Source organism: Pseudomonas oryzae (assembly GCF_900104805.1).
In the GTDB taxonomy this organism is placed as follows: Bacteria; Pseudomonadota; Gammaproteobacteria; order Pseudomonadales; family Pseudomonadaceae; genus Geopseudomonas; species Geopseudomonas oryzae.
In genome coordinates, this window is sequence record NZ_LT629751.1 from 1 (window position 1) to 55,287 (window position 55,287).

Here is a 55,287-nt window from a genome sequence, read left to right on the forward strand (position 1 = left end):
GGCATCGGCGGCGGCGTCCTGCTGCTGGCGATCATGGCCGGCATCGTGCCGGCGGCGGCGCTGATTCCGGTGCACGGCCTGGTGCAGCTGGGCTCCAACGGCAACCGCGCCTGGATGACCCGCCAGCACATCGACTGGCAACTGCTCAGACGCTTCGCCCTCGGCGCGCTGGGCGGGGCGCTGCTCGCCTCGCTGATCGTCGTCCAGCTGCCGCTGCAGTGGATCCAGTTCAGCGTCGCCGCGTTCATCCTCTATCTGGTCTGGGGGCCCAAGCCGGGCCGGCACAGCCTCGGTCGCGCCGGCCAGCTGCTCGCCGGCGGCCTCACCACCCTGGTGTCGATGTTCGTCGGCGCCACCGGCCCGCTGGTGGCCGGCTTCATCCATCGCCACGACATGGACAAGCTGACCACCACCGCGACCTTCGCCGGCTGCATGAGCGTCCAGCACCTGCTGAAGATGAGCGTGTTCTCGGTGGTCGGCTTCGCCTTCTGGGACTGGCTGCCGCTGGTGGCGCTGATGGTCCTCGCCGGCGCGGTCGGCAGCTGGTTCGGCCTCAAACTGCTCGACCGCATGCCGGCGGAGCAGTTCAAGCGGCTGTTCCGCTGGATAGTGACGCTGCTGGCGTTGCGCCTGCTGTGGCAGGCCGGCGGCTTCTGAGCGCGCTCCAGCGCGGCGGGGCGCCGGCACTCGCCGTGGAGCGGCCGGCTATGCTGGAAGGGCATGCACAGCCAGTGGAGACGCGCCATGCCCGAACCCCATATCGCCCAACGCAGCCCCTACGCGGTCGAGGTCGAGGCCGGCAAGGAGTACTGGTGGTGCCGCTGCGGCCTGAGCCGGAGCCAGCCGTTCTGCGACGGCTCGCATAAGGTCGGCCCGTTCCGCCCGCTGCGCTACCTCGCCCAGCGCAGCGAGACCCTGTACTTCTGCGGCTGCAAGCACAGCGCCGCGCCGCCGCTGTGCGACGGCAGCCACAAGCTGGTGTAGGCTGGGGGCACCGGACACGCCAGGAGGCCCGTATGCGTCGCGTCATTCGCAAGGTGTTCGTCAACAAGGTGTTCGACCGCAAGGTGGTGCTGATCACCGGAGCCTGCGCCGGCATCGGCCGGGCGCTGTCGGTGCGCTTCGCCCAGGCCGGTGCGCGCCTGGTGCTGTTCGATCTCGACCAGGCGGCGCTGGACAGCCTGGCCCAGCACCTGGCCGACCATCACAACGCCCAGGTGCTGCCGCTGCGCTGCGACGTGGCCGACGCCCAGGCGGTGCGCGCCGCGGTGGCGCTGGCGGTGGAGCACTTCGGCGGCATCGACGTGCTGGTCAACAACGCCGGCATCACCCATCGCAGCGCCTTCGTCGACACCGACCAGGCGGTGTTCGAGCGGGTCATGGCGGTCAACTACTTCGGCGCGCTGCACTGCACCCAGGCGGCGCTGCCGAGCATCCTCGCCCGCCGTGGGCAGATCATCGTGCTCAGCTCGCTGTCCGGCTTCGCGCCGATGCTCTACCGCAGCGCCTACAACGCCAGCAAGCACGCCCTGCACGGCCTGTTCGAGAGCCTGCGCCTGGAACTCAGGGACAGCGGCGTCAACGTCATGCTGGTGTGCCCGGGCTTCACCGCCACCGACATCCGCAAGCACGCCCTGGTCGGCGACGGCTCGGTGACGGCGCAGCCGATCCCCTTCGTCGGCAAGGTCAGCTCGGCGCAGGATACCGCCGAGGCGATCTTCCAGGGCGCCGTGCGCCGCAAGCGCCTGCTGATCCACTCCAACGTCAACTGGCTGGCGCGCTTGATGGCGCGCCTGACCCCGCGCCTGTTCGAGCGCCTGCTGGTGCCGCGGCTGTCCGGGCTGAAGCCCTCGTAGGGACGCATGCATTCGCCTGACCGGGCCGCGTTGGCGAATGAATTCGCCCCTGCAGGCGGCGGGTTGGCCGGATAATGGTCGAGCCGCCCCGCCTCAAGGAGTTCCGTTGAAGAAGATCGCCCTGTTCGCCGATGTGCAGAACCTCTACTACACCGTTCGCCAGGCGCATGGTTGCCACTTCAACTATGCCGCGCTGTGGGCCGAGGTGGCGGCGCGCGGGCAGATCGTCGAGGCCCACGCCTACGCCATCGAACGCGGCGACCCGCGCCAGCAGCAGTTCCAGCAGACCCTGCGCAGGCTCGGCTTCACCGTGAAGCTCAAGCCGTACATCCAGCGCAGCGACGGCAGCGCCAAGGGCGACTGGGACGTCGGCATCACCATCGACGTGCTCGACGCCGCGGCGCGGGTCGACGAGGTGGTGCTGGCCTCCGGCGACGGCGACTTCGACCTGCTGCTCGAGCGCGTGCGCCGCGGTGGCGCCGAGGCCACCGTGTACGGCGTGCCGGGGCTCACCGCGCAGTCGCTGATGCGTGCAGCCGACCGCTACGTGCCGATCGAGGGCGACCTGCTGCTGCGCGGCTGATCGGCGCCGTGCCGGCTGGCGATTGCGGGTAAACTGTCGCCCTCGTTTTTCTGCCGGTTGCCCCTGCCATGACCTTCGCCTCCCTCGGCCTGATCGATCCGCTGCTGCGCACGCTCGACGCCCTCGACTATAAAACGCCCACCCCGGTGCAGAGCCAGGCGATCCCCGCCGTGCTCAAGGGCCGCGACCTGATGGCGGCGGCGCAGACCGGCACCGGCAAGACCGCCGGCTTCGCCCTGCCGCTGCTGCAGCGCCTGAGCCAGGTCGGCGTAGTGGCGCCCAACTGCGTGCGTGCGCTGATCCTGGTGCCGACCCGCGAGCTGGCCGAGCAGGTCCACGAGAGCTTCCGCGTCTACGGCCAGCACCTGCCGCTGCGCACCCTGGCCGCCTACGGCGGGGTCAGCATCAACCCGCAGATGATGCGCCTGCGCAAGGGCGTCGACGTGCTGGTAGCCACCCCCGGCCGCCTGCTCGACCTGTTCCGCCAGAATGCGGTGCGCTTCGAGCAGGTAGAGTTCCTGGTGCTCGACGAGGCCGACCGCATGCTCGACCTCGGTTTCGCCCGCGAGCTCAACGAGCTGTTCGCCATGCTGCCGCGGCGCCGGCAGACCCTGCTGTTCTCGGCGACCTTCTCCGAGACCATCCGCGAGCTGGCCCGCGTGCTGCTGCGCGACCCGCTGTCGATCGAGGTCAGCCCGCGCAACACCGCGGCGCAGAGCGTCAAGCAGTGGCTGATCCCGGTGGACAAGAAGCGCAAGTCCGAGCTGTTCCTGCACCTGCTCAAGGCGCGGCGCTGGGGCCAGGTGCTGGTGTTCGTCAAGACCCGCAAAGGCGTCGACGAGCTGGTCGGCGAGCTGCAGCGCCTGGGCGTTTCCGCCGACGCGATCCACGGCGACAAGCCGCAGCCGGCGCGCCTGCGCGCGCTGGAGCGCTTCAAGGCCGGCGAGGTGCAGGTGCTGGTGGCCACCGACGTGGCGGCGCGCGGCCTGGACATCGACGACCTGCCGCTGGTGGTCAACTTCGACCTGCCGATCGTCGCCGAGGACTACGTGCACCGCATCGGCCGTACCGGCCGCGCCGGCGCGACGGGCGAGGCGCTGTCGCTGGTGTGCGCCGACGAGGTGCAGCTGCTCGCCGCCATCGAGCTGCTGATCCGCCAGGTGCTGCCGCGTCGCGACGAGCCGGACTTCGTCCCCGACCACCGCGTGCCGCAGACCACCATCGACGGCCAGGTGCTGAAGAAGCCGAAGAAACCCAAGGCGCCCAAGGTCGAATTCGGCAAGCCGGGCAAGGCCGCCAAGCCGCTGGGCAACTGGATCGACAGCAGCGCGCCCAAGGTCAAGTCGGTGCGCAAGATGCCGAGCCTGAGCGGCGGCGCCAAGCGTCCGGCCGGCCCGGCCAAGAAGAAGTGACGCCTACGCCTGCGGCTGGCTGGCGCCGGCGCCGCAGGCGAAGCAGAAGCGGGCGAAGGCGCTCTTGCGCGTCTGGCACTGCGTGCAGTGGTCGAACAGGCTGAGCCCGCAGTGCGGGCAGAAGTCGATCTGCGGGTTGTCCAGCTCGACCGGCCGCTCGCAGCCGGGGCAGACCTTCTTCGCCAGGCGCAGCAGCGAGGTGTCGTAGCTGATCTGCTGGCGTCGCTCCGCGTCGGGCCTGGCCTCGGCCTCCAGCTGGCGCTGGCGGTAGCGGTTGAAGGAGATGATCGCCTGGCGGCCGACCAGCACGGTGATCACCACGCCGACGATGTTGCGCACGTAGCCGCCGTAGCTCGGCAGGTAGGGCACCAGTTCGACGAAGAACACGAACAGGGCGAAGTAGATGTAGCCCCACACGAAGGGCCACCAGGTGCTCTGGCGCTGGCGGGCGAACAGCCAGCCGGCGATCAGCAGCAGCGGCAGGGTGAGCGCCAGGCGGGTCAGGAACACCTTGAGCTCCTGCGCGCTCTGTTCGCTGCTCATCTGCTCAAAGGCGGCGCTGCGCAGCTCGTCGAGCTGACGCTGGGCACGCTGCTGCGCCTGCCGGGCGTCGAGCAGGCGCTGCTGCTCGGCCTCCACCGCGGCGCGCGACTGGCGCTCGGCCAGCTGCAGGTGTTCGAGCGCCTCGGTGCGCTGCAGCAGCTCGGCGTCGCGCTCGGCCTGCTGGGTGACCTGGCGGCTGGCCAGCCAGGCGCTCAGGCTGTCGCGCGCGGTCTGGCTGTTCTGCTCGGCGGCTTCCAGCTTGAGGCGGCTCTGCTCCACCGCGTCCTCGGCCTCCTCGGCCAGATTGCGCTGCTGCTTGATCTCCTGCTCGATGCGCTGGCTCGCGGCGGCGTCGATGAAGTCCTCGACCGCATAGCGCTGCTCGACCAGCGGCAGGTTCCTCACCAGCGCGCCGCCGAGGTTGATCAGGAAGCCGGCGAACACCACCGCCACCGCCCACAGGGCGAGGCGGAAGAACTTCTCGGAGCGGCGCTGGGCCTTGTTCATGATGCGGATCCTTCCGGGCTGGACTGGCTGAGATCATAGCTCAGCGCCGTTGGGGAGATGGTGGCGTTCTGGCGTAGGGTGCGCTGTGCGCACCAATCAGGGGGCGGCAGGCCAGGCTGGGCTTCTGCTGCTGTGACGTAGGGGGCGACTGTCCCGAAATTGCCGCCGCGCGCGGCTGTCCCGCGCCGGCGGATCGGCTATCCTCGCCGCTTGCGCTCCATGCTTCCAGGAACTGCGATGATCGTCAGCAAGCTGCCCAACGTCGGCACCACCATCTTCACCACCATGTCCCAGCTCGCCGCGCAGAGCGGCGCCATCAACCTGTCGCAGGGTTTCCCCGACTTCGACGGCCCGCAGGCGCTGCGCGAGGCGGTCGGCCGCCACGTGATGGCCGGGCACAACCAGTACGCGCCGATGACCGGCCTGCCGGCGCTGCGCGAGCAGGTCGCGGCGAAGATCGCCCGCAGCTACGGCCGCACGGTGGACATGGACGCCGAGGTGACCATCACTCCCGGCGCCACCGAGGCGATCTTCTGCGCGGTGCAGGCGCTGGTGCGCCCGGGCGACGAGGTGATCGTCTTCGATCCCTGCTACGACAGCTACGAGCCCTCGGTGGAGCTGGCCGGCGGGCGCTGCGTGCACGTGCCGCTGGCCCTGCCGGATTTCGCCATCGACTGGGACCAGCTCAGCGATGCGATCAGCCCGCGCACCCGCCTGATCATCATCAACAGCCCGCACAACCCCAGCGGCGCGCTGATTTCCCGTGCCGAGCTGGATCTGCTGGCGGCGCTGATCCGCGACCGCGACATCTACCTGATCAGCGACGAGGTCTACGAGCACCTGGTGTTCGACGGCGTGCAGCATGCCAGCGTGCTGGCCCACGAGGAGCTGTACCAGCGCGCCTGTGTGGTCAGCTCGTTCGGCAAGACCTACCACGTCACCGGCTGGAAGACCGGCTACGTGGTGGCACCGCCGGCGCTGTCCGCCGAGCTGCGCAAGGTCCACCAGTTCGTCACCTTCTGCGGCATCACCCCGCTGCAGTGGGCGCTGGCCGACTACATGAGCGCCCATCCCGAGCACGTCGACGAGCTGCCGGCCTTCTACCAGGCCAAGCGCGACCTGTTCTGCGACCTGCTCAAGGGCTCGCGCTTCGCCTTCAAGCGCACCCCCGGCACCTACTTCCAGCTGGCCGACTACTCGGCGATCCGCGACGACCTGAACGACGTCGAGATGTCGCTGTGGCTGACCCGCGAGCATGGCGTGGCGACCATCCCGGTGTCGGTGTTCTACCAGGATGCGCCCAAGGACCTGCGCCTGGTGCGCTTCTGCTTCGCCAAGCGCGAGGAGACCCTGCGCCAGGCCGCCGACAAGCTGTGCCGGGTATGACCGGTAGGGTGCGCCGTGCGCACCACGGGCCAATGGTGCGCATGGCGCACCCTACGGCTGGCGCGACATGCGCCATGATCTGGATTTGCGGAGACTTCCCATGCGTGATCTGACAACCCTGCCCGACCTCAAGCTGGCCCTGGTGCAGACCGCCCCGGTCTGGCAGGACCCGGCCGCCAACCATGCCCACTTCGCCCGCCTGCTCGACCAGGCCGAGGGCGCCGACCTGGTGATCCTGCCGGAGATGTTCAGCACCGGCTTCTCGATGGACGCCGCGGCGCTGGCCGAGGCCGAGGACGGCCCGAGCCGCGCCTGGCTGCTGGCGCAGGCCGCGCGGCTGAATGCCGTGGTGGTCGGCAGCGTGATCACCCGCGCCGCCGACGGCAGCTACCGCAACCGCCTGTACTGGGCGCGCCCGGACGGCAGCTGCGCGCACTACGACAAGCGTCACCTGTTCCGCATGGCCGGCGAGCACGAGCACTACGCGCCCGGCGAGCAGCGCGTGTTGCTGGAAGTGAAGGGCTGGCAGGTGCGCCCGCTGGTCTGCTACGACCTGCGCTTCCCGGTGTGGAGCCGCGACCCGCACGACACCGACCTGCTGCTGTACATCGCCAGTTGGCCGGCGGCGCGGCGCAACCCGTGGAACCGCCTGCTGCCGGCGCGCGGCATCGAGAACCTGTGCTACGTGGCGGCGGTCAACCGCATCGGCGCCGACGGCAACGGCTATCCGCACGCCGGCGACAGCCAGGTGCTCGACTTCATGGGCGACAGCCTGCTGGACGCCGGCGACGCCGAGGGGGTGTTCCACGTCACCCTGTCCGCCGTCGCGCTGGCCAAGTTCCGCACGCGCTTCCCGGCGTACCGCGATGCCGACGAGTTCGAGCTGAAGCTCTGAGCCCTCACTGCCCCGCCACGCTCGACACGTAGTGGGCCACGGCGCGGATCTGCTCGTCGCTGAGGCTTGCGGCGAACGGCGGCATCACGCCCAGGCCGTTGCGCACCGCCGCCGCCACCCGCGCGGCGTCGGGCCTGAGCTGGTCGAGGTCGGGGCCGACCGCGCCGCTGGCACCGGCCTCGCGCAGCGTATGGCACAGGCTGCAGGACGGCTGCGCCTGTTCGAGGAACACCTGGCGGCCCTGGGCGAGCAGGGCTTCGTCGGCCAGGGCGGGCGCGGCGAGCAACAGGCTCAGGGCCGCGCCGGTCAGCGCTTGGCGATCCATGGGCCGGGTCTCCGGGCTGCAGAAAGGGGACGGCGTCCGCCGATCAGACCACGCTGAGCCTCACCGCGTGGTCTTCCCAGCCGTTGTGGGCGAAGCCATTGTCGTTGTCCAGGCGCTCGCGCGGCTGCACGTTGCCGGCGACGTCGGTGGCGCGGCTGGCCAGGCTGTAGCTGCCGGGCGCCAGCTCCGCGGTCAGCACGAACGGCCGCCAGGCGTAGGGGCCGAGATCCGGGCCGACGAAGGGCGCCGGGCGCCAGCTCTGCCCGCCGTCGAGCGACACCTCGACGCTCTTCACCGCCCGCGCGCCGCCGAAGGCCACGCCCTGGACCACCACCCGGCCGGCCCTGGCCTGCTCCAGCGGCTGGCTGATCCACGACTTGACGTTCATCTCCCACATCGACGGCTGGTCCGGTGCGCCCTGCACCCCGACCGGGCGCAGGCGGTAGCCCTTGCTCTGGATGTTGGCCTGGGTCTCCGCGGCGGTGAAGGCCAGCTGCCTGACGTACTTGATGTTGTTGACCCCGTAGTAGCCGGGGATCACCAGGCGCAGCGGGCCGCCGTGGGCCAGGGCGATCGGTTCGCCGTTCAGCTCCCAGGCCAGCAGCGCCTGCTCCAGGGCGCGCAGCGGCACCGAGCGTTCGACCACCACGGTGGCCGCATCCACCCCGGGGGGCAGGGTCTCGCCGCCGGTGCCGGTGATGAAGGCCATGCCGTCCTCGACGCCACCCAGTACCTCGACCACCGTCTTCAGCGGCACCCCGCTCCAGAACACGCAGCCGGCCGCGCCGACCGTCCAGGGCGTGCCGCTCGGCTTGTGCGGGAAGAAGCCGCGGCCGTTGCCCGAGCACTGCAGCACGCTGGCCACGGTTGTCACGCCGAGGCTCTTCAGCTCGGCCACGGTCAGGCTGCGCGGCTGTCTGACGCCGGCGAAGTCGACGCTCCAGGCGTCGGGGCTAACGACGATGGCGGCATCCGGTGCCGGCAGGTTGTTGCGCACGAACAGCCGGTCGCTGGCGGTGACCACGCTGCTGCCGATGCTGTCGCGGCGGGTTTCCAGGGTGTTGGCGCTGTGCACGATCAGCGTGTCGGCGCGCTTCCACTTGGCGTAGTCCGGCAGGGGCAGGATTTCCTGGGCCTGCACCCGCCACGGCAGGCCGCACAGGCTGACGGCGGCGATGGCGGTGGCCGTGCCCGCCAGCAACTGGCGGCGGCGCAGATCGATGGGTTCCGGCATGGCGGCCTCTCCCGGGAAGGGCTGCCGGCGCAGGGCAGCGGCAAAGGATGGCGGATGACGCGGCGCCTGGCGGCAGCGTCAGTCCGGGCGAGATTCCGGCGCTCTCGGCCGGAGCGGACGGGGTACTAACGGGTTTAGCAGGGGGACTCCCCCTGTCAAGGCGTCCGGTCGTGGCGCTCCTCGTGTACCACATAGGCCTGCTTGTGCCCGCGCGCCTCGTAGAGGTGCATGGCGGCTTCGGCGTCTTCGCGGCGGGCGAAGCGGCGCATCGCCACCTCGTTGCCGTTGTCGTCGATGCGATAGAGCAGCCAGCGGCCCTGCGCCGCGCCGGCGTCGGTCGAACGGTCCACGCGCCATGCCTCCCGCCGGGCTATGGTTGATCGGGTCAGCCGCTTCCCCGCGCGGAGTTCCCCGATGAAAGAGTTCCTGCCCCTGGCCGAAGTCTACGCCATCCTCGAACCCGGCCCGGTGGTACTGCTCGGCACCGCGCAGGATGGGCGCGCCAACCTGATGCCGATGTCCTGGCACTGCATGCTGGAATTCGAGCCGCCGCTGGTCGGTTGCGTGGTCAGCGCGGCCAATCACTCCTTCGCCGCGCTGCAGGCGACCGGCGAGTGCGTGCTCAACGTGCCGAGCCTCGAGCTGCTCGATCAGCTGGTGGCCTGCGGCAACAGCCATGGCGATCAGCTCGACAAGTTCGCCCGGTTCGGCCTCAGCGCCGTGCCTTCGGCGCAGGTCACCGTGCCGCGCGTCGAGGAGTGCTGGGCCAACCTCGAGTGCCGGGTGCTCGATCGCCAGTTGGTCGGCAGCTACAACTTCTTCATCCTCGAGGTGCTACAGGCCTGGCATGACCCGACGGTGAAGGCGCCGCGCACCCTGCATCATCGCGGCTACGGCAAGTTCATGGTCGCCGGCGAGGAAGTGCAGAGCGGCTCGAAGATGCGCTAGCGCAGCCGGCGCCGCCACACCCAGGCGTACACCGCGAGGTTGACCAGCAGGACGAAGGCCGCCAGCACGTACTGCACCGGCAGGGTCAGCCAGTCCGGGTAGAGCAGCGGCAGCAGGTAGTGCTCGACGAAGCCCTCGCTGTAGCCGGCCTCGCCGGCGCGCAGGCGCAGCTGCTGCTCCCAGCCGGTGAGCGGGCAGCCGTGGCCGGTCAGCTCGACGAAGATCGCCCAGGCCGCCGCCGGCGGATGCAGCAGCAGGAAGCCGCGCCGCCATGCCACCAGCAGGCCGCCGAACAGGGCGAACAGCACGAAGCCCAGGTGCAGGACGAGGAGGGCGTCGGCGGCCAGGCCCCAGTGCATGCCTAGTGGGCCCGCGCGTAGTCGAGCATGCCCTGGAAGTCGACCACCACCGCCGGCTCGTCGCCAACCACCCAGGCGTCGTGGCCGGCGGGCAGCAGCGACACGTCGCCCGGCCGGCAGTCGAACTCGCTGCCGTCGTCCATCAGGATGTGCAGCACGCCGGAGACGTGGTACTGGAAGTGCGGCGCCGTGCAGCTGCGGGTCTTGGCGATGGGTTGCACCGAGGTCGCCCAGCGCCAGCCGGGCTCGAAGATGGCGCGGCCGAGCGTGGCGCCGCCGATGGTGATCAGCTCGAGCCGGCCGAGGGGAAATTCCCGAACCTCGTCCGGGGTGTCGAAATGCTTGAGTGCCGCCCTGTCCATGATCCACCTCCCGCGTGCCGGTGTCCTGGAGCCGGCCGCCTGCGGCGGCCGGGCCGATACCTGAAGACTAGGCCAGCCGCCCGCCGGCTGCGGCGCGTCGGACGCGCGGCGTCAGCGCAGGCCCAGGCGCTCGCGCGCCGGGCGCAGGCGCGGCAGCGGCCAGGCGGCGGCGACGCTGGCCAGCAGCAGGGCGACGCCCAGCAGCGGCAGGTTGGCCAGACCGAACTGGGCGCCCAGCCACAGGCCGCCGAACCAGGCGCCGCAGGCGTTGCCGAGGTTGAAGGCGGCGTGGCTCAGGGTGGCGGCCAGACCGGCCGAGTCGCCGGCCTGCTCGACCAGCAACAGCTGCAGTGGCGAGGACAGCGCGAAGCTGGCCATGCCCCAGAGCAGCAGCAGGGTCATGGCTGCCGGCGTGGTGTCGATGAGCGCGAACAGGCCGAGCAGGGCCAGCGCGCTTGCGCCCAGCGCCAGCGGCACCGCGTGGCGCAGGCCGCGGTCGGCCAGGCGGCCGCCGAGCAGGTTGCCGAGGGTCAGGCCGACGCCGAACACCAAGAGGCCGGTGTTGCTGAGGCTGGCCGACAGGCCGCCGGCCTCGCGCAGCAGCGGGCTGATGTAGGTGAACACGCTGAACAGCGCCACCGAGGACAGGCAGCAGATGCCCAGCGCGTGCAGCACCGGGCGGCGCAGCACGCCGCTCCAGGCGCCGCCGCCGTGACTGGGCGCACCCAGGCCGCGCGGCAGCCACGCCCACTGGGCGAGCAGGGTGAGCAGGCCGCAGCCGGCCACGGCGAAGAAGGTCATCCGCCAGCCGCTGGCCTGGCCGAACCAGGCGCCCAGCGGCACGCCGAGCACGTTGGCGATGGTCAGGCCGCTGAGCACCAGGGCCATCGCCGAGGCGCGCCGCTGCGGTGGCGCGAGTTCGGCGGCGAGCAGGGTGGCGCAGCCGAAGAAGCCGGCATGGCTGATCGCGGTGAACAGCCGGGCGGCGATCAGCCAGGCGTAGTCCGGCGCCAGGGCGCAGGCGAGGGTGCCGAGGGTGTAGGCGCCCATCAGCCACAGCAGCGCCTGCTTGCGCGGCAGGCGCCCCAGTAGCGGGCCGAGCAGCGGCGCGCCGACCACCACGCCCATGGCATAGGCGCTGACCAGCAGGCCGGCGTCGGCCAGGCTGACGCCGAGGTCGCGGGCCATCTCGGGCAACAGGCCCATGATGATGTATTCGCTGCTGCCGACCACGAAGCCGCCGAGGGCGAGGGCCAGCAAAGGAAGGGAAAGCAGGGTCTGGGCGGGCATGCGGCGGTGGACTCTCTGGGAGCAGCGCCGGACCTACGGCCGACGCGGGAGGCGCATTCTAGTGGTCCGCGTGGCGAGTTGGTTAACTCCGTGGGTTCAGGACCGGGCGCCGCGAGCAGTCATGGCCGGCCAGGCGAGGCGTGGTGTGGCAACGCGGCAAGCGGGCATCGGCGGCCTGCTCCAACCGGGCAGGCCACTCGCGCACCGCTCAGGCCGGTTGTGCGGCGGTCGGCGGCCCTTCACTCCCCGGCTTGGGCGTCCCCGTCGGGCTGCGTCGGGCGCCGTTGCAGGGCCTGCAGGCGTTCGATCACGTAGCGCAGGTGCAGGTGCAGCTGGTACAGCTCGCTGGAGTAGGACAGCGGCACCTCGACCTTGGCCAGCCGCTCCTCCAGCTGTTCCAGGCGGGCGATCTCCTCGTCCAGGCGCGCCGGCAGGGTGCCGGCGTCGAGCTGGCGGTCGATCTCGCGCAGGTGCTTGTACCAGCGGTAGATGCGCGCGCGGATGCGCCAGCGGTACACCGGACCGACCGCCTTGAACAGCGGGATCAGCACCACCAGCAGCGGTATCAGCAGGATGATGTAGCGGTCGGCCAGCGAGGCGATGCGGAACGGCAGGTAGCGCTGCAGCAGCGGCAGGCCGTTGCCGTGGAAGTAGGCGGCCTCCTGCAGCAGCGGCAGGGTTTCGGGCTCGGCGCTGGGGAAGGCGCCGGGCGGATCGAGCAGGTTGCCGTCAGCCAGCACCTTGCGCGCGGCGGCGAGGATCAGCGGGGTGAGCGCCGGGTGGAAGCTGTCGTTGACCACCAGTGTGGCGGCCGGGGCGAGGGTGACGATGTCGCGCTGCGGGCTGTCGCTGGCCAGGTCGAGCAGGCCCTGGCCGACGCTGATGGCGTGCACGAACGGCAGGCGCGCCTGGTAGGCCGCGGCGCGGCGGAAGTCGACCAGGCGCAGCTCGGGCGCGGCGGCCAGGCGGCGGATCAGCGGATCTTCCGCCGGGCCGATGACGAAGGCGGCATCCAGCTCGCCGGCCAGCAGGGCATCGGCGGCCTGGCTGCCGCTGCGCCACTGCCAGCTGGCCGGGTACTGCTCGGCGGCGATGCCGTTGGCGGCGAGCACCGCGCCGCTGACCATGGCGGTGCCGCTGTTCGCCGCGCCGAGGGCGACGCGCAGCGGCAGCAGGTCGTGCATGCGGCGGATCTTCAGCTGGCGCCGCTGGAACAGCCACAGCGGCTCCTGGTAGACCGCGCCGAGGGCGTGCAGGCGCTGGCGTTCGCCGTCGCTCAGCTGCCGCTCCAGACCGCTCTGGGTCAGGCCGAGCTGCACCTCCGCAGCCTCGTCGAGCAGCAGGCGCAGGTTGTCGCGCGCGCCGTGGCTGGGCACCAGGGTCAGCTCGAAGCCCTCTTTGGCCAGTTCGTCGCGCAGCCGCGCGGCGAAGCGCGCATAGCCGCCACCCTCGGCGCCGGTGGCCATGCGCGCATGCATCGGCGGCGGCGGGGCGACGAAGTAGAACAGCGCGCCGACCAGCGCGGCGAGGACCGGCACCAGCCACAGGTTGGCGCGCAGGATGATCGACAGGTCTTGCAGCAGACGACGCATGGCGTGTTCCGGTGATGGTCTGCCTGAAGGATAACCGTCCGCCCGCCGGAGCGCTCAGAGCGGCGGCCGGGCCTCCGCGACGGGCAGCCGCAGACGGCCGCCGGACAGCGCCAGCACCGCCAGCAGGCCCAGGGCATAGAGCGCATCCTGGCCGAGCATGACCAGCACCGCAGCACAGAGCAGGCTGCTGACGACGGCGATCCAGCGCCAGGCGCCGCGCAGCAGCACCACGCCGGCGGCCATGCTGAGCAGGTAGACCAGCACGAAGTTGCCGTTGGCGTAGCGGATCAGCTCGTCCACCGACAGCTGCAGTCCGGCGGCGAGCAGGGCCGACAGGGCGCAGGCCAGCACCACCAGCAGCAGGGCGCGGCCGGGCACGCCGTGGCGGTTGCGCCGGGCCAGCGGCGCCGGCAGCTTGCCCTCGTCGGCCAGGCTCCAGATCAGCCGGGCGAAGCCCTGCACGTAGACGTTCATCGAGGCGAAGCAGGCCAGGTAGCCGACCACCGCCACCAGGATGCGCGCCGGCTCGCCGAGCAGGCGCTCCAGCAGCCAGGGCAGCGAGGTGGCGTTGCGCTGCGTGTCGCCGTAGGCGTCGAAACTCAGCACCGCCACCGAGCAGGCCCAGTACACCCCGCCGGCGAGCAGCACGCCGAGCAGCAGGGCCAGCGGGAAGTCACGCTGCGGCCGGCGGAACTCCTCGCCGAGGTGGGTGAACGCCTCGATGCCGACGAAGCACCAGAACATCACTCCCAGCGCCGCCGGGATGCGCGACCAGTCCCCGGCCAGTGGCGGCAGCAGCGGCTGCGTGCTGCGCGGCAGGTCGCCGGCCCACCACACCAGTCCGACGGTGAGCAGGATGGCCACGGCGATCAGCCCCTGCACCAGGCCCGAGGCGCGCGCCGGGCGCTGGCCGAGCAGCAGCATGGCGCCCAGGGTGGCGAGCTGGATGACCAGCGCCTGGACCTCGCCGAGCGGCAGCAGCGCCTGCCAGAAACCGGTGGCGATGTGCAGCGCCGCCGGCAGGCCGACCGGCAGCACGGCGAGGAACAGCAGCGCGGTGATCCGCTCCAGGCGTGCGCCGAAGGCGCGGCCGATCAGGTGCGGCGCGCCGCCGGCGTGCGGGAAGCGGCGGCCGAGCTGGGCGAAGGTGAAGGCCACCGGCAGCACCAGGGCGATCAGCAGCAGCCAGGCCCACAGCGAGGCGGGGCCGGCGGCCGTGGCGGCCAGCGCCGGCACCACGAAGATGCCGGTGCCGAGCAGCGAGGTGCTGAGCAGACCGACGCCCTGCAGCAGGCCCAGCTCCTGGTTCAGACGGCTCATGAGGGTAGGCTCCGAAACTGTGGTCGATCGCGCCATGTTAGGCTTCCGCCCTTTGCGGCGCCGCTGGCGGAGCGACGGCATTGGCCGGCGATCCGCCGGAATCGCCCGTCACACTGCCTGTTGTCGAGATACCCGCATGGACAAGTTCGATCGCCAGATCATCGCCCTGCTGCGCGAGGACGCGCGCACCCCCATCAGTCAGATCGCCCGGGCGGTCAACCTGTCGCGCTCCGCGGTGGGCGAGCGGGTGCGCCAGCTGGAGCAGAGCGGGGTGATCCGCGGCTATCACGCCCAGGTCAGCGATCCGGCCGGCGCCGGGGTCAAGGCGTATCTCGAGCTGTTCTACAAGGACAGCCGCTGCCAGGAGTACGTCGAGCGCCTGCGCGGCTTCGTCGAGGTGCGCCAGTGCTGCGGCATCAGCGGCGAGACCGACATGATCGTGCTGGTCGAGGCGCCGAGCATGGCGCGGCTCAGCGAGGTGCGCGCGGAGATCGAGCGCTTCCCCGGCATCCAGCGGATCAAGACCCACGTGGTGGTGCAGGAGTGGGCGATGTAGCGCGGCGCGCCCTCAGCCCGCGGCGAGGACGATCTGCCCGCGGCTGAGGTCGCCCAGCTGACGGCGCAGCAGCTCCAGCCGTTCGGCCGGCAGGCTGAGCAGCAGCCCGGCGCCGGTGGCGTCGAAGTCTTCCCGCTCGATGACCACCTGCCACTCGGCCAGCCGCGCGCGGATGCGCGCCAGCTCGGCGAAGGGCACGTGGCAGCGCGCCTGTACCCGCGCCACCAGCTCGATGCGCGTCCCGCCCTGCAGGCACTTGGCCGCGCTGCCGCCGTAGGCGCGCGCCAGGCCGCCGGTGCCGAGCTGGATGCCGCCGTACCAGCGGATCACCAGCACCGCCACCCGGTCGCAGTCCTGGCCCTCGATGGCGGCGAGGATCGGCCGGCCGGCGGTGCCGCCCGGTTCTCCGTCGTCGCTGAAGCGGTACTGCGCGCCGCACTTCCACGCCCAGCAATTGTGCGAGGCGGCGCGGTCGCTGTGCGCCTCGATGAACGCCTGAGCCGCGGCCGGACTGTCCACCGGGGCGGCGAGGGCGAGGAAGCGGCTCTTGCGGATCTCCTCGCGGTACTCGCAGGGGGCTTCGAGGGTGAAGGCCACGGCTCAGCCCTGCCCGGCGTCGCGCCGGCGCTGCCAGCTGGCACGCGCCGCGGCGTCATGGAAGCTCCAGGCGACGAAGCGGCTCTGCTTCTGGCCCTGGCTCATGCTCACGGTGCGGGTCGCCACGGCGCCGCTGCCGCGCAGCGCCTGCTCGACCAGCGGCAGGTTGCCGCCCTTGGACACCAGGCAGGTGAACCACAGTACCTGGCTCGCCACCGCCCGGCTTTCCTGGATCATCTTGCGGATGAAGGCGATCTCGCCGCCCGCGCACCACAGCTCGTTGGACTGGCCGCCGAAGTTGAGCAGCGGCAGCTTGCGCTGCGGGTCGAGCTTGCCGAGGTTCTTCCACTTGCGCCGGCTGCCGGCGCTGGCCTCGGCGGCCGAGCTGTGGAACGGCGGGTTGCACAGGGTCAGCTCGAAGCATTCGCCCGGCTGCAGCAGGCCGTGGAAGATGTGCCCGGCGTCCATCTGCTGGCGCAGCTCGATGGCGGCGGCCAGGCCGTTGGCGCGCACGATGCTGCGCGCCGAGGCCAGCGCGGTGGCGTCGATGTCCGAGCCGAGGAAGCGCCAGCCGTACTCGTGCCGGCCGAGCAGCGGATAGATGCAGTTGGCGCCGGTGCCGACGTCCAGCACGCGCACCCGCGCGCCGCGCGGGATGGCACCGTCACCGTCGGCGGCCAGCAGATCGGCCAGCGCGTGCACGTAGTCGGCGCGGCCGGGGATCGGCGGGCACAGGTAGCCGGGCGGAATGTCCCAGTGTTCGATGGCGTAGAACTGCTTGAGCAGGGCGCGGTTGAACACCTTGACCGCCTCGGGATCGGCGAAGTCGATGCTCTGTTTGCCGTAGGGGTTGAGGATGACGAAGCGCTTGAGCTCCGGGCAACCGCGGATCAGCGCGGGGAAGTCGTAGCGCCCCTGGTGGCGGTTGCGCGGGTGCAGTTCGCCCTTGCTGGCCGGTGCGCGCGGCTTGGCGGCGGGGGCGGAGGCCCTGGGGCGCGGGCGGGGCGCCTGGGCGGGACGTTTCGGCGGCTGGTTCATGCGATCGGGACGACGGTGGAGCGGGCGGCCATTGTCCCACAGCCGCCGCCCGCGTGCGCGCGAGGCTTCAGGGATAGCCCAGCACCGCCTTGATCCGCGCCAGATGGGCGCCGACCCACTGCTTGTCGATGGCGCCCCAGTCGCGGATCTCGTAGTGGCCGGCGTTGTGCCGCTCGCCGGCGTCCTGCTGGAACTGGCAGTCGATGTCCAGCTCGGCCAGCGCCGCCAGGGTGTCCTGGGCGGTGCGCCGCGGCATGCCGGTGGCCGCCATCAGCGCCGGCACGCTGGTGGCGCTGCCGCTGTCGATCAGCCAGGCCACGTACAGGCGGCGGTAGAAGCTGGTGCGAGTCTTGCTCACTTCCATGTGTCGTCTCCGGAATCAGGCGAAGGCCAGCATGCCCATGTAGGTGGCAGCGCCGGCGGTGTAGCCGAGGAAGGCCAACAGGCTGACGCGCTTGAGGTACCAGACGAAGCTGATGCGCTCCATGCCCATGGCCGCCACGCCGGCCGCCGAGCCGATGATCAGGCTGCTGCCGCCGGTGCCGGCGCAGTAGGCGAGCATCTCCCAGAAGGTACCGTCGACCACGAAGTAGCGCAGCCAGGTGGCGTCGGCGCCGGCGGCAGCGACCGCTTCGGGGCTGGTCAGCGGGTACATCTTCATCGCGCCGGCGACCAGCGGCACGTTGTCGACCACCGCCGAGAGCAGGCCGATGGCGTAGTTGATGGCGTAGACGTTGCCCAGACCCTCGCGCAGCAGGCTGGCGACCTGGGTCAGGTGGCCGGCGGTGGCCAGGCTGGACACCGCGAGCAGGATGCCGAGGAAGAACAGCACGCTGGCGGAGTCGACGCGGCGCAGCACGCCGACCACCGACAGCGGGTGCTTGTCCTCGTCGTTCTTGCCGCGGTGGATCACCTCGGTGGCCACCCAGAGCACGCCGAGGCCGAACAGGATGCCCATGTACGGCGGCAGGTGGGTGACGGTCTTGAACACCGGCACGAACAGCAGCGAGCCGAGGCCGAGGATCAGCACCAGGTTACGTTCGAAATCGGTGGTCGGGTTGCGCCGGCCCTCGGCGGTCTCGCGCAGGCGCGGGCGCGGCGCCTCGCCCTTGAGACGGAAGCTGAGCAGCAGCAGCGGCACCAGCAGGCACACCAGACTGGGCAGGAACAGGCCGGTGATCACCCCGGTGGCGCTGATCTGGCTGCCGATCCACAGCATGGTGGTGGTCACGTCGCCGATCGGCGACCAGGCGCCGCCGGCGTTGGCGGCGATCACCACGATGCCGACGTACAGCCAGCGCTCCGGACGGCCGCGCACCAGCTTGCGCAGCAGCGAGACCATGACGATGGTGGTGGTCAGGTTGTCCAGCACCGCGGAAAGGAAGAAGGTGATCAGGCCGACGATCCACAACAGGTGCACGCGCTTGCGGGTCTGGATGCGGTCGGTGATGACCTTGAAGCCTTCGTGGGAGTCGATCAGCTCGACGATGGTCATGGCGCCGAGCAGGAAGAACAGGATCTCGGCGATCTCGCCGAGGTGGTGGCGCAGCTCGCCGACCACGCCGTGGCCGGCCGCCTCGCCCGCGGGCAGGATGCTGTCGGCGCCCATCACCAGGGCGGTCCAGCACAGCACGGCGGTGAGGATGGCCGAGGCGGCCTTGTCGATTTTCAGCGGGTGTTCGAGGGCGATGCAGAGGTAGCCGACGACGAAGATCAGGGCCATCCAGGCGTACATGGGCGAAATTCCGGTTGGTCAGTGGACGGATTGTTGTTTTGTTTTCGCAACTGGCGGCGGAGCATGCCTGATCGCGGGGGGCGCTGAAAAGCGCCGCTCTGTCGCAGCGGGCAGAAAAAAGGCCCGGCACCTGACGGTGGCGGGCCTTTTTCCGGGAGGCGCGGTTTAGAGCGCGGCGATGCGCGCGCGCTGCTCGGCCAGCTTGGCCAGCGCCTGCTCGGCCTCGGCCAGCTTGGCGCGCTCCTTGTCCAGCACCTCGGCCGGGGCCTTGGCGACGAAGCCCTCGTTGGCCAGCTTGCCGCCGACACGCTTGACCTCGCCCTCCAGGCGCTGCAGCTCCTTGTCCAGGCGCGCCAGCTCGGCGTCCTTGTCGATCAGCCCGGCCATCGGCACCAGCACTTCCATCTCGCCGACCAGCGCGGTGGCGGCCAGCGGCGCTTCCTCGCCGGTGGCGAGCACGCGCACCGACTCCAGCTTGGCCAGCTTGGCCAGCAGCGGCTCGAAGGCGGCCAGGCGGCGCTGATCCTCGTCACTGGCGTTGGCCAGCACCACGTCGATGCGCTTGGCCATGGAGATCTTCATCTCGCCGCGGATCTGCCGCACGCCGAGCATCAGCTGCTTGACCCACTCGATGTCGGCCTCGGCCGCCGCGTCGATGCGCTCCTCGGCGGCCACCGGCCAGGGTTGCAGCATCAGGGTCGGGCCGCTCTTGCCGGCCAGGGCCTTGATGCGCTGCCAGATTTCCTCGGTGATGAACGGCATGAACGGGTGGGCCAGGCGCAGGATGACCTCCAGCACGCGCACCAGGGTGCGGCGGGTGCCGCGCTGGCGTTCGACGCTGGCGGTCTCGTCCCACAGCACCGGCTTGACCAGCTCCAGGTACCAGGCGCAGTACTCGTCCCAGACGAATTCGTAGAGCGACTGCGCGGCCAGGTCGAAGCGGAACTGGTCGAGGTGACGGGTGACGTCCTGCTCGCAGCGCTGCAGGGCGGAGATGATCCAGCGGTCGACCGGCGACAGCTCGACGGGTTCGTCGCCCGCGCCGCAGTCCTTGCCGTCGGTGTTCTCCAGCACGAAGTTGGTGGCGTTCCACAGCTTGTTGCAGAAGTTGCGGTAGCCCTCGACGCGACCCATGTCGAACTTGATGTCGCGGCCGGTGGAGGCCAGCGAGCAGAAGGTGAAGCGCAGGGCGTCGGTGCCGTAGCTGGCGATGCCCTCGGGGAACTCGGCGCGGGTCTGCTTGGCGATCTTCTCGGCCAGCTTGGGCTGCATCATGCCGCTGGTGCGCTTGGCCACCAGGGTTTCCAGGTCGATGCCGTCGACGATGTCCAGCGGGTCGAGCACGTTGCCCTTGGACTTGGACATCTTGTGGCCCTGGCCGTCGCGCACCAGGCCGTGGACGTAGACGGTCTTGAACGGGATCTGCCCGGTCAGGTGCAGGCTCATCATGATCATCCGGGCGACCCAGAAGAAGATGATGTCGAAGCCGGTGACCAGCACGTCGGTGGGGTGGAAGGTCTTCAGGAAGTCGGTCTGCTCCGGCCAGCCGAGGGTCGAGAAGGTCCACAGGCCCGAGCTGAACCAGGTGTCCAGCACGTCCTCGTCCTGGGTCAGGGCGATGTCGCCGAGGTTGTGCTTGGCGCGCACTTCCGCCTCGTCGCGGCCGACGTAGACGTTGCCGGCCTCGTCGTACCAGGCCGGGATGCGGTGGCCCCACCACAGCTGGCGGCTGATGCACCAGTCCTGGATGTCGCGCATCCAGCTGAAGTACATGTTCTCGTACTGCTTGGGCACGAACTGGATGGAGCCGTCCTCCACCGCGGCGATGGCCTTCTCGGCCAGCGGCTTGGTGGAGACGTACCACTGGTCGGTCAGCCACGGCTCGATGACCACGCCGGAGCGGTCGCCCTTGGGCACCTTGAGCGCGTGCTCGTCGATCTTCTCCAGCAGGCCCAGCGCGTCGAAGGCGGCGACGATCTGCTTGCGCGCCTCGAAGCGGTCGAGGCCGGCGAACTGCGCCGGCAGGGCGGCGTCGAATTCGGCGTTGACGCTGCCGTCGAGGTTGAACACCTGAGCGCTGGCGAGGATCGCGGCGTTCTTGTCGAGCACGTTGATCAGCGGCAGGTTGTGGCGCTTGCCGACCTCGTAGTCGTTGAAGTCGTGGGCCGGGGTGATCTTCACGCAGCCGGTGCCGAACTCGGGGTCGCAGTAGTCGTCGCCGACGATGGGGATGCGCCGGCCGACCAGGGGCAGCTCGACGAACTGGCCGATCAGCGCCTTGTAGCGCTCGTCCTCGGGATGCACGGCAACCGCGGAGTCGCCGAGCATGGTTTCCGGGCGGGTGGTGGCGACGATCAGGTAGTCCTTGCCGTCGGCGGTCTTGGCGCCGTCAGCCAGCGGGTAGCGCAGGTTCCACAGGCTGCCCTTCTCGTCGTGGTTCTCCACTTCCAGATCGGAGATCGCGGTGTGCAGCTTCGGGTCCCAGTTGACCAGGCGCTTGCCGCGGTAGATCAGGCCGTCCTCGTGCAGGCGCACGAAGGCTTCCTTGACCGCCTCGGACAGGCCGTCGTCCATGGTGAAGCGCTCGCGCGACCAGTCCACCGAGGAGCCGAGGCGACGGATCTGGCGGGTGATGGTGCCGCCGGACTCTTCCTTCCACTCCCAGACCTTCTCCAGGAACTTCTCGCGGCCGAGGTCGTGGCGCGACAGGTTCTGCGCGGCCAGCTGGCGCTCCACCACCATCTGGGTGGCGATGCCGGCGTGGTCGGTGCCCGGCTGCCACAGGGTGTTGCGGCCCTGCATGCGGCGGAAGCGGATCAGCGCGTCCATGATCGCGTTGTTGAAGCCGTGGCCCATGTGCAGGCTGCCGGTGACGTTCGGCGGCGGCAGGGCGATGGTGTAGGACTCGCCGGAACCTTGCGGCGCGAAGTAGTTCTTCGCCTCCCACTCGGCGTACCAGCGGGATTCGATTTCGTGGGGTTGGTAGGTCTTGTCCATGCGCGGCGGGACCCTTGCGGCAGCTGATCGGAAAACCGCGAAGTATAACGGGGATCGGCGCGGCGGCGTAGGGCGGGCGTCGGCGGCAGGTCGGTGCAGGGGGAGGGTGGACCGGGCCCAGCCGCAGCTGGGCAGCGCTGGACAGGCTGCGCGAGTGTTTCGGGCGGCCTGATGGGCTCAGCGCCGGCCGGCGCGGAGGATCTTGCTCAGGTGGTCTTCCAGGCGACGGTGCAGCTCGGCCTCGATCTGCAGCATGTAGTCGTCGATCACTTCCTGCATGATCAGCCGCGCGGCGGCCTGCAGCTCGCGCTCGATCTGCGCCATCGGCATGGCCTCGTCGCTGGCCGCAGCCGGGCGACTGACCGGCGCTGGCGCGAGCGGCGGCGCGAGGGGCGCCGGCGGCAGTTCGACCGGCTGGGGAGCGGCCTGCAGCGGCGCCTGCTCGAGCTGTTCGGCGAGCTGCGGCTCGAGGGGCAGCGGCTCCTGCAGCAACGGAATGGCCGGCTCGCCGACCGTCTCGGTCAGCAACGGCAGTTCGTCGTTGATCAGGTCGGGCCAGGCGGCGGTTTTCGGTGGCGTGTCCATCGGTGGCTCGTGACGTTACAGGTGCAGATGCTGGGGAGCATAGCCGCGTTCGCGGTAGAAGCGGTAACTGGCGCGCAGGGCGTCGCGGGTCTGCGGGTCCTGGTTGACCACCTCGGCGATGCGCGCGAAGCGCTCGAAGAACGCCGGCACCGTGCTGGCCAGATTGATCAACAGGCCCTGCTCGCCGCCGGCGTCGGCGCCCCAGGCCAGCAGCAGCGGTGCGTCTGCACCGTCGCCGGCCAGCTGGTGGGGCACGAAGCTGGCCTGGGCGAAGCTCCACAGCCGTTCGTCGAGCGCCTCGGCCTGCGCCTGGTCCTGGCAGTTCAGGTAGATGCGGTGTCCCTCGCGCCAGGCCTTGGCGGCAAGGCGGCAGGCGTAAGTCAGGCGCTCGCCGGGGTCGCTGCCCGGCAGGATGTAGAAGTCGATGCGCTTCATCGCTCGGTGCCGGCCGGCGCGCGGGCCGGCCGGTCAGCTCTCACTTGCAGCGTTCCAGGAGGAACTGGCTGAGCAGCGGCACCGGACGACCGGTGGCGCCCTTGTCCTTGCCGCCGCTGATCCAGGCGGTGCCGGCGATGTCCAGGTGCGCCCAGTGGAACTGCTTGGCGAAGCGCGACAGGAAGCAGGCGGCGGTGATGGTGCCGGCCTTCGGCCCGCCGATGTTGGCGATGTCGGCGAACGGGCTGTCCAGCTGCTCCTGGTACTCGTCGAACAGCGGCAGCTGCCAGGCGCGGTCGGCGGCGTGCTCGCCGGCCTTGAGGATCTGTCGGATCAGCGCGTCGTTGTTGCCCAGCAGGCCGGAGGTCTGGCTGCCCAGGGCGGTGATGCAGGCGCCGGTGAGGGTGGCGACGTCGATCACCGCCTGCGGCTGGAAGCGCTCGGCGTAGGTCAGGGTATCGCACAGCACCAGCCGGCCTTCGGCGTCGGTGTTGAGGATCTCCACGGTCTGCCCGCTCATGGTGGTGACGATGTCGCCGGGGCGGGTGGCGCCGCCGCTGGGCATGTTCTCGGCGCAGGCCAAGAGGCCGACCACGTTGAGCGGCAGCTGCATCTCGACCAGGGCGCGGAAGGTGCCGAGCACGCTGGCGGCGCCGCACATGTCGTACTTCATCTCGTCCATGCCCAGGCCCGGCTTGAGGCTGATGCCGCCGGTGTCGAAGGTGATGCCCTTGCCGACCAGCACGAAGGGCTGCTCGTCCTTCTTGCCACCCTTGTACTCGAGGACGATCAGTCGCGGCGGCTGCTCGCTGCCCTGGGCCACGGCGAGGAAGGCGCCCATGCCCAGCTCCTTGAGCTTCTTCTCGTTGAGCACCTCGACCGCCAGGCTCTTGTACTGCTTGGCCAGGCTCTTGGCCTCCTCGGCGAGGAAGCTCGGGTGGCACAGGTTCGGCGGCAGGTTGCCCAGATCGCGGGTCAGCGCCATGCCGTTGGCGATCGCCTGGGCGTGGGCGGCGCCGCGTTCGGTTTCGGCGATCTCGGTGTCCTCGACCAGCAGGGTGATCTTCTTCAGCGCCGGCGCCGGCGCCTTCTCGCTCTTGAAGCGGTCGAACACGTAGCGGCCGTCGGCCAGCACCTCGACCAGCAGGCGGGTGCGCGCGTACAGGTCGCGGCCCTTGACCATCAGCTCGCCGAGGGTCAGCGCGGCGTCAGCGCCGCCGAGGGTCTTGAGCACGCCGAGGGTGGCGGAAACTACCTTGCGGAAGTTGCGGTCAGACAGCTCGCGCTCCTTGCCGCAACCGACCAGCAGGATGCGCTCGGCCTTGACCCCCGCCAGGCCGTGCAGCAGCAGGGTCTGGCCGAGCTTGCCCTCCAGGTCGCCGCGCTTGAGCAGCGCGCTCAGGGCACCCTCGCTGGCGCTGTCGACCGCGCGGGCGGCGGCGCCGAGCTTGCGGCCCTCGCCGACGGCGAGCACCAGGGTGGCGGTTTTCAGGGTTTCCGGACGGGCACTCTTGACGAGGAATTGCATGGGCGGGGGTCCCCAAGACAAACAGGCGGGTTTGCAGGATAATGCCGGCCACTTTTTTCACGGTCTCGAAGCCGCTGCAGCCAGCGCAGATGCGGCTAGTTTGAGCGTTGCGCCCCGAGCCTGACAACCCTGGAGTCGTCCCGGTTTGATCATCTTCCGTTATCTGTCCCGCGAAGTGCTGGTGACCCTCAGTGCGGTGAGCGCCGTGCTGCTGGTGATCATCATGAGCGGGCGCTTCATCAAGTATCTGGCCCAGGCGGCCCAGGGTCTGCTCGATCCGGGTGTGCTGTTCATGATCATGGGCTTTCGCCTGCCCGGCTTCCTGCAGCTGATCCTGCCCTTGGGCCTGTTCCTCGGCATCCTGCTGGCTTACGGCCGCCTGTATCTCGAGTCGGAGATGAGCGTGCTGTCGGCCGCCGGCATGAGCCGCCAGCGCCTGCTCGCCTACACCCTGGCGCCGGCCGCGCTGGTGGCGGCGCTGGTGGCCTGGCTGAGCCTGTCGCTGGCTCCACTGGGAGTGACCCGCGTCGAGCAGATCCTCAACAGCCAGGACGCCCTCACCGAGTTCGACACCCTGGTGCCGGGGCGCTTCCAGGCGCTGAAGAGCGGCTCGCGGGTCACCTACAGCGAACGCCTGTCCGCCGACGGCCGCGAGCTGGGCGGGGTGTTCATCTCCGAGCTGCGCCTGTCGCGCGACGGCGACAAGCAGCGCGGCATCAGCGTGCTGGTGGCCGAGAAGGGCCGCCAGGAGATCCGCCCCGACGGCAGCCGCTACCTGATCCTCGAGAACGGCTACCGCTACGACGGCCAGCCCGGCCAGCCCGACTACCGGGCGATCCAGTACGACCGCTACGGCGTGCTGCTGCCCAAGCCGGAGGTGGCCGGCGAGCTGAACGAGCGCGAGGGCATCCCCACCGCCGAGCTGGTCGGCAGCAAGAATCTGCGCCACCAGGCCGAGCTGCAGTGGCGGCTGTCGATCCCGCTGCTGGTGTTCGTGGTCACCGTGCTGGCCGTGCCGCTGGCGCGGGTCAATCCGCGCCAGGGCCGCTTCCTCAAGCTGCTGCCGGCGATCCTCCTGTACATGTCCTACCTGGCTCTGCTGATCGCCATGCGCGGCCAGCTGGAGAAGGGTCGCCTGCCGGTGGCGCTGGGCCTGTGGTGGGTGCACGGGCTGTTCTTCGCCATCGGCCTGCTGTTGCTGTACTGGGAGCCGCTGCGGCTGAAGTGGACGGCGCGCCGCGCCCGCAAGGAGGCCGCCCGTGGTCAGGCTTGATCGTTACATCGGTACCAGCGTGTTCCTCAGCATCCTCGCGGTGCTGGGGGTGATCGTCGGCCTGGCCCTGCTGTTCGCCTTCATCGACGAGCTGGGCGACCTGGGTGGCGAGTACGGCGTGCTCGAGGCCGCCCGTTACGTCCTGCTGACGATTCCGGCGCAGATTCACGAACTGCTGCCGATGGCGGCGCTGATCGGCTGTCTGATCGGTCTGGGCACCCTGGCCAGCAGCAGCGAGCTGACCATCATGCGCGCCGCCGGCGTGTCGCTGGCGCGCATCGTCTGGGCGGTGATGAAGCCGCTGCTGGTGCTGATGCTGGTCGGCGTGCTGATCGGCGAGTACGTCGCCCCGGTCACCGAGAACCTGGCGCAGAGCGGTCGCTCGCTGGCCCAGGGCGGTGGCGAGGCGCAGAGCACCAAGCGCGGCCTGTGGCACCGCCAGGGCGAGGAGTACGTGCACATCAACTCGGTGCAGCCCAATGGCGTGCTGCTCGGCGTCACCCGCTACCGCTTCGACGGCGAGCGCCGCCTGCAGAGCGCCAGCTTCGCCCGCCGCGCGCGCTACCAGGAAGACCACTGGCAGCTGGAGAACGTGACCACCACCCTGCTGTTCGCCGACCGCAGCGAGCAGGTCCGCCAGGCCGAGGAGCGCTGGGACGTCGAGCTCAGCCCCGAGCTGCTCGGCACCGTGGTGGTCGAACCCGATGCGCTGTCGATGACCGGGTTGTGGCGCTATATCCACTACCTTGGCGAGCAGGGCCTGAACAACAGCCAGTACTGGCTGGCGTTCTGGACCAAGGTGCTGCAGCCGCTGGTCACCGCCACCCTGGTACTGCTGGCGATCTCCTTCATCTTCGGCCCGCTGCGCTCGGTCACCCTCGGCCAGCGCATCTTCACCGGCGTGCTGGTCGGCTTCGTGTTCCGCATCGCCCAGGACCTGCTCGGCCCCTCCAGCCTGGTGTTCGGCTTCTCGCCGCTGCTGGCCGTGCTGGTGCCGGCGGGGATCTGCGCGCTGGCGGGCCTGTGGATGCTGCGCCGGGCCGGCTGAACCGGACACCACGCTGCACCCCCGGGGCCGGCCTTTGCCGGCCCTGTTCATTTCCGCGTCTGGAAATAGCGGCCCAGCAGGTCGGGGTCGTCGAAATGCGCCTCGCCTATGAAGGCCGTGGCGTGTCGTCCCCACTGGCGCATGGCGCCCGGCGAAACCACCCCCGCCGGCCACAGCAGCCAGCGCTCCAGACGCTGGCTGCCGGGCACCAGGCCGTGGACGTCGTAGAGGCTGCGCCGTCCGGCCGGATGGGCCAGGCTGCGCAGTTCGTCCAGTTCGGCCAGGCGATAGCGGTGGATGGGGTAGGGCGCCCGGCGTCCGTCCACCCACAGCAGCGCGTGGTCGTTGCCGCGTAGCCACAGGGTCGCCGCGCGGTTGCCGGCTTGCGCCAGGCGCCGGGCCAGGCGCTGCTCCGCGTCCGCCGGCTGGCGAAACTGCAGCGGCGAGTCGGCCGGCAGGAAGAACGCGTGCCAGCAGCCGCACGGATGGATGGCGTCGTACAGCAGGGCAGCGCCGTGCGCGTCCAGGGTCACCCGCCAGAGCATGCCGTCCAGTTCGCCGGCGTAGATGTCCAGCGGGCCGTCCGCCGGGCGCGCGCTGAACCACCACTGGTAGACCAGCTGCAGGTGCCAGCGACCCTCCAGGCGGCTCCAGCCGTGGTGGCGGTAGAGCACGGGGCGCCGGTCGAAGCCGCGCCGGCCGCGGGCGTCGATCCGCGGCGTGCCGGGACGGTCGGCGCTGCTCCGCGCGGCGATGCGCAGCTCCGGAGCATGACGGGCGAACAGGGCGTCGAGCTGTGCGGCATCGGCCCGGGGCAGGCCGAGGGCATCCGGATGCAGCGTCAGTGCCCGCTCCGCGAGCGGGGCAGGCGCCAGCCGGTAGCTGAGCCAGGCGGCGCTGTCCGCCGGCGCCCGTTGCGCCGCCGCCTCGCGCTGCCAGGCGGCGATGCGGTTGCGGTAGAACGGGCGCAGCAGCGGGTAGAGACCGAGGACGCGCGCCCACGGCCGATAGGCGCTGGGGACCCGGGCGGCGACAATGGCGCGGGCGAAGGCCGACGGATCCTGCGCCAGCCTGGCGATCTGGCGCTGGCGGCAGCTTGCCAGGCGAGCCTCATCCGGCAGGCCGCCCGGGCGGCCGGGCGGCAGGTTGCCGCGCTCGATGGCGCTGGCCGCGCGGTCGTTGTCGGCCAGGTAGTGCAGCCATAGTCGGCGTGTCGCCGGGCTGCTCGCGGCCCGGGGGCCGAGCGCGGCCAGCACGCGGTCGCTGCGCAGGCCGGGGAAGCCGGCAAGCCGGTGGAACTGGGCGTCGCGCACTGCGGCGGTGGCGCTCGCGAAACGGGCGAAGGCCTGGCTGCAGTCATCCTCGGGCGGCGCCGGAAGCGCGGCGCAGCCTGCCAGCACCGCGGCGCTCAGGATGGCCGCCGAGTAGATCGAACTGCGACTGCGGAAACCCATGCCGGGCCCTCATGGCGGGCGTCCGTGCGAGGGTTGCGTGCGGGCAAGGCCGTGCCCGCCCTTGCAGTCTAGTGGAGTGCGCTCAGCCCTTCTTGCGCTTGGGCAGCTGCACCACCACGCTTTCCGAGTAGCGGTCGTGCCAGGTCAGACGGTCCTTGTCCCACAGCATCCACAGGTAGCCGAGGCCGCCGGCAAGCAGGGAGATGGGGGCGATGAAGAAGCGCAGCAGCGCCTGCCACAGGTCGACGGCGCTGCCGTCGCGGTTCTGGATGCGCACGCCCCACACCTGCATGCCGAGGGTCTGGCCGTTGTGGGTCCAGAACTTGGCGAAGAAGGCGAACAGGCTGACCAGCACCAGGCTGGCGAGGATCGGGTCGTTGTCGAGCGCACCGGACTGGGACAGCGCCAGCAGCTCCTCGCCGCTGTAGATCAGGCGCAGGATGCCCTGCTGGTAGAGCAGGCCGACCACCATGACCAGGGCCACGCAGAGCAGGAAGTCGTAGAACATCGCTGCCAGGCGGCGGATCAGGCTGGCGCGGGGAAAGTCGCCCTGCGGGCGCAGCTGGTGTCTGGACATGGCGGGCTCGCTTGCAAAGGGTGCAGGCGTAAAAAAACCCGCCGGAGCGGGTTTCTCTACTATGTGGTGCCCCGAAAGAGACTCGAACTCTTACGCTGTTGCCAGCGGCGGATTTTGAATCCGCTGCGTCTACCGATTCCGCCATCGAGGCAATGGCCGCGGAGTATAGGGTTGGCGCGACGGGCGGTCAATCGACCGTTGCGCCAACCCCGGGCTCCGCCGGGTCGAGGCGGATCAGGCCTCGATCAGTTCACCTTGGGCGGCGGCGGCTTTCTGCGCAGCCTGGCTGGCGGCCTGCAGGGCGGTGAGGGCGATGGTGAAGACGATGTCGTCCACCAGCGCGCCGCGCGACAGGTCGTTCACCGGCTTGGCCAGGCCCTGCAGCATCGGGCCGACGCTCAGGCAGCTGGCGTTGCGCTGCACCGCCTTGTAGGTGGTGTTGCCGGTGTTGAGGTCGGGGAACACGAACACGGTGGCCTGCCCGGCGACCTTGCTGTTCGGCGCCTTCTGCTTGCCGACGCTGAGCACCGAGGCGGCGTCGTACTGCAGCGGACCATCGATCGGCAGCTGCGGGGCGCGCTCTTGGGCGATGCGGGTGGCCTCGGCGACCTTCTCCACCTCGGCGCCGGCACCGGAGGTACCGGTGGAGTAGCTGATCATCGCCACGCGCGGGTTGACGCCCAGGGCCACGGCGGACTCGGCGCTCTGCAGGGCGATCTCGGCCAGTTCGGTGGCGCTGGGGTTAGGGTTGACCGCGCAGTCGCCGTAGACCAGCACCTGGTCGGGCAGCAGCATGAAGAACACCGAGGACACCAGGTTGTAGCCCGGCGCGGTCTTGATCAGCTGCAGGGCCGGGCGGATGGTGTTGGCGGTGGTGTGCACGGCGCCGGAGACCAGGCCGTCGACCTCGTCGAGGGCCAGCATCATGGTGCCGATCACCACGGTGTCCTTGAGCTGCTCGCGGGCCTGCTCGGGGGTGAGGCCCTTGGACTTGCGCAGTTCGCACATCGGTGCGACGTAACGCTCGGCGATCACCTCCGGATCGAGGATCTCCAGGCCGGCCGGCAGGTTGATGCCCTGCTCGCGGGCCACTGCCGCCACCGCTTCCGGCTTGGCCAGCAGCACGCAGCGGGCGATGCCGCGCTCCTGGCAGATGGCCGCGGCGCGCACGGTGCGCGGCTCGTCGCCTTCCGGCAGGACGATGCGCTTGTCGGCGTCCTGGGCACGCTTGACCAGCTGGTAGCGGAACGCCGCCGGCGACATGCGCAGCTCGCGCGGCAGGCTGCAGCGGGTGTGCAGGTATTCCGGATGCAGGTGCTGGGCGATGAAGTCGGTGACGCGGCTGGCGCGCTCGATGTCGTCGGCCGGGGTTTCCTTGTTCAGGCCGGACAGATTGCTGGCGGTCTCGAACGAGCCGGTGTCGACGCCGAGCACCGGCAGGCCGCCGTCCAGCGCCGCCTTGCACAGGTCGAGGACGCGCTGGTCCGGGCCGAAGTCGCCGGTCAGCAGCAGGCCGGCCAGCTTGATGCCGTTGAGCGAGGCCAGGCAGGCGGCGAGGATGATGTCGTCGCGGTCGCCCGGGGTCACCACCAGCACGCCCGGCTGCAGCAGCTGGACCATGTTCGGCACGGTGCGTGCGCAGAGGATGATCTTGCCGACGCGGCGCTGTTCGGCTTCGCCGGCGTTCAGCACGCGGGCGCCGAGGGCTTCGGCGATGTCGCGGGTGCGCAGGGCATTGAGCTCCTCGGCGAACGGCACGGCGCCGAGCAGCTGGAAGGTTTCGCTGCCCAGCAGCGGCAGCTGCTGCTTGAGGCTGTCGACGAAGGCCGGCACGCCGTCGTCGCTCTTGACCTTGTTGAGGATGGTGCCGAGTACCTTGGGATCCTTGGCGCCGCCGAACAGCTGGGCCTGGATCTCGATGCGTTCGGCCATCTGCTTGAGGCTGTCGCTGCCCTGGGCGGCGACCAGGATCACCTCGGCGTCCAGGCTCTTGGCCAGCTGGGCATTGATGCGCGCGGCGTAATCGGAGTCGCGGGTGGGCACCATGCCCTCGACGATCACCACGTCCTTGCCGGCGGCGGCCTGCTGGAAGCGGCTGACCACCTCCTCGAGCAGCAGGTCCAGCTCGCCGTCGGCCAGCTGGCGCTCGACCTGGGCCAGCGGCAGCGGCTCGGGGCTGTCCAGTTGCAGGGTGCGTTCGACCAGCAGGCAGGAACGCTCGCGGCCCTGGTCGGCGGGGAAGGGCTGGGCGATCGGCTTGAAGAAGCCGACCTTGAGGCCGGTGTTCTCGAGGGCGCGGATCAGGCCGAGGCTGACGGAGTTGAGTCCACCGCCGAAGCCGGTGGGGGCGAGGAACAGAGTGTGCATGGTTTCTCCTTGGGGGAGCTGGGTGCTCAGACTCTAGAAAGCGTGATTCGGGCGCAGGCCAGCAAGACGAAACCCGACGCCGGGACGGCAGTCGGGTTTCGCTGGGTGGTCACGCTCCGCTCTGCATGCGCAGTCGGCTGGCTCAGGCGTCGAGCAGCGCGAGGGTGTCCAGGGCGATCTGGCGCTCCTCGTTGGTCGGCACGACCATGATGCGCGGGCTGCCTTCGGCCTGGATTTCGCCGGCCACGCCGCGGGTGCAGCGGGCGTTGGCGTCGGCGTCGACCTTGAAGCCGAGCAGCTTGAGGTGGTCCAGGGTGCGCTCGCGGACCACGGCGGAGTTCTCGCCGATGCCACCGGTGAACACCAGGCCGTCGAGGCGCGGCAGGGCGCAGCCCATGGCGGCCAGCGACTTGGCCAGGCGGTAGCAGAACACCTCGAAGGCCAGCATGGCGCCCGGGTGGCCGGCCTGGCGGGCTTCGGTCAGGGTGCGCATGTCGTTGGACAGGCCGGACAGGCCCTTCAGGCCGCTCTCCTTGTTGAGCATGGCGTCGATCTTGGCCAGATCCCAGCCCAGGGTGTTGTGCAGGAAGTTGTGCAGGCTGGGGTCGACGTCGCCGCTGCGGGTGCCCATCACCAGACCTTCCAGCGGGGTCAGGCCCATGCTGGTGTCGCGGCTCTCGCCGTTGACCACGGCGCAGGTGGAGCAGCCGTTGCCCAGGTGGGCGACCAGCCAGCTGCTGTTCTCCACCGGCAGGCCGGCCAGTTCGGCGGCGCGCTTGCTGACATAGCGGTGGCTGGTGCCATGGAAGCCGTAGCGGCGGACACCGTATTCCTTGTAGAGGAGGTCCGGCACGGCGTAGCGGTAGGCGTGCTCCGGCATGCTCTGGTGGAAGGCGGTGTCGAACACGCCGACCTGCGGCAGCTGGGGGAACAGGTTCATGGCGGCATGGATGCCGCTCAGGTTCGCCGGGTTGTGCAGCGGTGCCAGCTGGATGTTGGCCTCGATGCCGGCCAGGGTGTCATCGTTGAGCAGGGTGGAGGCGAAGAACTTCTCGCCGCCATGCACCACGCGGTGACCGATGCCGTCCAGATGGCCGCCGGCGGCTTCCTCGACGCGCGGCAGGATCTGGGCGAGAGCCGCCTGGTGGTCGGCATCCGGGACGCTCACGCTTTCCTTGCCGTTGGCGTTCTCGAAGTGGATGACGGCTTCCGGGCTGCCGAGGCGCTCGGCCAGGCCCTGCAGCGGGAAGCTGCTCTGCGCCTCGTTCACCAGGGCGAACTTGATGGACGAGCTACCGCAGTTGATCACCAGAATGTTGCGGGCGGACATGAGGGCTCCTGAAATCGTGTCGCGAGGAGACCACGCACGCGCGACGGTCACCTCAAGTTAACTTTTTATGGTTGGGGTGCCCGGCGTTCTTGTGGAACATGGACTGATCAGGGATGTCGTTATCCTGACATGTGGGGTTTATACCCGCCGTTCTTCTTTAGTCGAATCAAAACCCCCGACAAGTAGGGGATATTCCGGGCGCTCGGCGGGCCCCGTCGCGTGGCGGCTGCAGCGCATTTCCGGTAAGCTGTGCGGCCTTTCGAGAGTCCCCCGATGCGTGTTGCAGACTTCCATTTCGAGCTTCCCGATCAGCTGATCGCGCGCCATCCGCTGGCCGAGCGCCGCGCCAGCCGCCTGCTGGTGCTGGACGGCCCGAGCGGCGAACTCAGCCACCGGCAGTTTCCCGACCTGCTGGGCTACCTGCGCCCCGGCGACCTGATGGTGTTCAACGACACCCGGGTGATACCCGCGCGGCTGTTCGGCCAGAAGGCCTCCGGCGGCCGCCTGGAGATCCTCGTCGAGCGCCTGCTCGACAGCCATCGCGTGCTGGCCCACGTGCGCGCCAGCAAGTCGCCCAAGCCGGGCAGCCTGATCCACATCGACGGCGGCGGCGCCGCCGAGATGCTGGCGCGCCATGACGCGCTGTTCGAGTTGCGCTTCGCCGAGCCGGCGCTCGAGCTGCTCGAGCGCGTCGGCCACATGCCGCTGCCGCCGTACATCGACCGTCCCGACGAGGCGGCCGACCGCGAGCGCTACCAGACCGTCTACTCCGACAAGGGCAAGGCCGGGGCGGTGGCCGCGCCCACCGCCGGACTGCACTTCGACGACGCGCTGCTCGCCGCGATCCGCGCCAAGGGCGTCGACACCGCCTTCGTCACCCTGCACGTCGGTGCCGGCACCTTCCAGCCGGTGCGCGTCGAGCGCATCGAGGACCACCACATGCACAGCGAGTGGCTGCAGGTCGGCCAGGACGTGGTGGATGCGGTGGCGGCCTGCCGGGCGCGTGGCGGCCGGGTGATCGCGGTGGGCACCACCAGCGTGCGCTCGCTGGAGTCGGCGGCGCGCGACGGGGTGCTCAAGCCGTTCAGCGGCGACACCGACATCTTCCTCTACCCGGGGCGGCCGTTCCATGTGGTCGACGCCCTGGTCACCAACTTCCACCTGCCCGAGTCGACCCTGCTGATGCTGGTCTCGGCCTTCGCCGGCTACCCGGAAACCATGGCCGCCTACCGTGCGGCGGTGGCCGAGGGCTACCGCTTCTTCAGCTACGGCGACGCCATGTTCATCACCCGCAATCCCGCCCCGCGCGGCCCCGAGGAAACCCCATGAGTCACATGTCCTTCGAGCTGCTGGTCACCGACGGCAAGGCCCGTCGCGGTCGCCTGACCTTCCCCCGCGGGGTGGTCGAGACGCCGGCGTTCATGCCGGTGGGCACCTACGGCACGGTCAAGGGCATGCTGCCGCGCGACGTCGAGGCGATCGGCGCGCAGATCATCCTCGGCAACACCTTCCACCTGTGGCTGCGGCCGGGCACCGAGGTGATCAAGAAGCACGGCGACCTGCACGACTTCATGCAGTGGCACGGGCCGATCCTCACCGACTCCGGCGGCTTCCAGGTGTTCAGCCTCGGCGCGATGCGCAAGATCAAGGAGGAGGGGGTGTACTTCTCCTCGCCGGTGGACGGCGCCAAGGTGTTCATGGGGCCCGAGGAGTCGATGCAGGTGCAGCGCGACCTCGGTTCGGACATCGTGATGATCTTCGACGAGTGCACGCCCTATCCGGCCGACGTCGATACCGCGCGGCGCTCCATGGAACTCTCGCTGCGCTGGGCGAAGCGCTCGAAGATCGCCCACGAGGGCAATCCGGCGGCGCTGTTCGGCATCGTCCAGGGCGGCATGCACGAGGACCTGCGCCTGCGCTCGCTGGAGGGTCTGCTGGAGATCGGCTTCGACGGCCTGGCCATCGGCGGCCTGTCGGTGGGCGAGCCCAAGGAGGACATGATCCGCATCCTCGATTTCCTGCCGCCGCAGCTGCCGGCTGACAAGCCGCGCTACCTGATGGGCGTCGGCAAGCCGGAGGACCTGGTCGAGGGCGTGCGTCGTGGCGTCGACATGTTCGACTGCGTGATGCCGACGCGCAATGCGCGCAACGGCCACCTGTTCACCGAGACCGGGGTGATCAAGATCCGCAACGCCGTGCACAAGCACGACGATGCGCCGCTGGATCCGGCCTGCGACTGCTATACCTGTCGCAATTTCTCCCGCGCCTACCTGCATCATCTGGACAAGTGCGGCGAAATGCTGGGTAGCATGCTGAATACCATTCACAATTTGCGACATTATCAGCGCCTCATGGCTGGTTTGCGCGGCGCCATCGCCCAAGGTACATTGGCCGCCTTTGTCGCCGACTTCTATGCGCGCCGCGGCTTGCCCGTGCCGCCGCTGGACTGAATTTCCCCTTAGCAGATCTCGCAACAGGAGTAGTACATGAGCTTTCTGATCTCCGCCGCCCATGCCGCCGATGCCGCCGCTCCGGCCGGTGCCCCGCCGGGAGGCGAGTACGTGCAGTTCCTCATGCTGGCCGGCTTCGTGGTCATCTTCTACCTGCTGATCTGGCGTCCGCAGGCCAAGCGCGCCAAGGAGCACAAGAACCTGATCGGCGGCCTGCAGAAGGGTGACGAGGTGGTGACCTCCGGCGGCATCGCCGGCAAGGTGGTCAAGGTCGCCGACGACTTCGTGGTGCTCGAGGTCTCCGACACCGTCGAGCTGAAGATCCAGAAGATGGCCATCGCCGCCGCCCTGCCCAAGGGCACCCTGAAGGCCATCTGAGTTTTCTTCCTTCCTTACTCACGGGGCACGCAAGGTGCCCCGTGTTGCAAACGGGCTGTGTCATGCTCAACAAGTATCCCCTGTGGAAATATCTGCTGATCCTGGTGGTGCTCGGAGTCGGCTTCATCTATTCCGCACCCAACCTGTATCCCGACGATCCGGCTGTCCAGCTGACCGGTGCCAGCACCGCGCTGAAGGTCGGCCAGGCCGAGCTCGATCGCGCCGAGCAGGCGCTCAAGGACGCCGGCATCGCGGTCAAGGCCGGCAGCCTCGGTGACAAGGGTGCGCTGCTGCGCCTGACCCGCCAGGAAGACCAGCTGCCGGCCAAGGACGTGGTGCGCCGCGCCCTCGGTGACGACTACGTGGTCGCGCTGAACCTGGCGCAGACCACGCCGGAATGGCTGCGCCAGCTGGGCGCCAGCCCGATGAAGCTGGGTCTCGATCTTTCCGGCGGCGTGCACTTCCTCCTCGAGGTCGACATGGACAAGGCCGTGACGGCGCGTCTGAATGTCTACGAGGGTGAGGTGAAGAGCCTGCTGCGCAAGGAGCGCGTACGCTATCGCTCGCTGCCCGTGCAGGACGGCGCCATTCAGCTCGGCTTCACCGACGAGGCCGCCCTGGACGAGGCCGAGAGCCTGATCCGCAAGACCTACAACGAATTCGACCTGCAGCGTGGCGAGCGCAACGGCCTGCAGGTGTTGCGTCTGGCGCTGAGCCAGACCAAGCTCGCGGAAATCCGCGAGTACTCGATCAAGCAGAACCTCACCACCGTGCGCAACCGCGTCAACGAGCTGGGCGTCGCCGAGCCGCTGGTGCAGCGCCAGGGCGCCAGCCGCATCGTGGTCGAGCTGCCCGGCGTGCAGGACACCGCCGAGGCCAAGCGCATCCTCGGCAAGACCGCCAACCTGGAGTTCCGCCTGGCCGCCGACGCCGATGCCTCGCGCGCCAGCACCGAGACCTTCGAGTTCCGCGAGGAAGGGCGTCTGCCGGTGGAGCTGGAACGCAGCGTGATCATCACCGGTGACCAGGTCACCGACGCGCAGGCCAGCTTCGACGAGAACGGTCGCCCGCAGGTCAACATCCGCCTCGACGGCCGTGGTGGCGACCTGATGAACCGCGCCACCCGCAGCAACGTCGGCCGCAGCATGGCGGTGGTGTTCATCGAGCAGAAGCCGGTGACCCGCTACGTCAAGCAGACCGTCGATGGCGTGGAGAAGGAAGTCGCGGTTTCCGCGTTCAAGGAAGAGAAGAAGATCATCAGCCTGGCGACCATCCAGTCGCCGCTGGGCAACAGCTTCCGCATCACCGGTCTCGACGGTCCGGGCGAGTCCTCGGAACTGGCCCTGCTGCTGCGTGCCGGTGGTCTGGCCGCGCCGATGTACTTCGCCGAGGAGCGCACCATCGGCCCGAGCCTGGGTGCCGAGAACATCGAGCTGGGCATCCAGGCGGCGCTGTGGGGCTTCCTGTTCGTCGCCCTGTTCATCGTCGCCATCTACCGGTTCTTCGGCATCCTGGCCACCGTTGCCCTGGGCTTCAACATGGTGGTGCTGGTGGCGCTGATGTCGCTGCTCGGCGCCACCCTGACCCTGCCCGGTATCGCCGGCATCGTGCTGACCATGGGCATGGCGGTGGACGCCAACGTGCTGATCTTCTCCCGTATCCGCGAGGAGATCGCCAACGGCATGTCGATCCAGCGCGCCATCCACGAAGGCTTCGACCGCGCCTTCAGCGCGATCCTCGACGGCAACCTGACCACCCTGCTGGTCGGCGCCATCCTGTTCGCCATGGGTACCGGCCCGGTCAAGGGCTTCGCCGTGACCATGTCGCTGGGCATCATCACCTCGATGTTCACCGCGATCGTGGTGACCCGCGGCATGGTCAACCTGATGTTCGGTGGCCGCAACATCAAGAAGTTGTGGATCTGAGGACTGCGCACGATGAAACGCGTGATCAATTTCATGGGCATCCGGCACGTCGCCTTCGCGCTGACCGTGCTGCTGACCCTGGGCTCGCTGGCCAGTCTGGCGATCAAGGGGCTGAACTTCGGCCTCGACTTTACCGGCGGTACGCTGATCGAGCTGTCCTACGAGCAGCCGGCGCAGCTCGACAAGGTGCGCGGCCAGCTGCAGCAGGCCGGCTACGCGGAGGCGGTGGTGCAGAGCTTCGGCGCCAGCACCGACGTGCTGGTGCGCCTGCAGGGCGACGACCCGCAGCTGGGCAACCAGCTGGCCGAGGCGCTGCGCAAGGTCAGCGCCGACACGCCGTTCACCCTCAAGCGCGTCGAGTTCGTCGGTCCGCAGGTGGGTGAGGAACTGCGCGACCAGGGTGGCCTGGGCATGCTGCTGGCGCTCGGCGGCATCCTGGTCTACGTGGCCTTCCGCTTCCAGTGGAAGTTCGGCTTCGGCGCCATCGTCTCGCTGATCCACGACGTGATCGTCACCCTCGGCGTGTTCAGCCTGTTCCAGATTCCCTTCGATCTGACCGTGCTGGCGGCGGTGCTGGCGATCATCGGCTACTCGCTGAACGACACCATCGTGGTGTTCGACCGTATCCGCGAGAACTTCCGCGTGCTGCGCAAGACCGAGCTGATCGACAACATCAACATCTCCACCACGCAGACCCTGCTGCGCACCATGGCCACCTCGCTGTCGACCCTGCTGGCCATCGTCGCGCTGATGGTGTTCGGCGGCGAGAGCCTGTGGGGCTTCTCCCTGGCGCTGTTCATCGGCGTCTCGGCGGGCACCTACTCATCGGTGTACATCGCCAGCATCCTGCTGATCTGGCTGAAGCTGACCCGCGACGACCTGATTCCGCCGGTGGTCGAGGACGAGGTGGACGAGCGGCCGTAGTAAGGCGCCTTGTCCGGGTGAAGAAAGCGCCTGCGGGCGCTTTTTTCATGTCCGGCGGAATGCGCGTATGAAAAAACCGGCGCGCGAGCCAGCAGCAGTCTTGTAGAGGGGCAGCGGCGTACCCCACCAAGGATGCCACCAGGCTTCCGCCTTGCCGGCCTTGCGGCTGGTCGGTGGGTTACGGCCTGCGGGGTGCGAGCAATAAAAAACCCGGCGCGCGGGCCGGGTTTCTTGTGCCGTAGTCGGCCGATCAGCGCTTGAGTGCCGGCGGCAGGTGCGGCTGGATGGCGGTGAGCACCGCCTTGAAGCACTTGGTGTTGCCCGCGACCACGTGGCCCTTTTCGAGGAATTCGTGGCCGCCGGTGAAGTCGCTGACCAGGCCGCCGGCTTCCTGCACCAGCAGGGCGCCCGCAGCCATGTCCCACTCGGACAGGCCGAACTCCCAGAAGGCATCGAAGCGGCCGGCGGCGACGTAGGCCAGGTCCAGGCTGGCGGCGCCGGCGCGGCGGAGGCCGGCGGTCTGGCCAACCAGGCTGCGGAACATGCCCAAGTAGCTGTCCAGGTGGTCGAGCTGGCTGTCGCGGAACGGGAAGCCGGTGCCGAGCAGGGCGCCTTCCAGGCCCTTGCGGTTGCTGACGCGCAGGCGCTTGCCGTTGAGGGCGGCGCCGCGGCCGCGGCTGGCGGTGAACTCTTCCTGGCGGATCGGATCGAGGACCACGGCGTGCTCGACGCGGCCGCGGTACTTGCAGGCGATGCTCACGGCGAAGTGCGGCAGGCCGTGGATGAAGTTGGTGGTGCCGTCCAGCGGATCGATGACCCACAGGTAGTCGGCACCGTCGCCCTGGCCCGGCTGCAGACCGCTTTCCTCGGCGAGGATGCCGTGGTTGGGGTAGGCTTTGCGCAGCACCTGAATGATGGTCTGTTCGGCGGCGCGGTCGACCTCGGTCACGTAGTCCTTGGCATCCTTCTCGTTGACCGAGAGCACATCCAGGCGTTCGAGCGAGCGGAAGATGAGTTCGCCGGCACTGCGGGCCGCGCGCAGCGCGATATTCAGCATGGGCTGCATGGAAGGTTCACCTGGGCTGTTAAAGAAAGCCGGACATTCTAACAGAAAAGCGCAGGCCATGAAGGGCGCGTGGCGCCGGCGGCGGTGCTTGGGTAAGATTCGTGTCCTTTTTTCCGGGGTGGGAGAGCGAGCGTGCTCGACAGGATTCGCGTGGTGCTGGTCAATACCAGTCATCCGGGCAACATCGGTGGTACGGCGCGGGCCATGAAGAACATGGGCCTGTCGCGCCTGGTGCTGGTGCAGCCCGAGGAGTTCCCCAGCGGCGAAGCCAACGCACGGGCCTCGGGGGCTACCGATATCCTCGAGGCGGCCGTGGTGGTCGACACGCTGGAGGAGGCGCTGGCCGGCTGCAGCCTGGTGCTCGGCACCAGTGCGCGCGACCGGCGCATCCCCTGGCCGCTGCTCGATCCGCGCGAGTGCGCGCAGAAGAGCCTGGAGCATGTCGAGCTGGGCGGCGAGGTGGCGCTGGTGTTCGGTCGCGAATACGCCGGGCTGACCAACGAGGAGCTGCAGCGCTGCCAGTATCACGTGCACATCCCGGCCAATCCCGAGTTCAGCTCGCTGAACCTGGCCACCGCCGTGCAGGTGCTGGTCTACGAGGTGCGCATGGCCTGGCTGGCGCTGCAGGGGCAGCCGACCAAGGTGGAGAAGCTGGAGACCACCGCCATGCTCGATGCGGTGCCGGTCACCGCCGACGAGCTGGAGCTGTTCTATCGGCACCTGGAGGAGACCCTGGTGCAGATCGACTTCCTCGATCCGGAAAAGCCGCGTCACCTGATGGCCCGTCTGCGTCGCCTGTACGGGCGCTGCGGGATCAGCAAGCTGGAAATGAACATCCTGCGCGGTATCCTCACAGAAACCCAGAAGGCAGCCCGTGGCGAGCTGCACAAGCGGAGAGATGACTGATGTTCGAGCGCATGCGAGAAGACATCCAGAGCGTATTCCATCGCGATCCGGCGGCGCGCAACACCCTCGAGGTGCTGGTCTGCTACCCGGGGCTGCACGCGGTGTGGCTGCATCGCGTGGCGCACTGGCTGTGGTGCGCCGAGTGGAAGCTGCTGGCGCGCCTGGTGTCGCACATCAGCCGCTGGCTGACTGGCATCGAGATCCATCCGGGGGCGAAGATCGGCCGGCGCTTCTTCATCGACCACGGCATGGGTATCGTCATAGGCGAGACCGCCGAGATCGGCAATGACGTCACCCTCTACCACGGCGTGACCCTGGGCGGCACCAGCTGGAACAAGGGCAAGCGCCACCCGACCCTGGAGGACGGCGTGATCGTCGGCGCCGGGGCGAAGATCCTCGGTCCGTTCACCGTCGGCGCCGGCGCCAAGATCGGCTCCAACGCGGTGGTCACCCGCCCGGTGCCGGCCGGCGCCACCGCGGTGGGTATCCCGGGGCGGATCATCAGCAAGGGCGACGACGAGCAGGAGGCTCGGCGCAAGGCGATGGCCGAGAAGATCGGCTTCGATGCCTACGGCGTCAGCCAGGACATGCCCGATCCGGTGGCGCAGGCCATCGGCCAGCTGCTCGACCACCTGCAGGCGGTGGACGATCGCCTCGAGGGCATGTGCAAGGCGCTGACCGCATTGGGTAGCGACTACTGCGCGAAGAAGCTGCCGGAGCTGCGCAACGAGGACTTCGCCGGCGTCAAGCCGCAGGGTGGCGAGGTGGCCGGCGAAGCCGTGCCGGCGGCGCCGCGCGCTCAGGATTGAGGTGCGCGCGCGGGGGAACTGCTATAAGATCCTCCGCGCGCTTTCGTCGCACCGCCTTTATCCGAGCGAAACGCTCGGTCTTTTAGTTGACTGCTTTACTCGGAAAATTGCATACTTCGTGCACTTTCCGAACCATCGCGGTACAAGCCCATGCGACTGACCACCAAAGGCCGTTACGCCGTGACTGCCATGCTCGATCTCGCGCTGCACGCGCAGAACGGGCCGGTGTCCCTCGCCGACATCTCCGAGCGGCAGGGCATTTCCCTGTCCTATCTCGAACAGCTGTTCGCCAAGCTGCGCCGTGGCAGCCTGGTCAGCAGCGTGCGCGGCCCCGGCGGCGGCTACCAGCTGTCGCGCGACATGGCCAGCATCGACGTGGCCCAGGTGATCGACGCGGTCAACGAATCGGTCGACGCCACCCGCTGCCAGGGCAACGGCGGCTGCCACGAAGGCGATGTCTGCCTGACCCACCACCTGTGGTGCGGCCTCAGCGACCGTATCCATGAATTCCTCAGCGGCATCAGCCTCGCCGACCTGGTCCAGCGCCAGGAAGTGCAGAACGTTGCCCTGCGCCAGGACCAGCGTTGCCAGCAGAATGGCAAGGCGCTGTCGCCCCAGCTTGAAAAGATCGAAGCGTCCGCCATCGATTGATGCCGCGAGCGCCAGCCTGACAGGAGAGACCTGATGAAATTGCCGATCTACCTGGATTATTCCGCGAGCACGCCGGCCGACCCGCGCGTGGCGCAGAAGATGTGCGAGTGCCTGACCATGGATGGCAACTTCGGCAACCCGGCCTCGCGTTCGCACGTGTTCGGCTGGAAGGCCGAGGAGGCGGTGGAGAACGCCCGCCGCCAGGTCGCCGAGCTGGTCAATGCCGACCCGCGCGAGATCGTCTGGACCTCCGGCGCCACCGAGTCCGACAACCTGGCGATCAAGGGCGTCGCGCACTTCTACAGCGGCAAGGGCAAGCACATCGTCACCTCCAAGATCGAGCACAAGGCGGTGCTGGACACCACCCGCCAGCTCGAGCGCGAAGGTTTCGAGGTCACCTACCTGGAGCCGGGCGAAGACGGCATCATCACTCCGGCGATGGTCGAGGCGGCGCTGCGCGAGGACACCATCCTCGTCTCGATCATGCACGTCAACAACGAGATCGGCACCGTCAACGACATCGCCGCCATCGGCGAGCTGACCCGCTCCCGCGGCATCCTGTTCCACGTCGACGCCGCGCAGTCGACCGGCAAGGTGGAGATCGACCTGGAGACCATGAAGGTCGACCTGATGTCGTTCTCCGCGCACAAGACCTACGGTCCCAAGGGCATCGGCGCTCTCTACGTGCGCCGCAAGCCGCGCGTGCGCCTCGAGGCGCAGATGCACGGCGGCGGCCACGAGCGCGGCATGCGCTCGGGCACCCTGGCAACCCACCAGATCGTCGGCATGGGCGAGGCGTTCCGCATCGCCAAGGAAGAGATGGCCGCCGAGAACGTGCGCATCAAGGCCCTGGCCGATCGTTTCCAGGCCCACCTGGAGGGCATGGAAGAGGTCTACCTGAACGGCAGCGCCAGCGCGCGCGTGCCGCACAACCTCAACCTCAGCTTCAACTACGTCGAGGGCGAGTCGCTGATCATGGCGCTCAAGGATCTCGCCGTGTCGTCCGGCTCGGCCTGCACCTCGGCGTCCCTGGAGCCGTCCTACGTGCTGCGCGCCCTGGGCCGCAACGACGAGCTGGCGCACAGCTCGATCCGCTTCACCTTCGGCCGCTTCACCAGCGAGGAAGAGGTCGACTACGCCGCCGCCAAGGTGCGCGAGGCGGTGACCAAGCTGCGCGAGCTGTCGCCGCTGTGGGACATGTTCAAAGAAGGCGTCGACCTGTCCAAGGTCGAGTGGCAGGCGCACTGACGCCCAAGATTCAGCGAGGAAAACCGCCATGGCATACAGTGACAAGGTCATCGACCACTACGAAAACCCGCGCAACGTCGGCAAGATGGACGCCGAAGATCCCAACGTCGGCACCGGCATGGTTGGCGCGCCGGCCTGCGGCGACGTCATGCGCCTGCAGATCAAGGTCAACGACGACGGCGTGATCGAAGACGCCAAGTTCAAGACCTACGGCTGCGGTTCGGCGATCGCCTCCAGCTCCCTGGCCACCGAGTGGATGAAGGGCAAGACCCTGGACGAGGCCGAGTCGATCAAGAACACCGAGCTGGCCGAGGAACTGGCCCTGCCGCCGGTGAAGATCCACTGCTCGGTGCTCGCCGAGGACGCCATCAAGGCGGCCGTGCGCGACTACAAGCAGAAGAAAGGTTTGCTCTGAGGAGCACGGGAACAGAGGAGGCGCTATGGCCATCAGCATGACCGAAGCCGCGGCACGCCATGTGCAGCGCTCGCTGGAAGGACGGGGCAAGGGCGAGGGCATCCGCCTCGGGGTGCGTACCACCGGCTGCTCCGGCCTGGCCTACGTGCTGGAGTTCGTCGATGAACAGGCGCCCGAGGACATGGTGTTCGAGAGCTTCGGCGTCAAGGTGTTCATCGACCCGAAGAGCCTGTCCTATCTCGACGGCACCGAACTCGACTTCACCCGCGAGGGGCTGAACGAAGGCTTCAAGTTCAACAACCCCAACGTGCGCAGCGAGTGCGGCTGCGGCGAAAGCTTCAACGTCTGAGGCCGCCGGTGAGTACCTGCCATTTCGCCCTGTTCGATCTGCAGCCGGCGTTCACCATCGATCTCGACCAGCTCGCGGTGCGCTACCGCGAGCTGGCCCGGGAAACCCACCCCGACCGCTTCGCCGATGCCTCGCCGCGCGAGCAGCGCCAGGCGCTGGAGCGCGCCGCCCAGCTCAACGACGCCTACCAGACCCTGAAGAGTCCCAGTCGTCGCGCCTACTACCTGCTGGGTCTGCGTGGCGAGCAGCCGCCGCTGGAAGCGACGGTGCAGGACCCCGAATTCCTCATGCAGCAGATGATGCTGCGCGAAGAGCTCGAGGAGCTGCAGGACAGCGCCGACCTGGACGGTGTCGCTGTCTTCAAACGCCGGCTCAAGTCGGCCCAGGCTGCGCTGGAGCAGTCCTTCACCGTCTGCTGGGACGTTCCCGCCGAGCGCGCGCAGGCCGAGCGCCTGATGCGTCGCATGCAGTTCCTCGACAAGCTGGCCCTTGAGGTGCGTGAGCTGGAAGAGCGCCTCGACGATTAACCCGCGCCTCCTGCAAGGGAGGCGCCTGATAACGCGAAGACCATGGCTCTACTGCAGATTGCCGAACCGGGGCAGAGTCCTCAGCCGCACCAGCGTCGCCTGGCGGTGGGGATCGACCTTGGCACCACCAATTCCCTGGTCGCCGCCGTGCGCAGCGGCCGTACTGCGCCGCTGCCGGACGAGCAGGGGCGGGTCATCCTGCCCTCCGCGGTGCGCTACCTGGCCGATGGTCTCGAGGTCGGCCACGCCGCCGTGGCGGCCGCCGCCCGCGATCCGCTGAACAGCGTCATCTCGGTCAAGCGCCTGATGGGGCGCGGCCTGGCCGACGTCAAGCAGCTCGGCGAGCAGTTGCCCTACCGCTTCGTCGCCGGCGATTCGCAGATGCCGTTCATCGACACCGTGCAGGGGCCGAAGAGCCCGGTGGAGGTTTCCGCCGACATCCTGCGTGCCCTGCGCGAGCGTGCCGAGGCGACCCTCGGTGGCGAGCTGGTCGGCGCGGTGATCACCGTGCCGGCCTACTTCGACGACGCCCAGCGCCAGGCCACCAAGGACGCCGCGCGCCTGGCCGGCCTCAACGTGCTGCGCCTGCTCAACGAACCAACCGCCGCGGCGGTGGCCTACGGCCTGGACAAGGGCGCCGAAGGCGTGATCGCCATCTACGACCTGGGCGGTGGCACCTTCGACATCTCCATCCTGCGTCTGACCCGCGGCGTGTTCGAGGTGCTGGCCACCGGTGGCGACAGCGCCCTGGGTGGCGACGATTTCGACCACGCCATCGCCGGCTGGATCATCGAGCAGGCCGGGCTGTCCGCCGATCTCGATCCGGGCGCCCAGCGCCACCTGCTGCAGGTCGCCTGCGCGGCGAAGGAGGCGCTGACCGACGCCGACAGCGTCGCTCTCGCCCATGGCGACTGGTCCGGCGTGCTGAGTCGCGCGCAGTTCGACGCGCTGATCGAGCCGCTGCTGGCGCGCAGCCTGAAGGCCTGCCGCCGCGCGGTGCGCGACGCCGGCATCGAGCTGGAGGAGGTCGAGGCGGTGGTCATGGTCGGCGGCTCGACCCGCGTGCCGCGCGTGCGCGAGGCGGTGGGCGCGCTGTTCGGGCGCACGCCGCTGACCGACATCAACCCCGACGAGGTGGTGGCCATCGGCGCCGCCATCCAGGCCGACACCCTGGCCGGCAACAAGCAGGGCGAGGAGCTGTTGCTGCTCGACGTCATCCCGCTGTCCCTGGGTCTGGAGACCATGGGCGGGCTGATGGAGAAGGTGATCGCCCGCAACACCACCATCCCGGTGGCACGCGGCCAGGAGTTCACCACCTACAAGGATGGCCAGACGGCCATGATGGTCCACGTGCTGCAGGGCGAGCGCGAGCTGGTCAGCGACTGCCGCTCGCTGGCGCGCTTCGAGCTGCGCGGCATCCCGCCGATGGTCGCCGGCGCGGCGAAGATCCGCGTGACCTTCCAGGTCGACGCCGACGGCCTGCTCAGCGTCTCCGCCCGCGAGCTGAGCTCCGGGGTCGAGGCCAGCGTGCAGGTCAAGCCGTCCTATGGCCTCAGCGACGGCGAGATCGCCCGCATGCTGCAGGACTCCTTCGCCCATGCCGGCGACGACAAGGCCGCCCGTGCCCTGCGCGAGCAGCAGGTCGAGGCCGAGCGCCTGCTCGAGGCCGTGCAGGCCGCGCTGGCCGCCGATGGCGAGCGCCTGCTGGAGGCCGGCGAGCGTGCGCTCATCGATCAGGAGATGCAGGTGCTGCGCGAGCTGAACGCCGGCAGCGACCCTGCGGCCATCGAGCGGCAGATCCGCCGTCTCAGCCAGGTCACCGACCCCTTTGCCGCCCGGCGCATGGATGCTGGCATCAAGGCCGCCCTGGCCGGGCGCCAGCTCAACGAAATCGAGGAATAAGCCATGCCGCAGATCGTCTTCCTGCCCAACGCCGAGCATTGCCCGGAAGGTGCGGTGGTCGAGGCCAAGACCGGCGAAACCATCATCGAGGCCGCGCTGCGCAACGACATCGAGATCGCGCATGCCTGCGAGATGTCCTGCGCCTGCACCACCTGTCATGTGATCGTGCGCGAGGGCTTCAACTCCCTCGAGCCGTCCGACGAATTGGAGGATGACATGCTGGACAAGGCCTGGGGTCTGGAGCCGGAATCGCGGCTGTCCTGCCAGGCGCGCGTCGGCAACGAGGATCTGGTGGTGGAGATTCCCAAGTACACCATCAACCAGGTCAACGAAAGCCACTGACGCGGGAGCTGCACCATGAGCCTGAAATGGACCGATGTGCTGGAAATCGCCATCCAGCTCGCCGACAGCAAGCCGGACGTCGATCCGCGCTACGTCAACTTCGTCGACCTGCACAGCTGGGTGATGGCTCTGCCCGAGTTCGCCGACGACCCGCAGCGCGGCGGCGAGAAGGTGCTCGAGGCCATCCAGGCCGCCTGGATCGAAGAACTCGACTGAGTCTGCGTGCGGGCCGAGTGCCCGCACGCCCCGCCCCGAGTCGTCAGGCACCGGCCCGCAGCGCCGGTGCTTTGCCGACGACGACCGCCCTGTGCGGCGGTACGCATTTCACACGAACCCGCGTATAATCCGCCGGTTCAATTTATCGGACCCCTTGGACGTTGCCGCCGATCGCCGGAGGCGCCGTGCAAGGGGTTGACTTTCACCACTGCCCACCGGAGTTTTTTCCATGGCCCTGCAACGCACCTTCTCCATCATCAAGCCCGACGCCGTTGCCAAGAACGTGATCGGCGAAATCACCACCCGTTTCGAGAAGGCCGGCCTGCGCGTCGTCGCTTCCAAGATGGTCCAGCTGTCCGAGCGCGAAGCTGCCGGCTTCTACGCGGAGCACAGCGAGCGTGGCTTCTTCAAGGATCTGGTTGCCTTCATGACTTCCGGTCCGGTCATCGTCCAGGTGCTGGAAGGCGAAGACGCCGTCCTGAAGAACCGCGAGCTGATGGGCGCCACCAACCCGAAGGACGCTGCTCCGGGCACCATCCGCGCCGACTTCGCCGTCTCCATCGACGAGAACGCCGTGCACGGTTCCGACTCCGAGGCTTCCGCTGCCCGCGAGATCGCCTACTTCTTCTCCGCCACCGAGCTGTGCGCACGCATCCGCTGATCACGGTTGAGCGAGGGTGAATCCATGACCGAAACCACCGGCAAAGTGAACCTGCTGGGCCTGACCCAGCCGCAACTGGAACAGTTCTTCGAGTCCATCGGCGAGAAGCGCTTCCGTGCCGGCCAGGTGATGAAATGGATTCACCACTTTGGCGCCGAAGACTTCGACGCCATGACCAATCTCGGCAAGGCCCTGCGCGAAAAGCTCAAGGCCTGTGCCGAGATCCGCGGTCCCGAGATCGTCAGCCAGGACATTTCCAGCGACGGCACCCGCAAGTGGGTGGTGCGCGTGGCGTCCGGCAGCTGCGTCGAGACCGTGTACATCCCTCAGGCCGGGCGCGGCACCCTGTGCGTGTCCTCGCAGGCAGGCTGCTCGCTGGACTGCAGCTTCTGCTCCACCGGCAAGCAGGGCTTCAACAGCGACCTGACCAGCGCCGAGATCATCGGCCAGGTATGGATCGCCAACAAATCCTTCGGCACCGTGCCGGCCAAGATCGACCGCGCCATCACCAACGTGGTGATGATGGGCATGGGCGAGCCGCTGCTGAACTTCGACAACGTGGTCGCCGCCATGAACATCATGATGGACGACCTCGGCTACGGTATCTCCAAGCGCAAGGTGACCCTGTCCACCTCGGGCGTGGCGCCGATGATCGACGAGCTGGCCAAGGTGATCGACGTGTCCCTGGCGCTGTCGCTGCACGCGCCCAACGACGAGCTGCGCAACCAGCTGGTGCCGATCAACCGCAAGTATCCGCTGGCCGTCGTGCTCGACGCCTGCAAGCGCTACATCTCCGGTCTCGGCGAGAAGCGTGTGCTCACCGTGGAGTACACCTTGCTCAAGGATGTGAACGATCAGCCTGAGCATGCTGCGCAGATGATCGCACTCCTCAAGGATTTTCCTTGCAAGATCAATCTGATTCCGTTTAATCCGTTCCCCCACTCCGGTTACGAACGGCCAAGCAACAACGCCATTCGCCGCTTCCAGGACCTGCTGCACCACGCCGGCCACAATGTCACCGTACGCACCACCCGCGGCGACGACATCGACGCCGCCTGTGGCCAGCTGGTTGGCCAGGTGATGGACCGCACCCGCCGCAGCGAGCGCTACATCGCCGTGCGCCAGTTGGACAGCGAAGGCGAGCAGCCCCGTTCTGCCGCACCTGGAAACTGACGAGGGAGTCTGTGCATGTTGTTGCGAACCACCATGTTCCTGTTGCTGGGCGGTCTGCTGGGCGGCTGTGTGTCCACCGGCCCGCAGGATCCGATGAAGACCGAGGACGGGCGCAAGGCGGCACGTGACGCCTACGTGCAGCTCGGCATCGGCTACCTGCAGAAGGGCAGTCCGAGCCAGGCCAAGGTACCGCTGAAGAAGGCCCTCGAGATCAACAGCTCGGATGCCGATGCGCATGCAGCCCTCGCCCTGGTGTTCCAGGCCGAGAAGGAACCCAAGCTGGCCGACGAGCACTACCGCCAGGCGCTGTCCTCGCGACGTGACGATGCCCGCATCCTCAACAACTACGGCAGCTTCCTCTACGAGCAGCAGCGCTATCCCGAGGCCTACGAGCGCTTCCAGCAGGCGGCGGCGGACAACCTCTACGTCGAGCGCCCGCGGGTGTTCGAGAACCTCGGTCTGACCGCCCTGCAGATGAACCAGCGCCAGTTGGCCATGGAGCACTTCGACAAGGCCCTGCGCCTGGATCGCAACCGTCCGCGCGCCCTGCTGGCGATGGCCCAGCTGTCCTACGAGGATCGCCAGTACGTGCCGGCGCGTGGCTACTACGAGCGTTTCCTCGCGCTCAAGGCGCCGCAGGATGCCCGCAGCCTGTTGCTCGGCGTGCGGCTGGCCAAGGTGTTCCAGGACCGCGACCGGGCGGCCAACTTCGGTATGCAGCTGCAGCGCCTGTACCCCGGCACGGCTGAATACCAGCAATATCTCGCGGAGCAGAAATGAGCATGTCGCACAGCGAAGCCGTCGCCGCCCAGTCGCGCGCCAATCCCGGCGAGACCCTGCGCCTGGAGCGTGAGAAGAAGGGCTGGCAGGTGGCCGAAGTCGCCGCCCAGCTCAACCTGAGCCCGCAGTCGCTGGCTCAGCTGGAGGCCGGCCAGTTCGACCGCCTGCCCGGCCACACCTTCGCGCGCGGCTACGTGCGCGCCTACGCCAAGCTGCTCGGCCTCGACCAGCCGACGCTGGTCGAGGCCTTCGACCGCTACACCGGCACCGACGCCACCGGCAGCACCGTGCAGAGCCTCGGCCGCATTCCCGAACCGCTGCGCCTGTCACGCACCGTGCTGCGTCTGGTCAGCGTCGTGCTGCTGCTCCTGCTGCTGGTACTCGGCTACTTCTGGTGGCAGGAGCGCCCGGAACGCCTGGCCGATCTCGGCGTGTTCGGCCTCAAGCACATCGAGGTGGAAAGCGCCGACGGCACCACCGAGCTGCATCCCCTCGACGAGCCGGAAGACCAGGCCGTGGCCGCCGCCTTGCAGGGCAGCGAGCCGGCACCGGTCGAGATCGCTCCGGAGGAAGCCGGCCAGCCGCCGGCTGCGGCCGCGCCTGGCGAGGCAGTGTCCGCGGACGCCGTGCCGGGCAGCGCCGCGCCGGCCACCGTCGAGGCGCCGGCCCCGAGTCTGCCGGCCGCGACCGCCGGTGCTCCCGCTGTCCCGCTGGCCGCGCCTGCGCCTGCCAGCGCCGCGCCCCAGGCCGCGCAGCCCGCCGAACCGGCTGCTGCCGCGCCGGCCACCCCGAGCGAGCCGACGCCGGCGGCACGCGAGGGCGAAGGCCTGGTGCAGGTCAGCTTCAGCGCCGACTGCTGGACCCAGGTTACCGACGCCAACGGCCGCGTGCTGGTGAGCACCGTCAAGCGCGCCGGCGAGAGCCTGCAGGTCGCCGGCAAGGCGCCGCTCGAGCTGCGTCTGGGCAATGCCCGTGGCGCCGAGGTGCGCTACAACGGCGAGGCGGTCGAGCACCGCAAGAACATGACTGCCAGCGGCACTGCCCGCATCACTCTGGGCCAGTAACATGCACTGCCATTCCCCGATTCAGCGCCGCAAGTCGCGGCAGATCCGCGTCGGCTCGGTACTGGTCGGCGGCGATGCGCCGATCTCGGTGCAGAGCATGACCAACACCGACACCTGCGACGTGGCCGCCACCGTGGCGCAGATCCGCCGCCTGGAAGACGCCGGCGCCGACATCGTGCGCGTCTCGGTGCCGGACATGGACGCCGCCGAGGCCTTCGGCCGCATCAAGCAGCAGGTCAAGGTGCCGCTGGTCGCCGACATCCACTTCGACTACCGGATCGCCCTGCGCGTCGCCGAGCTGGGTGTCGACTGCCTGCGCATCAACCCGGGCAACATCGGCCGCGAGGACCGCGTGCGTGCGGTGGTCGACTGCGCCCGCGACAAGGGCATCCCGATCCGCATCGGCGTCAATGCCGGCTCGCTGGAGAAGGACCTGCAGAAGAAGTATGGCGAGCCGACTCCCGAGGCTCTGGTCGAGTCCGCCCTGCGCCACGTCGACTACCTCGACAAGCTCGATTTCCAGGAGTTCAAGGTCAGCGTCAAGGCCTCCGACGTGTTCATGGCGGTCGGCGCCTACCGCCTGCTCGCCGGGCAGATCGAACAGCCGCTGCACCTGGGCATCACCGAGGCCGGCGGCCTGCGTTCCGGCACCGTGAAATCCGCGGTGGGCCTGGGCATGCTGCTCGCCGAGGGCATCGGCGACACCATTCGCGTGTCGCTGGCCGCCGATCCGGTCGAGGAAATCAAGGTCGGCTTCGACATCCTCAAGTCGCTGCGCCTGCGCTCGCGCGGCATCAACTTCATCGCCTGCCCGAGCTGCTCGCGGCAGAACTTCGACGTGGTGAAGACCATGAACGAGCTGGAGAGCCGCGTCGAGGACCTGCTGGTGCCGCTCGACGTGGCGGTGATCGGCTGCGTGGTCAACGGCCCGGGCGAGGCCAAGGAGGCCCACGTCGGCCTCACCGGCGGCACGCCCAACCTGGTCTACATCGACGGCAAGCCGGCGCACAAGCTGAACAACGACAATCTGGTGGACGAGCTGGAGAAGCTGATCCGTCAGAAGGCGGCGGAGAAGGCTGCGGCCGACGCCAGCCTGATCGCCCGCAGTTAAGGAATCCGCGTGAGCAAGAACATCCAGGCCATCCGTGGCATGAACGACATCCTGCCGGAGCAGACCCCGCTCTGGCGCTATCTCGAGAACAGCGTCGCCAGCCTGCTCGACGGTTATGGTTACCGGCAGATCCGCATGCCGATCGTCGAGTTCACCGACCTGTTCAAGCGCTCGATCGGCGAAGTCACCGACATCGTCGAGAAGGAGATGTACACCTTCGACGACCGCAACGGCGACTCGCTGACCCTGCGCCCGGAAGGCACCGCCTCCTGCGTGCGCGCAGTGCAGGAGCATGGCCTGATCGGCGGCGGCCAGCCGCAGAAGCTGTGGTACATCGGCCCGATGTTCCGTCACGAGCGCCCGCAGAAGGGCCGCTACCGCCAGTTCCACCAGATCGGCGTGGAGCTGTTCAACTTCGACGGCCCGGACGTCGACGCCGAGCTGATCGTGCTGACCTGGCGCCTGTGGGGCGTGCTGGGGATCCGCGACGCCGTGCAGCTGGAGCTCAACAGCCTGGGCAGCAGCGAGGACCGCGCGCGCTACCGCCAGGCGCTGGTCGAGTACCTCTCCGCGCGCTTCGAGCAGCTGGATGAAGACAGCCAGCGCCGCCTGTCCAGCAACCCGCTGCGCATCCTCGACAGCAAGAGCCCGGATACCCAGGCGCTGCTGGTCGAGGCGCCGAAGCTGGCCGACTACCTGTCCGAGGAGTCGCGCGTGCACTTCGCCGGGCTCAAGGCGCGCCTGGATGCCGCCGGCATCCCCTACGTGCTCAATCCCAAGCTGGTGCGCGGCCTCGACTACTACGGCAAGACCGTGTTCGAGTGGACCACCGACCAGCTCGGCTCGCAGGGCACCGTGTGCGCCGGCGGCCGCTACGACGGTCTGGTCGAACAGCTCGGTGGCAAGCCGACTCCGGCGGTGGGCTTCGCCATGGGCGTCGAGCGCCTGGTGCTGCTGATCGAGACCCTCGGCAAGGTGCCGGCCGAACTGGCCCGCCAGGTGGATGTCTATCTGGCCGCCTTCGGCGAGGCCGCCGAGCTGGCCGCGCTGCAGCTCTCCGAGCAGCTGCGCGACGCCGTACCGGGCCTGCGCCTGGTGGTCAATGCCGGCGCCGGCAGCTTCAAGAGCCAGCTGAAGAAGGCCGACAAGAGCGGTGCGCTGTTCGCCCTGATTCTCGGCGAGGACGAGCTGAACCAGCAGGTGGTCGGCGTCAAGCCGCTGCGTGGCGACGCCGCCCAGCAAACCATTGCCTGGGATGCGCTGCCCGCGCATCTCGCGGCTTGCCTGGCGCAAGCCTGAACCTGAACAGATCTAGGGAGTGACCGCGGTGACCTCGCGTACCGAAGAAGAAGAACTGGCGGTGATCAGGGAGTGGTGGCAGCGCAACGGCAAGCCGCTGCTCACCGGCGGTGCACTGGCCCTGGCCGGTGTGTTCGGCTGGCAGGCCTGGCAGAACCATGAGAGCAACCAGGCCTACGGCGCCTCGGCGCTCTACCAGCAGCTGGTGGATGTCACCCTCAGCAATCCGCTCGAAGTGGATGCCGCCAAGGCCAGCGACCTGGCCGGCAAGCTGAACCAGGACTTTGCCGGCAGCCACTACGCCCAGTACGCCAGCCTGCTGCTGGCCCGCGTGGCGGTGGACAACGGCCGTCTCGACGACGCCGCCAGCGAGCTGCGCAAGGTGCTCGACAAGCCGGCTGACGCCACCCTCGGCGAGGTCGCCCGTCAGCGCCTGGCGCGGGTGCTCGCTGCCCAGGACAAGACCGAGGAGGCGCTGGCCCTGCTCGCCGGCGACGCCGCGGCAGCCTTCGTCGCCAGTCGCGAGGAGCTGCGCGGCGACCTGCTGGCCAAGCTCGGCCGCCAGGGCGAGGCGCGCAGTGCCTACGAGAAGGCGCGCGCCGCGCTGCCGGAGGATGCGGGCCTCGGGGCCCTGCAGATCAAGCTGGACGATTTGGCCGACGGGGAGGCCTGATGATGCGCTGGATTCATGCGGTAATGCTGGCCTCGGCGGTGCTCGCCACCGGTTGCAGCAGCTCCGGCAGCAAGGAGTTGCCGCCGGCCGAGCTGAGCAAGTTCACCGAGGAAGTGCAGCTCGAGAAGCAGTGGAGCCGCTCCATCGGCGAGGGCCAGGGCGAGACCTGGAACCAGCTGGAGCTGGCCGCCGAGGGCGACACCCTGTTCGCCGCCGATGTCGAAGGTCTGGTGGTGGCGATGAACCGCGAGAGCGGTGACGTGCTGTGGAAGACCGAGCTGGACAAGCCGGTGTCCGGTGGCGTCGGTGCCGGCTACGGCCTGGTGCTGGTCGGCACCCTCAGGGGCCAGGTGATCGCCCTCGATAGCGTCAACGGCGAAGTGAAGTGGCGCGCCGCGGTCGGCAGCGAGGTGCTGTCCGCCCCGGCGAGCAACGGCGACGTGGTGGTGGTGCAGACCCAGGATGACCATCTGGTCGCCCTCGATGCCGCCAGCGGCGAACGTCGCTGGAGCTACGAGAGCACCCCGGCGGTGCTGACCCTGCGCGGCACCGGTGCTCCGGTGGTGACCAACCGCCTGGTGGTGGCCGGCCTGTCCAGCGGCAAGGTGATCGCCCTCGACGCCCAGCGCGGCATCCCGGTATGGGAGCAGCGTGTGGCTGTGCCGCAGGGGCGTTCCGAACTGGAGCGCATGGTCGACATCGACGGTGGCCTGCTGCTGTCCGGCGGCACCCTGTACGTGGTGACCTACCAGGGCCAGCTGGCTGCCCTCGACCTGCAGAGCGGCCGCCCGCTGTGGCAGCGTCAGGCCTCCAGCTACGTCGGCGTGGCCCTCGGCTTCGGCAACGTCTACCTTAGCCAGGCCAGCGGCAGCGTCGAAGGCATCGACGAGCGCTCGACCTCGGCGCTGTGGAGCAACGACGCCCTGGCCCGTCGCCAGCTGACCACCCCGGCGGTGTTCTCCAGCAACGTGGTGGTGGGTGACCTGGAAGGTTACCTGCACCTGCTGAGCCAGGTGGACGGTCGTTTCGTCGGCCGCGTGCGCGTCGACAGCGACGGCCTGCGCGCCCGCCCGCTGGTGGTCGGTGAGTGGCTGTACGCCTACGGCAACAGTGGCAAGCTGGTGGCTTACACCATCCGCTGAAGGCACCGCCGGGAGGCGGTGCGTAACCTATATCGGCCGCTGCACCTACACTGCAGCGGCCGTTGTGTTTTTTCGAATTAAGTGGAGAGCCGCATGGTTCCCGTGATCGCTCTGGTAGGACGGCCGAACGTCGGCAAGTCCACCCTGTTCAACCGCCTGACCAAGACCCGCGACGCCATCGTCGCCGACTACGCCGGCCTGACCCGCGACCGCAAGTACGGCGAGGCCAAGTGGCAGGGGCGTACCTACATCGTCATCGACACCGGGGGCATCTCCGGCGACGAGGAGGGCATCGACGCCAAGATGGCCGAGCAGTCGCTGCAGGCCATCGAGGAAGCCGACGCCGTGCTGTTCATGGTCGACTCGCGCGCCGGGATGACCGCCGCCGACCAGATGATCGCCGAGCACCTGCGCAAGAACAACAAGCGCACCTTCCTGGTCGCCAACAAGGTCGACACCGTCGATCCGGACATCGCCCGCGCCGAGTTCAGCCCGCTGGCCATCGGCGACGCCTTCCCGGTCGCCGCCGCCCACGGTCGCGGCGTCAACGCCCTGCTGCAGGCCGCCCTGGGCGAGTTCCCCAAGGACGAGGGCGAGGAAGACGAATTCGCCGTCGAAGGTGAAGGCGAGGAGGGCGCCGCCCCGGCCGAGCCCAAGCAGCGCATCCCCGGCCCGGACGAACACTCCGGGATCAAGATCGCCATCATCGGCCGCCCCAACGTCGGCAAGTCGACCCTGGTCAACCGCATGCTCGGCGAGGAGCGGGTGATCGTCTACGATCAGGCCGGCACCACCCGCGACAGCATCTACATCCCCTTCGAGCGTGACGACGCCAAGTACACCCTGATCGACACCGCCGGCGTGCGCCGTCGCGGCAAGATCTTCGAGGCGGTGGAAAAGTTCTCGGTGGTGAAGACCCTGCAGGCGATCCAGGACGCCAACGTGGTGATCTTCGTCATGGACGCCCGCGAAGGCGTGGTCGACCACGACCTCAACCTGCTCGGCTTCGTGCTGGAGACCGGCCGCGCACTGGTCATCGCCCTCAACAAGTGGGACGGCATGGACAGTCACGAGCGTGACCGGGTCAAGACCGAACTGGAGCGGCGCCTGCAGTTCGTCGACTTCGCCGACATCCACTTCATCT

At 69.1% G+C, this 55,287-nt stretch carries 57 protein-coding genes and 1 tRNA gene (1 of these 58 only partly in view); 35 read left to right on the forward strand and 23 right to left on the reverse strand.

Annotated features, from left to right (window positions below):
• The first annotated feature begins 3 nt into the window (after positions 1–3).
• The 5 genes from BLT78_RS00005 (at position 4) to BLT78_RS00025 (ending at position 3,851) form a co-directional block, all read left to right on the forward strand.
• A complete protein-coding gene (locus BLT78_RS00005) occupies positions 4–657 on the forward strand; it encodes a sulfite exporter TauE/SafE family protein (RefSeq protein ID WP_269458081.1) in 654 nt (217 codons plus the stop codon).
• 87 nt (positions 658–744) lie between these two features.
• Entirely contained in the window at positions 745–984 is a 240-nt protein-coding gene (locus BLT78_RS00010; RefSeq protein WP_090347013.1) for a CDGSH iron-sulfur domain-containing protein, read from the forward strand.
• Between the two features lie 32 nt (positions 985–1,016).
• Positions 1,017–1,856 carry an SDR family oxidoreductase gene (locus tag BLT78_RS00015; RefSeq protein ID WP_090347014.1) on the forward strand — a complete coding sequence of 280 codons (840 nt, stop codon included), beginning with the start codon at positions 1,017–1,019 and terminating at the stop codon, positions 1,854–1,856.
• Between the two features lie 106 nt (positions 1,857–1,962).
• Positions 1,963–2,439: a LabA-like NYN domain-containing protein gene (locus BLT78_RS00020; protein WP_090347015.1), complete on the forward strand. Its 477-nt coding sequence runs from the start codon at positions 1,963–1,965 to the stop codon at positions 2,437–2,439.
• Positions 2,440–2,507: 68 nt separating this feature from the next.
• Positions 2,508–3,851 carry a DEAD/DEAH box helicase gene (locus BLT78_RS00025; protein WP_090347016.1) on the forward strand — a complete coding sequence of 448 codons (1,344 nt, stop codon included), beginning with the start codon at positions 2,508–2,510 and terminating at the stop codon, positions 3,849–3,851.
• A gap of 3 nt (positions 3,852–3,854) precedes the next feature.
• Here the strand turns inward: BLT78_RS00025 and BLT78_RS00030 are convergent, their stop codons facing one another.
• Complete coding sequence (locus BLT78_RS00030) at positions 3,855–4,901, reverse strand: double zinc ribbon domain-containing protein (protein WP_090347017.1); 1,047 nt, start codon at positions 4,899–4,901, stop codon at positions 3,855–3,857.
• Positions 4,902–5,138: 237 nt separating this feature from the next.
• Here BLT78_RS00030 and BLT78_RS00035 point away from each other — a divergent pair, with 237 nt between their 5' ends.
• Together BLT78_RS00035 and BLT78_RS00040 are read left to right on the forward strand one after the other, a co-directional pair.
• On the forward strand, positions 5,139–6,287 hold the full coding sequence (locus BLT78_RS00035) for a pyridoxal phosphate-dependent aminotransferase (RefSeq protein ID WP_090347018.1): 1,149 nt from the start codon (positions 5,139–5,141) through the stop codon (positions 6,285–6,287).
• 100 nt (positions 6,288–6,387) lie between these two features.
• On the forward strand, positions 6,388–7,182 hold the full coding sequence (locus BLT78_RS00040) for an amidohydrolase (RefSeq protein WP_090347019.1): 795 nt from the start codon (positions 6,388–6,390) through the stop codon (positions 7,180–7,182).
• A 4-nt stretch (positions 7,183–7,186) separates the two neighbouring features.
• Here the strand turns inward: BLT78_RS00040 and sorU are convergent, their stop codons facing one another.
• The 3 genes from sorU to BLT78_RS00055 form a co-directional block, all read right to left on the reverse strand.
• Entirely contained in the window at positions 7,187–7,507 is a 321-nt protein-coding gene (gene sorU / locus BLT78_RS00045) for a SorU family sulfite dehydrogenase c-type cytochrome subunit (protein ID WP_090347020.1), read from the reverse strand.
• Between the two features lie 43 nt (positions 7,508–7,550).
• Positions 7,551–8,741, reverse strand: coding sequence for a SorT family sulfite dehydrogenase catalytic subunit (gene sorT, locus BLT78_RS00050; protein ID WP_090347021.1), 1,191 nt, complete (start codon positions 8,739–8,741; stop codon positions 7,551–7,553).
• A gap of 155 nt (positions 8,742–8,896) precedes the next feature.
• Positions 8,897–9,091, reverse strand: coding sequence for a hypothetical protein (locus BLT78_RS00055; protein WP_090347022.1), 195 nt, complete (start codon positions 9,089–9,091; stop codon positions 8,897–8,899).
• A gap of 64 nt (positions 9,092–9,155) precedes the next feature.
• Here BLT78_RS00055 and BLT78_RS00060 point away from each other — a divergent pair, with 64 nt between their 5' ends.
• Positions 9,156–9,689, forward strand: coding sequence for a flavin reductase family protein (locus BLT78_RS00060; protein ID WP_090347023.1), 534 nt, complete (start codon positions 9,156–9,158; stop codon positions 9,687–9,689).
• On the opposite strand, the gene BLT78_RS00065 is transcribed toward BLT78_RS00060, so the two are convergent.
• From BLT78_RS00065 to yjeH, 5 genes are all read right to left on the reverse strand, one after another.
• Positions 9,686–10,048 (reverse strand): DUF2784 domain-containing protein, encoded by a 363-nt coding sequence (locus tag BLT78_RS00065; protein WP_090347024.1) that lies wholly within the window; start codon positions 10,046–10,048, stop codon positions 9,686–9,688. The genes BLT78_RS00060 and BLT78_RS00065 overlap by 4 nt on opposite strands.
• 2 nt (positions 10,049–10,050) lie before the next feature.
• Positions 10,051–10,410, reverse strand: coding sequence for a cupin domain-containing protein (locus tag BLT78_RS00070; RefSeq protein WP_090347025.1), 360 nt, complete (start codon positions 10,408–10,410; stop codon positions 10,051–10,053).
• A 111-nt stretch (positions 10,411–10,521) separates the two neighbouring features.
• The gene (locus tag BLT78_RS00075) at positions 10,522–11,700 is read right to left on the reverse strand and encodes an MFS transporter (protein WP_090347026.1); all 1,179 of its coding nucleotides are present in this window, start codon (positions 11,698–11,700) and stop codon (positions 10,522–10,524) included.
• Between the two features lie 239 nt (positions 11,701–11,939).
• On the reverse strand, positions 11,940–13,292 hold the full coding sequence (locus BLT78_RS00080; protein WP_090347027.1) for a TAXI family TRAP transporter solute-binding subunit: 1,353 nt from the start codon (positions 13,290–13,292) through the stop codon (positions 11,940–11,942).
• Between the two features lie 54 nt (positions 13,293–13,346).
• Positions 13,347–14,612 (reverse strand): L-methionine/branched-chain amino acid transporter, encoded by a 1,266-nt coding sequence (yjeH, locus tag BLT78_RS00085; RefSeq protein WP_090347028.1) that lies wholly within the window; start codon positions 14,610–14,612, stop codon positions 13,347–13,349.
• Between the two features lie 136 nt (positions 14,613–14,748).
• Here yjeH and BLT78_RS00090 point away from each other — a divergent pair, with 136 nt between their 5' ends.
• Positions 14,749–15,168, forward strand: a complete 420-nt coding sequence (locus BLT78_RS00090; RefSeq protein WP_090347029.1) for an Lrp/AsnC family transcriptional regulator — start codon at positions 14,749–14,751, stop codon at positions 15,166–15,168.
• Positions 15,169–15,180: 12 nt separating this feature from the next.
• Here BLT78_RS00090 and BLT78_RS00095 read toward each other — a convergent pair whose 3' ends face one another.
• The 8 genes from BLT78_RS00095 to BLT78_RS00130 all read right to left on the reverse strand — a co-directional run bounded on the left by BLT78_RS00095 (position 15,181) and on the right by BLT78_RS00130 (position 24,083).
• A complete protein-coding gene (locus BLT78_RS00095) occupies positions 15,181–15,765 on the reverse strand; it encodes an IMPACT family protein (protein WP_090347030.1) in 585 nt (194 codons plus the stop codon).
• Positions 15,766–15,768: 3 nt separating this feature from the next.
• The gene (rlmF, locus tag BLT78_RS00100) at positions 15,769–16,803 is read right to left on the reverse strand and encodes a 23S rRNA (adenine(1618)-N(6))-methyltransferase RlmF (RefSeq protein WP_090347031.1); all 1,035 of its coding nucleotides are present in this window, start codon (positions 16,801–16,803) and stop codon (positions 15,769–15,771) included.
• 67 nt (positions 16,804–16,870) lie between these two features.
• On the reverse strand, positions 16,871–17,167 hold the full coding sequence (locus BLT78_RS00105; protein WP_090347032.1) for a winged helix-turn-helix domain-containing protein: 297 nt from the start codon (positions 17,165–17,167) through the stop codon (positions 16,871–16,873).
• Positions 17,168–17,182: 15 nt separating this feature from the next.
• Positions 17,183–18,538, reverse strand: a complete 1,356-nt coding sequence (nhaD, locus tag BLT78_RS00110) for a sodium:proton antiporter NhaD (RefSeq protein WP_090347033.1) — start codon at positions 18,536–18,538, stop codon at positions 17,183–17,185.
• Between the two features lie 165 nt (positions 18,539–18,703).
• Positions 18,704–21,535: a valine--tRNA ligase gene (locus BLT78_RS00115; protein WP_090347034.1), complete on the reverse strand. Its 2,832-nt coding sequence runs from the start codon at positions 21,533–21,535 to the stop codon at positions 18,704–18,706.
• Between the two features lie 177 nt (positions 21,536–21,712).
• Positions 21,713–22,120 carry a hypothetical protein gene (locus BLT78_RS00120; protein ID WP_090347035.1) on the reverse strand — a complete coding sequence of 136 codons (408 nt, stop codon included), beginning with the start codon at positions 22,118–22,120 and terminating at the stop codon, positions 21,713–21,715.
• Between the two features lie 15 nt (positions 22,121–22,135).
• On the reverse strand, positions 22,136–22,555 hold the full coding sequence (locus BLT78_RS00125) for a DNA polymerase III subunit chi (protein WP_090347036.1): 420 nt from the start codon (positions 22,553–22,555) through the stop codon (positions 22,136–22,138).
• Positions 22,556–22,595: 40 nt separating this feature from the next.
• Positions 22,596–24,083 (reverse strand): leucyl aminopeptidase, encoded by a 1,488-nt coding sequence (locus BLT78_RS00130; protein ID WP_090347037.1) that lies wholly within the window; start codon positions 24,081–24,083, stop codon positions 22,596–22,598.
• Between the two features lie 145 nt (positions 24,084–24,228).
• Between BLT78_RS00130 and lptF the strand changes: the two genes are divergently transcribed.
• Entirely contained in the window at positions 24,229–25,356 is a 1,128-nt protein-coding gene (lptF, locus tag BLT78_RS00135) for an LPS export ABC transporter permease LptF (protein WP_090347038.1), read from the forward strand.
• Positions 25,343–26,404 (forward strand): LPS export ABC transporter permease LptG, encoded by a 1,062-nt coding sequence (lptG, locus tag BLT78_RS00140; RefSeq protein ID WP_090347039.1) that lies wholly within the window; start codon positions 25,343–25,345, stop codon positions 26,402–26,404. Before lptF ends, lptG begins: the two co-directional genes overlap by 14 nt.
• Before the next feature lie 47 nt (positions 26,405–26,451).
• Here lptG and BLT78_RS00145 read toward each other — a convergent pair whose 3' ends face one another.
• From BLT78_RS00145 to BLT78_RS00165, 5 genes are all read right to left on the reverse strand, one after another.
• Positions 26,452–27,858, reverse strand: coding sequence for a hypothetical protein (locus BLT78_RS00145; protein ID WP_090347040.1), 1,407 nt, complete (start codon positions 27,856–27,858; stop codon positions 26,452–26,454).
• Between the two features lie 82 nt (positions 27,859–27,940).
• On the reverse strand, positions 27,941–28,435 hold the full coding sequence (locus tag BLT78_RS00150) for an RDD family protein (protein WP_090347041.1): 495 nt from the start codon (positions 28,433–28,435) through the stop codon (positions 27,941–27,943).
• A 64-nt stretch (positions 28,436–28,499) separates the two neighbouring features.
• A tRNA-Leu gene (locus tag BLT78_RS00155) sits at positions 28,500–28,586 on the reverse strand.
• Positions 28,587–28,669: 83 nt separating this feature from the next.
• Positions 28,670–30,802: a phosphate acetyltransferase gene (gene pta, locus BLT78_RS00160; protein ID WP_090347042.1), complete on the reverse strand. Its 2,133-nt coding sequence runs from the start codon at positions 30,800–30,802 to the stop codon at positions 28,670–28,672.
• Positions 30,803–30,944: 142 nt separating this feature from the next.
• A complete protein-coding gene (locus BLT78_RS00165; protein ID WP_090347043.1) occupies positions 30,945–32,132 on the reverse strand; it encodes an acetate kinase in 1,188 nt (395 codons plus the stop codon).
• Positions 32,133–32,405: 273 nt separating this feature from the next.
• Between BLT78_RS00165 and queA the strand changes: the two genes are divergently transcribed.
• The 5 genes from queA to secF all read left to right on the forward strand — a co-directional run bounded on the left by queA (position 32,406) and on the right by secF (position 37,809).
• Positions 32,406–33,461, forward strand: coding sequence for a tRNA preQ1(34) S-adenosylmethionine ribosyltransferase-isomerase QueA (gene queA / locus BLT78_RS00170; RefSeq protein ID WP_090347044.1), 1,056 nt, complete (start codon positions 32,406–32,408; stop codon positions 33,459–33,461).
• A gap of 5 nt (positions 33,462–33,466) precedes the next feature.
• Complete coding sequence (gene tgt, locus BLT78_RS00175) at positions 33,467–34,582, forward strand: tRNA guanosine(34) transglycosylase Tgt (protein WP_090352053.1); 1,116 nt, start codon at positions 33,467–33,469, stop codon at positions 34,580–34,582.
• Between the two features lie 36 nt (positions 34,583–34,618).
• Entirely contained in the window at positions 34,619–34,960 is a 342-nt protein-coding gene (gene yajC, locus BLT78_RS00180) for a preprotein translocase subunit YajC (RefSeq protein WP_090347045.1), read from the forward strand.
• A 62-nt stretch (positions 34,961–35,022) separates the two neighbouring features.
• On the forward strand, positions 35,023–36,885 hold the full coding sequence (gene secD / locus BLT78_RS00185) for a protein translocase subunit SecD (protein WP_090347046.1): 1,863 nt from the start codon (positions 35,023–35,025) through the stop codon (positions 36,883–36,885).
• Positions 36,886–36,897: 12 nt separating this feature from the next.
• Entirely contained in the window at positions 36,898–37,809 is a 912-nt protein-coding gene (gene secF / locus BLT78_RS00190; protein ID WP_090347047.1) for a protein translocase subunit SecF, read from the forward strand.
• 250 nt (positions 37,810–38,059) lie between these two features.
• On the opposite strand, the gene suhB is transcribed toward secF, so the two are convergent.
• Positions 38,060–38,875: a type III secretion system regulator SuhB gene (gene suhB, locus BLT78_RS00195; RefSeq protein ID WP_090347048.1), complete on the reverse strand. Its 816-nt coding sequence runs from the start codon at positions 38,873–38,875 to the stop codon at positions 38,060–38,062.
• 132 nt (positions 38,876–39,007) lie between these two features.
• Here suhB and trmJ point away from each other — a divergent pair, with 132 nt between their 5' ends.
• The 19 genes from trmJ to der form a co-directional block, all read left to right on the forward strand.
• Entirely contained in the window at positions 39,008–39,781 is a 774-nt protein-coding gene (gene trmJ, locus BLT78_RS00200) for a tRNA (cytosine(32)/uridine(32)-2'-O)-methyltransferase TrmJ (RefSeq protein ID WP_090347049.1), read from the forward strand.
• Positions 39,781–40,590, forward strand: coding sequence for a serine O-acetyltransferase (gene cysE / locus BLT78_RS00205; protein ID WP_090347050.1), 810 nt, complete (start codon positions 39,781–39,783; stop codon positions 40,588–40,590). Before trmJ ends, cysE begins: the two co-directional genes overlap by 1 nt.
• A 150-nt stretch (positions 40,591–40,740) precedes the next feature.
• Positions 40,741–41,241 (forward strand): Fe-S cluster assembly transcriptional regulator IscR, encoded by a 501-nt coding sequence (gene iscR, locus BLT78_RS00210; RefSeq protein ID WP_090347051.1) that lies wholly within the window; start codon positions 40,741–40,743, stop codon positions 41,239–41,241.
• 33 nt (positions 41,242–41,274) lie between these two features.
• Positions 41,275–42,489 carry an IscS subfamily cysteine desulfurase gene (locus BLT78_RS00215; protein WP_090347052.1) on the forward strand — a complete coding sequence of 405 codons (1,215 nt, stop codon included), beginning with the start codon at positions 41,275–41,277 and terminating at the stop codon, positions 42,487–42,489.
• A 28-nt stretch (positions 42,490–42,517) separates the two neighbouring features.
• Positions 42,518–42,904 (forward strand): Fe-S cluster assembly scaffold IscU, encoded by a 387-nt coding sequence (gene iscU / locus BLT78_RS00220; protein ID WP_090347053.1) that lies wholly within the window; start codon positions 42,518–42,520, stop codon positions 42,902–42,904.
• 25 nt (positions 42,905–42,929) lie between these two features.
• Positions 42,930–43,253 (forward strand): iron-sulfur cluster assembly protein IscA, encoded by a 324-nt coding sequence (gene iscA / locus BLT78_RS00225; RefSeq protein WP_090347054.1) that lies wholly within the window; start codon positions 42,930–42,932, stop codon positions 43,251–43,253.
• Between the two features lie 8 nt (positions 43,254–43,261).
• A complete protein-coding gene (gene hscB, locus BLT78_RS00230) occupies positions 43,262–43,780 on the forward strand; it encodes a co-chaperone HscB (RefSeq protein WP_090347055.1) in 519 nt (172 codons plus the stop codon).
• Positions 43,781–43,822: 42 nt separating this feature from the next.
• On the forward strand, positions 43,823–45,682 hold the full coding sequence (hscA, locus tag BLT78_RS00235; protein ID WP_090347056.1) for a Fe-S protein assembly chaperone HscA: 1,860 nt from the start codon (positions 43,823–43,825) through the stop codon (positions 45,680–45,682).
• A gap of 3 nt (positions 45,683–45,685) precedes the next feature.
• Positions 45,686–46,024, forward strand: a complete 339-nt coding sequence (gene fdx, locus BLT78_RS00240; RefSeq protein ID WP_090347057.1) for an ISC system 2Fe-2S type ferredoxin — start codon at positions 45,686–45,688, stop codon at positions 46,022–46,024.
• Positions 46,025–46,039: 15 nt separating this feature from the next.
• Positions 46,040–46,240 (forward strand): Fe-S cluster assembly protein IscX, encoded by a 201-nt coding sequence (iscX, locus tag BLT78_RS00245; protein ID WP_090347058.1) that lies wholly within the window; start codon positions 46,040–46,042, stop codon positions 46,238–46,240.
• Positions 46,241–46,469: 229 nt separating this feature from the next.
• Positions 46,470–46,901 (forward strand): nucleoside-diphosphate kinase, encoded by a 432-nt coding sequence (gene ndk / locus BLT78_RS00250; protein ID WP_090347059.1) that lies wholly within the window; start codon positions 46,470–46,472, stop codon positions 46,899–46,901.
• Positions 46,902–46,925: 24 nt separating this feature from the next.
• Positions 46,926–48,074, forward strand: a complete 1,149-nt coding sequence (gene rlmN / locus BLT78_RS00255; protein ID WP_090347060.1) for a 23S rRNA (adenine(2503)-C(2))-methyltransferase RlmN — start codon at positions 46,926–46,928, stop codon at positions 48,072–48,074.
• Between the two features lie 15 nt (positions 48,075–48,089).
• Positions 48,090–48,854, forward strand: a complete 765-nt coding sequence (gene pilW / locus BLT78_RS00260; RefSeq protein WP_090347061.1) for a type IV pilus biogenesis/stability protein PilW — start codon at positions 48,090–48,092, stop codon at positions 48,852–48,854.
• Positions 48,851–49,918, forward strand: coding sequence for a RodZ domain-containing protein (locus BLT78_RS00265; RefSeq protein ID WP_090347062.1), 1,068 nt, complete (start codon positions 48,851–48,853; stop codon positions 49,916–49,918). Before pilW ends, BLT78_RS00265 begins: the two co-directional genes overlap by 4 nt.
• 1 nt (position 49,919) lies before the next feature.
• Positions 49,920–51,029, forward strand: coding sequence for a flavodoxin-dependent (E)-4-hydroxy-3-methylbut-2-enyl-diphosphate synthase (ispG, locus tag BLT78_RS00270; protein ID WP_090347063.1), 1,110 nt, complete (start codon positions 49,920–49,922; stop codon positions 51,027–51,029).
• A gap of 9 nt (positions 51,030–51,038) precedes the next feature.
• Positions 51,039–52,328 (forward strand): histidine--tRNA ligase, encoded by a 1,290-nt coding sequence (hisS, locus tag BLT78_RS00275; RefSeq protein ID WP_090347064.1) that lies wholly within the window; start codon positions 51,039–51,041, stop codon positions 52,326–52,328.
• A 28-nt stretch (positions 52,329–52,356) separates the two neighbouring features.
• On the forward strand, positions 52,357–53,001 hold the full coding sequence (locus tag BLT78_RS00280) for a YfgM family protein (protein ID WP_090352054.1): 645 nt from the start codon (positions 52,357–52,359) through the stop codon (positions 52,999–53,001).
• Positions 53,001–54,143: an outer membrane protein assembly factor BamB gene (bamB, locus tag BLT78_RS00285; RefSeq protein ID WP_090347065.1), complete on the forward strand. Its 1,143-nt coding sequence runs from the start codon at positions 53,001–53,003 to the stop codon at positions 54,141–54,143. The genes BLT78_RS00280 and bamB overlap by 1 nt, the downstream gene beginning before the upstream one ends.
• A gap of 93 nt (positions 54,144–54,236) precedes the next feature.
• Positions 54,237–55,287, forward strand: the 5' portion of a protein-coding gene (gene der, locus BLT78_RS00290) for a ribosome biogenesis GTPase Der (protein ID WP_090347066.1). Its footprint extends 437 nt past the window's final position; 1,051 of the gene's 1,488 nt are visible here — the first part of the coding sequence; the start codon lies at positions 54,237–54,239; its stop codon lies off the right edge, out of view.

Coding starts and splice junctions, on each gene's coding strand:
- BLT78_RS00010 (WP_090347013.1), top strand. CDS start 745: ATGCCCGAACCCCATATCGCCCAACGCAGCCCCTACGCGGTCGAGGTC.
- BLT78_RS00015 (WP_090347014.1), top strand. CDS start 1,017: ATGCGTCGCGTCATTCGCAAGGTGTTCGTCAACAAGGTGTTCGACCGC.
- BLT78_RS00025 (WP_090347016.1), top strand. CDS start 2,508: ATGACCTTCGCCTCCCTCGGCCTGATCGATCCGCTGCTGCGCACGCTC.
- BLT78_RS00030 (WP_090347017.1), bottom strand. CDS start 4,901: ATGAACAAGGCCCAGCGCCGCTCCGAGAAGTTCTTCCGCCTCGCCCTG.
- BLT78_RS00035 (WP_090347018.1), top strand. CDS start 5,139: ATGATCGTCAGCAAGCTGCCCAACGTCGGCACCACCATCTTCACCACC.
- BLT78_RS00040 (WP_090347019.1), top strand. CDS start 6,388: ATGCGTGATCTGACAACCCTGCCCGACCTCAAGCTGGCCCTGGTGCAG.
- sorU (WP_090347020.1), bottom strand. CDS start 7,507: ATGGATCGCCAAGCGCTGACCGGCGCGGCCCTGAGCCTGTTGCTCGCC.
- sorT (WP_090347021.1), bottom strand. CDS start 8,741: ATGCCGGAACCCATCGATCTGCGCCGCCGCCAGTTGCTGGCGGGCACG.
- BLT78_RS00060 (WP_090347023.1), top strand. CDS start 9,156: ATGAAAGAGTTCCTGCCCCTGGCCGAAGTCTACGCCATCCTCGAACCC.
- BLT78_RS00065 (WP_090347024.1), bottom strand. CDS start 10,048: ATGCACTGGGGCCTGGCCGCCGACGCCCTCCTCGTCCTGCACCTGGGC.
- BLT78_RS00070 (WP_090347025.1), bottom strand. CDS start 10,410: ATGGACAGGGCGGCACTCAAGCATTTCGACACCCCGGACGAGGTTCGG.
- BLT78_RS00075 (WP_090347026.1), bottom strand. CDS start 11,700: ATGCCCGCCCAGACCCTGCTTTCCCTTCCTTTGCTGGCCCTCGCCCTC.
- BLT78_RS00080 (WP_090347027.1), bottom strand. CDS start 13,292: ATGCGTCGTCTGCTGCAAGACCTGTCGATCATCCTGCGCGCCAACCTG.
- yjeH (WP_090347028.1), bottom strand. CDS start 14,612: ATGAGCCGTCTGAACCAGGAGCTGGGCCTGCTGCAGGGCGTCGGTCTG.
- BLT78_RS00090 (WP_090347029.1), top strand. CDS start 14,749: ATGGACAAGTTCGATCGCCAGATCATCGCCCTGCTGCGCGAGGACGCG.
- rlmF (WP_090347031.1), bottom strand. CDS start 16,803: ATGAACCAGCCGCCGAAACGTCCCGCCCAGGCGCCCCGCCCGCGCCCC.
- BLT78_RS00105 (WP_090347032.1), bottom strand. CDS start 17,167: ATGGAAGTGAGCAAGACTCGCACCAGCTTCTACCGCCGCCTGTACGTG.
- nhaD (WP_090347033.1), bottom strand. CDS start 18,538: ATGTACGCCTGGATGGCCCTGATCTTCGTCGTCGGCTACCTCTGCATC.
- BLT78_RS00115 (WP_090347034.1), bottom strand. CDS start 21,535: ATGGACAAGACCTACCAACCCCACGAAATCGAATCCCGCTGGTACGCC.
- BLT78_RS00120 (WP_090347035.1), bottom strand. CDS start 22,120: ATGGACACGCCACCGAAAACCGCCGCCTGGCCCGACCTGATCAACGAC.
- BLT78_RS00125 (WP_090347036.1), bottom strand. CDS start 22,555: ATGAAGCGCATCGACTTCTACATCCTGCCGGGCAGCGACCCCGGCGAG.
- BLT78_RS00130 (WP_090347037.1), bottom strand. CDS start 24,083: ATGCAATTCCTCGTCAAGAGTGCCCGTCCGGAAACCCTGAAAACCGCC.
- BLT78_RS00145 (WP_090347040.1), bottom strand. CDS start 27,858: ATGGGTTTCCGCAGTCGCAGTTCGATCTACTCGGCGGCCATCCTGAGC.
- BLT78_RS00150 (WP_090347041.1), bottom strand. CDS start 28,435: ATGTCCAGACACCAGCTGCGCCCGCAGGGCGACTTTCCCCGCGCCAGC.
- pta (WP_090347042.1), bottom strand. CDS start 30,802: ATGCACACTCTGTTCCTCGCCCCCACCGGCTTCGGCGGTGGACTCAAC.
- BLT78_RS00165 (WP_090347043.1), bottom strand. CDS start 32,132: ATGTCCGCCCGCAACATTCTGGTGATCAACTGCGGTAGCTCGTCCATC.
- queA (WP_090347044.1), top strand. CDS start 32,406: ATGCGTGTTGCAGACTTCCATTTCGAGCTTCCCGATCAGCTGATCGCG.
- tgt (WP_090352053.1), top strand. CDS start 33,467: ATGTCCTTCGAGCTGCTGGTCACCGACGGCAAGGCCCGTCGCGGTCGC.
- yajC (WP_090347045.1), top strand. CDS start 34,619: ATGAGCTTTCTGATCTCCGCCGCCCATGCCGCCGATGCCGCCGCTCCG.
- secD (WP_090347046.1), top strand. CDS start 35,023: ATGCTCAACAAGTATCCCCTGTGGAAATATCTGCTGATCCTGGTGGTG.
- secF (WP_090347047.1), top strand. CDS start 36,898: ATGAAACGCGTGATCAATTTCATGGGCATCCGGCACGTCGCCTTCGCG.
- suhB (WP_090347048.1), bottom strand. CDS start 38,875: ATGCAGCCCATGCTGAATATCGCGCTGCGCGCGGCCCGCAGTGCCGGC.
- cysE (WP_090347050.1), top strand. CDS start 39,781: ATGTTCGAGCGCATGCGAGAAGACATCCAGAGCGTATTCCATCGCGAT.
- iscR (WP_090347051.1), top strand. CDS start 40,741: ATGCGACTGACCACCAAAGGCCGTTACGCCGTGACTGCCATGCTCGAT.
- BLT78_RS00215 (WP_090347052.1), top strand. CDS start 41,275: ATGAAATTGCCGATCTACCTGGATTATTCCGCGAGCACGCCGGCCGAC.
- iscU (WP_090347053.1), top strand. CDS start 42,518: ATGGCATACAGTGACAAGGTCATCGACCACTACGAAAACCCGCGCAAC.
- iscA (WP_090347054.1), top strand. CDS start 42,930: ATGGCCATCAGCATGACCGAAGCCGCGGCACGCCATGTGCAGCGCTCG.
- hscA (WP_090347056.1), top strand. CDS start 43,823: ATGGCTCTACTGCAGATTGCCGAACCGGGGCAGAGTCCTCAGCCGCAC.
- fdx (WP_090347057.1), top strand. CDS start 45,686: ATGCCGCAGATCGTCTTCCTGCCCAACGCCGAGCATTGCCCGGAAGGT.
- iscX (WP_090347058.1), top strand. CDS start 46,040: ATGAGCCTGAAATGGACCGATGTGCTGGAAATCGCCATCCAGCTCGCC.
- ndk (WP_090347059.1), top strand. CDS start 46,470: ATGGCCCTGCAACGCACCTTCTCCATCATCAAGCCCGACGCCGTTGCC.
- rlmN (WP_090347060.1), top strand. CDS start 46,926: ATGACCGAAACCACCGGCAAAGTGAACCTGCTGGGCCTGACCCAGCCG.
- pilW (WP_090347061.1), top strand. CDS start 48,090: ATGTTGTTGCGAACCACCATGTTCCTGTTGCTGGGCGGTCTGCTGGGC.
- BLT78_RS00265 (WP_090347062.1), top strand. CDS start 48,851: ATGAGCATGTCGCACAGCGAAGCCGTCGCCGCCCAGTCGCGCGCCAAT.
- ispG (WP_090347063.1), top strand. CDS start 49,920: ATGCACTGCCATTCCCCGATTCAGCGCCGCAAGTCGCGGCAGATCCGC.
- bamB (WP_090347065.1), top strand. CDS start 53,001: ATGATGCGCTGGATTCATGCGGTAATGCTGGCCTCGGCGGTGCTCGCC.